This window comes from Comamonas sp. MYb69 (genome assembly GCF_037479315.1).
In the GTDB taxonomy this organism is placed as follows: Bacteria; Pseudomonadota; Gammaproteobacteria; order Burkholderiales; family Burkholderiaceae_C; genus Comamonas.
In genome coordinates, this window is record NZ_JBBGZG010000022.1 from 25,187 (window position 1) to 81,153 (window position 55,967).

46 protein-coding genes and 3 tRNA genes are annotated in these 55,967 nt (G+C 64.3%); 26 read left to right on the forward strand and 23 right to left on the reverse strand.

What is annotated here, in order from left to right:
• The first annotated feature begins 4 nt into the window (after positions 1 to 4).
• From WH303_RS22860 to WH303_RS22875, 4 genes are all read left to right on the forward strand, one after another.
• Positions 5 to 79, forward strand: a tRNA-Val gene (locus tag WH303_RS22860).
• A gap of 37 nt (positions 80 to 116) precedes the next feature.
• Positions 117 to 191 (forward strand) — tRNA-Val (locus WH303_RS22865).
• Positions 192 to 228: 37 nt separating this feature from the next.
• Positions 229 to 303: transfer RNA gene (locus tag WH303_RS22870), tRNA-Val, on the forward strand.
• 199 nt (positions 304 to 502) lie between these two features.
• The gene (locus WH303_RS22875; protein ID WP_339521220.1) at positions 503 to 1,654 is read left to right on the forward strand and encodes a hypothetical protein; all 1,152 of its coding nucleotides are present in this window, start codon (positions 503 to 505) and stop codon (positions 1,652 to 1,654) included.
• 39 nt (positions 1,655 to 1,693) lie between these two features.
• Here the strand turns inward: WH303_RS22875 and WH303_RS22880 are convergent, their stop codons facing one another.
• The 6 genes from WH303_RS22880 to WH303_RS22905 form a co-directional block, all read right to left on the reverse strand.
• Positions 1,694 to 3,112: a TolC family outer membrane protein gene (locus WH303_RS22880; RefSeq protein ID WP_339521221.1), complete on the reverse strand. Its 1,419-nt coding sequence runs from the start codon at positions 3,110 to 3,112 to the stop codon at positions 1,694 to 1,696.
• An 81-nt stretch (positions 3,113 to 3,193) separates the two neighbouring features.
• A complete protein-coding gene (locus WH303_RS22885) occupies positions 3,194 to 3,529 on the reverse strand; it encodes a rhodanese-like domain-containing protein (RefSeq protein ID WP_116923977.1) in 336 nt (111 codons plus the stop codon).
• A 53-nt stretch (positions 3,530 to 3,582) separates the two neighbouring features.
• A complete protein-coding gene (locus WH303_RS22890; protein ID WP_021025840.1) occupies positions 3,583 to 4,296 on the reverse strand; it encodes a protein-L-isoaspartate O-methyltransferase family protein in 714 nt (237 codons plus the stop codon).
• Positions 4,297 to 4,356: 60 nt separating this feature from the next.
• Positions 4,357 to 7,521, reverse strand: coding sequence for an efflux RND transporter permease subunit (locus WH303_RS22895; RefSeq protein WP_339521222.1), 3,165 nt, complete (start codon positions 7,519 to 7,521; stop codon positions 4,357 to 4,359).
• Between the two features lie 3 nt (positions 7,522 to 7,524).
• The gene (locus tag WH303_RS22900) at positions 7,525 to 8,760 is read right to left on the reverse strand and encodes an efflux RND transporter periplasmic adaptor subunit (RefSeq protein ID WP_339521223.1); all 1,236 of its coding nucleotides are present in this window, start codon (positions 8,758 to 8,760) and stop codon (positions 7,525 to 7,527) included.
• Entirely contained in the window at positions 8,757 to 9,431 is a 675-nt protein-coding gene (locus tag WH303_RS22905) for a TetR/AcrR family transcriptional regulator (RefSeq protein ID WP_339521224.1), read from the reverse strand. Before WH303_RS22905 ends, WH303_RS22900 begins: the two co-directional genes overlap by 4 nt.
• 498 nt (positions 9,432 to 9,929) lie before the next feature.
• Here WH303_RS22905 and WH303_RS22910 point away from each other — a divergent pair, with 498 nt between their 5' ends.
• The 3 genes from WH303_RS22910 (at position 9,930) to WH303_RS22920 (ending at position 11,791) form a co-directional block, all read left to right on the forward strand.
• Complete coding sequence (locus WH303_RS22910; protein ID WP_339521225.1) at positions 9,930 to 10,400, forward strand: hypothetical protein; 471 nt, start codon at positions 9,930 to 9,932, stop codon at positions 10,398 to 10,400.
• 265 nt (positions 10,401 to 10,665) lie between these two features.
• Positions 10,666 to 11,217, forward strand: coding sequence for a peptide-methionine (S)-S-oxide reductase MsrA (msrA, locus tag WH303_RS22915; protein WP_339521226.1), 552 nt, complete (start codon positions 10,666 to 10,668; stop codon positions 11,215 to 11,217).
• A gap of 76 nt (positions 11,218 to 11,293) precedes the next feature.
• Positions 11,294 to 11,791: a Fur family transcriptional regulator gene (locus WH303_RS22920; RefSeq protein WP_339521227.1), complete on the forward strand. Its 498-nt coding sequence runs from the start codon at positions 11,294 to 11,296 to the stop codon at positions 11,789 to 11,791.
• Between the two features lie 2 nt (positions 11,792 to 11,793).
• Here the strand turns inward: WH303_RS22920 and WH303_RS22925 are convergent, their stop codons facing one another.
• Positions 11,794 to 12,744 carry a DMT family transporter gene (locus WH303_RS22925; RefSeq protein ID WP_339521228.1) on the reverse strand — a complete coding sequence of 317 codons (951 nt, stop codon included), beginning with the start codon at positions 12,742 to 12,744 and terminating at the stop codon, positions 11,794 to 11,796.
• Positions 12,745 to 13,042: 298 nt separating this feature from the next.
• Between WH303_RS22925 and WH303_RS22930 the strand changes: the two genes are divergently transcribed.
• Both WH303_RS22930 and WH303_RS22935 read left to right on the forward strand, forming a co-directional pair.
• Positions 13,043 to 14,431 (forward strand): phosphomannomutase/phosphoglucomutase, encoded by a 1,389-nt coding sequence (locus tag WH303_RS22930; RefSeq protein WP_339521229.1) that lies wholly within the window; start codon positions 13,043 to 13,045, stop codon positions 14,429 to 14,431.
• 15 nt (positions 14,432 to 14,446) lie between these two features.
• On the forward strand, positions 14,447 to 15,796 hold the full coding sequence (locus WH303_RS22935; protein WP_339521230.1) for a 3-deoxy-D-manno-octulosonic acid transferase: 1,350 nt from the start codon (positions 14,447 to 14,449) through the stop codon (positions 15,794 to 15,796).
• Positions 15,797 to 15,815: 19 nt separating this feature from the next.
• Here WH303_RS22935 and WH303_RS22940 read toward each other — a convergent pair whose 3' ends face one another.
• Complete coding sequence (locus tag WH303_RS22940; RefSeq protein ID WP_021025831.1) at positions 15,816 to 17,084, reverse strand: purine-cytosine permease family protein; 1,269 nt, start codon at positions 17,082 to 17,084, stop codon at positions 15,816 to 15,818.
• A 102-nt stretch (positions 17,085 to 17,186) separates the two neighbouring features.
• Between WH303_RS22940 and WH303_RS22945 the strand changes: the two genes are divergently transcribed.
• The gene (locus WH303_RS22945) at positions 17,187 to 18,119 is read left to right on the forward strand and encodes a pseudouridine synthase (protein ID WP_339521231.1); all 933 of its coding nucleotides are present in this window, start codon (positions 17,187 to 17,189) and stop codon (positions 18,117 to 18,119) included.
• A gap of 52 nt (positions 18,120 to 18,171) precedes the next feature.
• Here WH303_RS22945 and asd read toward each other — a convergent pair whose 3' ends face one another.
• Positions 18,172 to 19,020: an archaetidylserine decarboxylase gene (asd, locus tag WH303_RS22950; protein WP_027010641.1), complete on the reverse strand. Its 849-nt coding sequence runs from the start codon at positions 19,018 to 19,020 to the stop codon at positions 18,172 to 18,174.
• 308 nt (positions 19,021 to 19,328) lie between these two features.
• Here asd and WH303_RS22955 point away from each other — a divergent pair, with 308 nt between their 5' ends.
• A complete protein-coding gene (locus WH303_RS22955) occupies positions 19,329 to 20,447 on the forward strand; it encodes an HPP family protein (RefSeq protein WP_021025828.1) in 1,119 nt (372 codons plus the stop codon).
• 111 nt (positions 20,448 to 20,558) lie between these two features.
• Here WH303_RS22955 and lptG read toward each other — a convergent pair whose 3' ends face one another.
• Together lptG and lptF are read right to left on the reverse strand one after the other, a co-directional pair.
• Positions 20,559 to 21,653, reverse strand: a complete 1,095-nt coding sequence (gene lptG / locus WH303_RS22960) for an LPS export ABC transporter permease LptG (protein ID WP_021025827.1) — start codon at positions 21,651 to 21,653, stop codon at positions 20,559 to 20,561.
• Positions 21,650 to 22,750, reverse strand: a complete 1,101-nt coding sequence (gene lptF, locus WH303_RS22965) for an LPS export ABC transporter permease LptF (protein WP_021025826.1) — start codon at positions 22,748 to 22,750, stop codon at positions 21,650 to 21,652. The genes lptG and lptF overlap by 4 nt, the downstream gene beginning before the upstream one ends.
• A 23-nt stretch (positions 22,751 to 22,773) precedes the next feature.
• On the opposite strand from lptF, the gene WH303_RS22970 reads away from it, so the two are divergent.
• From WH303_RS22970 to WH303_RS23000, 7 genes are all read left to right on the forward strand, one after another.
• The gene (locus WH303_RS22970) at positions 22,774 to 24,348 is read left to right on the forward strand and encodes a leucyl aminopeptidase (RefSeq protein WP_339521232.1); all 1,575 of its coding nucleotides are present in this window, start codon (positions 22,774 to 22,776) and stop codon (positions 24,346 to 24,348) included.
• 14 nt (positions 24,349 to 24,362) lie between these two features.
• Entirely contained in the window at positions 24,363 to 24,815 is a 453-nt protein-coding gene (locus WH303_RS22975; RefSeq protein WP_339521233.1) for a DNA polymerase III subunit chi, read from the forward strand.
• Positions 24,816 to 24,818: 3 nt separating this feature from the next.
• Complete coding sequence (locus WH303_RS22980) at positions 24,819 to 25,538, forward strand: hypothetical protein (protein WP_339521234.1); 720 nt, start codon at positions 24,819 to 24,821, stop codon at positions 25,536 to 25,538.
• A gap of 180 nt (positions 25,539 to 25,718) precedes the next feature.
• A complete protein-coding gene (locus WH303_RS22985; RefSeq protein WP_339521235.1) occupies positions 25,719 to 26,771 on the forward strand; it encodes a methionine ABC transporter ATP-binding protein in 1,053 nt (350 codons plus the stop codon).
• 20 nt (positions 26,772 to 26,791) lie between these two features.
• Positions 26,792 to 27,457 carry a methionine ABC transporter permease gene (locus WH303_RS22990; RefSeq protein ID WP_021025822.1) on the forward strand — a complete coding sequence of 222 codons (666 nt, stop codon included), beginning with the start codon at positions 26,792 to 26,794 and terminating at the stop codon, positions 27,455 to 27,457.
• A 142-nt stretch (positions 27,458 to 27,599) separates the two neighbouring features.
• On the forward strand, positions 27,600 to 28,718 hold the full coding sequence (locus WH303_RS22995; protein ID WP_339521236.1) for a DUF6817 domain-containing protein: 1,119 nt from the start codon (positions 27,600 to 27,602) through the stop codon (positions 28,716 to 28,718).
• A 110-nt stretch (positions 28,719 to 28,828) separates the two neighbouring features.
• Entirely contained in the window at positions 28,829 to 29,626 is a 798-nt protein-coding gene (locus WH303_RS23000) for a MetQ/NlpA family ABC transporter substrate-binding protein (RefSeq protein WP_027010639.1), read from the forward strand.
• Positions 29,627 to 29,704: 78 nt separating this feature from the next.
• Here the strand turns inward: WH303_RS23000 and WH303_RS23005 are convergent, their stop codons facing one another.
• The gene (locus WH303_RS23005; RefSeq protein WP_339521237.1) at positions 29,705 to 30,526 is read right to left on the reverse strand and encodes a PP2C family protein-serine/threonine phosphatase; all 822 of its coding nucleotides are present in this window, start codon (positions 30,524 to 30,526) and stop codon (positions 29,705 to 29,707) included.
• Positions 30,527 to 30,722: 196 nt separating this feature from the next.
• Here WH303_RS23005 and WH303_RS23010 point away from each other — a divergent pair, with 196 nt between their 5' ends.
• A complete protein-coding gene (locus WH303_RS23010) occupies positions 30,723 to 32,774 on the forward strand; it encodes an ATP-dependent DNA helicase (protein ID WP_339521238.1) in 2,052 nt (683 codons plus the stop codon).
• A 73-nt stretch (positions 32,775 to 32,847) separates the two neighbouring features.
• On the opposite strand, the gene WH303_RS23015 is transcribed toward WH303_RS23010, so the two are convergent.
• Positions 32,848 to 33,657: an outer membrane protein assembly factor BamD gene (locus WH303_RS23015; RefSeq protein WP_339521252.1), complete on the reverse strand. Its 810-nt coding sequence runs from the start codon at positions 33,655 to 33,657 to the stop codon at positions 32,848 to 32,850.
• A 228-nt stretch (positions 33,658 to 33,885) separates the two neighbouring features.
• Between WH303_RS23015 and dnaE the strand changes: the two genes are divergently transcribed.
• The 5 genes from dnaE (at position 33,886) to sbcB (ending at position 43,403) form a co-directional block, all read left to right on the forward strand.
• Positions 33,886 to 37,431, forward strand: a complete 3,546-nt coding sequence (dnaE, locus tag WH303_RS23020; protein WP_339521239.1) for a DNA polymerase III subunit alpha — start codon at positions 33,886 to 33,888, stop codon at positions 37,429 to 37,431.
• A 113-nt stretch (positions 37,432 to 37,544) separates the two neighbouring features.
• Positions 37,545 to 37,919: an ATP-dependent Clp protease adapter ClpS gene (clpS, locus tag WH303_RS23025; RefSeq protein WP_021025816.1), complete on the forward strand. Its 375-nt coding sequence runs from the start codon at positions 37,545 to 37,547 to the stop codon at positions 37,917 to 37,919.
• Between the two features lie 63 nt (positions 37,920 to 37,982).
• Positions 37,983 to 40,325: an ATP-dependent Clp protease ATP-binding subunit ClpA gene (gene clpA / locus WH303_RS23030; RefSeq protein WP_021025815.1), complete on the forward strand. Its 2,343-nt coding sequence runs from the start codon at positions 37,983 to 37,985 to the stop codon at positions 40,323 to 40,325.
• Positions 40,326 to 40,437: 112 nt separating this feature from the next.
• On the forward strand, positions 40,438 to 41,892 hold the full coding sequence (gene cls / locus WH303_RS23035; RefSeq protein ID WP_339521240.1) for a cardiolipin synthase: 1,455 nt from the start codon (positions 40,438 to 40,440) through the stop codon (positions 41,890 to 41,892).
• A gap of 53 nt (positions 41,893 to 41,945) precedes the next feature.
• Positions 41,946 to 43,403: an exodeoxyribonuclease I gene (sbcB, locus tag WH303_RS23040; RefSeq protein ID WP_339521241.1), complete on the forward strand. Its 1,458-nt coding sequence runs from the start codon at positions 41,946 to 41,948 to the stop codon at positions 43,401 to 43,403.
• A gap of 11 nt (positions 43,404 to 43,414) precedes the next feature.
• On the opposite strand, the gene WH303_RS23045 is transcribed toward sbcB, so the two are convergent.
• A complete protein-coding gene (locus WH303_RS23045; RefSeq protein ID WP_339521242.1) occupies positions 43,415 to 44,059 on the reverse strand; it encodes an HD domain-containing protein in 645 nt (214 codons plus the stop codon).
• A gap of 29 nt (positions 44,060 to 44,088) precedes the next feature.
• Entirely contained in the window at positions 44,089 to 45,318 is a 1,230-nt protein-coding gene (locus WH303_RS23050) for a nucleoside recognition domain-containing protein (protein ID WP_339521243.1), read from the reverse strand.
• 253 nt (positions 45,319 to 45,571) lie between these two features.
• On the opposite strand from WH303_RS23050, the gene WH303_RS23055 reads away from it, so the two are divergent.
• Together WH303_RS23055 and WH303_RS23060 are read left to right on the forward strand one after the other, a co-directional pair.
• Complete coding sequence (locus WH303_RS23055) at positions 45,572 to 47,476, forward strand: propionate--CoA ligase (protein ID WP_339521244.1); 1,905 nt, start codon at positions 45,572 to 45,574, stop codon at positions 47,474 to 47,476.
• A 235-nt stretch (positions 47,477 to 47,711) separates the two neighbouring features.
• Positions 47,712 to 48,212, forward strand: a complete 501-nt coding sequence (locus tag WH303_RS23060; RefSeq protein ID WP_021025809.1) for a pyridoxamine 5'-phosphate oxidase family protein — start codon at positions 47,712 to 47,714, stop codon at positions 48,210 to 48,212.
• 66 nt (positions 48,213 to 48,278) lie between these two features.
• Here the strand turns inward: WH303_RS23060 and WH303_RS23065 are convergent, their stop codons facing one another.
• From WH303_RS23065 to mnmC, 8 genes are all read right to left on the reverse strand, one after another.
• Complete coding sequence (locus tag WH303_RS23065; protein WP_339521245.1) at positions 48,279 to 48,629, reverse strand: antibiotic biosynthesis monooxygenase family protein; 351 nt, start codon at positions 48,627 to 48,629, stop codon at positions 48,279 to 48,281.
• 106 nt (positions 48,630 to 48,735) lie between these two features.
• Positions 48,736 to 49,065, reverse strand: a complete 330-nt coding sequence (fdxA, locus tag WH303_RS23070) for a ferredoxin FdxA (protein ID WP_021025807.1) — start codon at positions 49,063 to 49,065, stop codon at positions 48,736 to 48,738.
• Between the two features lie 117 nt (positions 49,066 to 49,182).
• Positions 49,183 to 50,544 carry a sulfate adenylyltransferase subunit 1 gene (locus tag WH303_RS23075; RefSeq protein WP_339521246.1) on the reverse strand — a complete coding sequence of 454 codons (1,362 nt, stop codon included), beginning with the start codon at positions 50,542 to 50,544 and terminating at the stop codon, positions 49,183 to 49,185.
• On the reverse strand, positions 50,544 to 51,476 hold the full coding sequence (gene cysD, locus WH303_RS23080; RefSeq protein ID WP_116923949.1) for a sulfate adenylyltransferase subunit CysD: 933 nt from the start codon (positions 51,474 to 51,476) through the stop codon (positions 50,544 to 50,546). Before cysD ends, WH303_RS23075 begins: the two co-directional genes overlap by 1 nt.
• 50 nt (positions 51,477 to 51,526) lie before the next feature.
• Positions 51,527 to 52,165, reverse strand: coding sequence for a phosphoadenosine phosphosulfate reductase domain-containing protein (locus WH303_RS23085; protein ID WP_339521247.1), 639 nt, complete (start codon positions 52,163 to 52,165; stop codon positions 51,527 to 51,529).
• Entirely contained in the window at positions 52,162 to 52,563 is a 402-nt protein-coding gene (locus tag WH303_RS23090) for a DUF934 domain-containing protein (RefSeq protein WP_339521248.1), read from the reverse strand. Before WH303_RS23090 ends, WH303_RS23085 begins: the two co-directional genes overlap by 4 nt.
• A gap of 18 nt (positions 52,564 to 52,581) precedes the next feature.
• Positions 52,582 to 54,381, reverse strand: a complete 1,800-nt coding sequence (locus WH303_RS23095) for a nitrite/sulfite reductase (protein ID WP_339521249.1) — start codon at positions 54,379 to 54,381, stop codon at positions 52,582 to 52,584.
• A 338-nt stretch (positions 54,382 to 54,719) separates the two neighbouring features.
• Positions 54,720 to 55,967: FAD-dependent 5-carboxymethylaminomethyl-2-thiouridine(34) oxidoreductase MnmC (gene mnmC, locus WH303_RS23100; RefSeq protein WP_339521250.1), on the reverse strand; the 1,248-nt coding region annotated here is incomplete at its 5' end.

Below are 55,967 nucleotides of genomic sequence, written 5' to 3' on the forward strand. Positions count from 1 at the left end.
GTTGGGGTGATTAGCTCAGCGGTAGAGCACTGCCTTCACACGGCAGGGGTCACATGTTCGATCCATGTATCACCCACCACCATTTAGTTTTGGCAGGCCTCTTTGGGGCGTGCCTGGGGTGATTAGCTCAGCGGTAGAGCACTGCCTTCACACGGCAGGGGTCACATGTTCGATCCATGTATCACCCACCACCATTTAGTTTTGGCAGGCCTCTTTGGGGCGTGCCTGGGGTGATTAGCTCAGCGGTAGAGCACTGCCTTCACACGGCAGGGGTCACATGTTCGATCCATGTATCACCCACCAAACAACAAGCCTCTTGAATGTGATGTTCAAGAGGTTTTTTGTTTTTGCGCGCTTGTGCATGCGCTGCGCAGGCTGCAGCGCAGTCCACCACGCCGTTCATGTATCGGGCCTGTCTCTGCCAGGTAAATCCCGCCCAGTGCTACACCGCTGGGCCACAAAGGCCTAGGATGGCAGGTCTTGGGACTACCACGGTACCGCTATGACCGCTCGCACACTCGCTTTTGGTGTTGGCCTGGCCGCTTTGCTGGCTGGCAGTGGCTGGGCAGCTTCAAGCCCGCCATCCACCCCAGCATCGGCGCCACAGACCTGTACCGAACAGGCTTCAGACGCCTGTTACCAAGGCTTTGCGCTGCCACGCCAGGCCGGGCGCATGCATTTCTATGCCTCGCAAGCGCCGCAAGCGCCGCAAGCCGAAAATGCTGATGGATCTGGCGGACCGCAAACGGCGCTTTTGATCCTGCATGGGCACCCGCGCGATGCCAACCGCAGCTTCAATGCCGCGCTGGATGCCGCACGCAAGGCGGGGCGCTTGGAAGAGACCCTGGTCATTGCGCCGCTCTACCAGGTGGCCAGCGACAAGGCCGAGCGCTGCCGCACCAAGGGCACGCCTGCGCCGGAGCCGGGTGATGTGCTGTGGACCTGCGGCAGCTGGCTGGCCGGGCAAAACTCCCAGGCCGGTGCTGGCAGGACCCCGATCAGCGCGATTGCCGCGCTCGATGCCTTGGTTGCCCATATCCACCAGCGCTGGCCCAGCGTGCGCCAGATCACCTTGGCGGGCTTTTCTGCCGGTGGGCAGATGCTCCAGCGCAGCATCGGCTTTGCCCAGCAGCCGCCTGCCGGTGTATCGCTGCGCTATGTCGTCGCCGACCCCGGCACCTGGCTGTATTTCGATCCACCGCGCCCGCAGCCCCAGCGCGCGGCCCGCGATGTGGACTGGGCTGCCTGCAGCGATGGTGGTTGCGACTACCGCATGCAACTGCCTCAAGAGGCATCCTGCCCGGGCTACCACGACTGGAAATACGGCACGCAGGCGCTGCCGTCCAGCCTGGGGCCCACCGCTGCGCAGGCGCGCGAGCGCTACCGCCAGGCCGATATCCACTATCTGGAAGGTGCGCTCGACAACCATGCCGGCAAGGGCACGAGCTATGGCGCGCTCGATAAATCCTGCGCCGCCATGCTGCAAGGGCCGTTTCGCCGCCAGCGGGGGGAGGGCTATGCCGCCTATGTGGCCCAGGTGCTGCAGCCAGCGCGCCCGCAGCCGCTGTCCATCGTGCCGGGCTGCGCCCATGATGTCGCCTGCGTGCTGCCCTCTTATGCAGCGCGGCCGGCCTTGTTTGGCAACCTGCCTTGATGGCGCGCTGTGCGGCCTTGCCCAGGCGCGCGGAGCGCTTTAGCGTGCGGGTGAGGGGGCGAGCTGGGTCGCAGGCAACGCGCTGGGAGCTGCGGCTGCGGGCGCCGTGCTGGTCAGCATGCTGCGGTCCAGCACTTCGATATCGTTCAGCGCCAAGGTGCCGGCCGCCTGCTTGAGCTTGAGCTGGCCGAGCAAGGTGTTGTAGCGGGCAAGGGCCAGGTCGCGCTTGGTCTGGTAGAGCTGGCTTTGGGCGTTGAGCACATCGATATTGATGCGCACGCCCACCTGGTAGCCGGTCAGGTTGGCATCGAGCGCGAGCTGGCTCGATGCCTCGGCGGCTTCCAGTGCCTTGACCTGGCTGGCGTTGGACTGCAGGCCAAAGAAGGCGCTGCGCACGTTCTGCGCTACGGTGCGGCGGGCATTGTCCAGGTCGGCCTCGGCCTTGCTCTCCAGTGCCAGCGTTTCCTTGACCCGGTTCTGCACGGAAAATCCGGCAAACAGCGGCACATTGAGCACCACACCCACGGTCGCCTGGTTGGCGTTGTAGCCATGGGTGGGCATGGTGATGCTGCCCTTGGGGTAGAGCTGGCGGCCCACGGTGGCCTGCAGGTCCACGGTGGGCAGGTGGCCGGTTTCGGCCTTCTTGGTGTCCAGCCGGGCATTGTTGGTAGCCAGCTGGGCAATGCGGATCTGGGGTTGCTCGCTCTGGGCCTGGTCCACCCACATCAGCACATTGTCGGGCGTGGTCGCTGGCAGCAGCACAGGTTGCTTGAGCGGCCAGGGCTGGTTGCCGGGTGTGCCCACGGCGTTGTCCAGCGCAAGGCGTTTGACGGTCAGGTCATTCTCGGCGGCGATCTCCTGCGCGCGCACCAGGTCAAAACGGGCCTCGGCTTCGCGCGAATCGGTGATGGTGGCCGTGCCCACATCAAAGTTGCGCTTGGCAGCGGCCAGCTGCTCTTTGACGGCAGCCTTTTGGGCCTGCACAAACACCATGCTGTCCTGCGCGGCCAGCACATCGAAGTAGGCCTGGGCCACCCGCACCAGCAAATCCTGGCTCGCGGCATCGAGCTGCAGCCGGGCGATATCGCCGCCCAATTTGCCTTGTTCCAGCGCAATGCGGTTGGCCGGGCGGTAGAGCGGCTGGCTGGCCGTGATGCCGATCTGGTGGTCGGGGCCGTTCAGGCGCAGCTCGGGGTTGTTGATGGCCGTGTGGCTGTACTGCGACTGCGCCTGCAGGCCCACCTGCGGCAGCAAGCCTGCACGGGCCTGCTCGCCCCGGGAGATGGCCGCATCCAGGTTGGCACGGGCCGATTGCCACTGCGCGTCATAGCCGCTGGCCTGCTCCACCATCTGCATCAGGCTCTGGGCCTGGGCCGGCCACTGGGCCAGGCCCAGCAGCAGCGCAGCAGCTGCGGCGCAGGTTGTTCTCAGACGAGGCAGGGCAGGGGCTTGGCGCATGGTGCAGAAGGGGGTGGTACAAGGGGAGGCGCGGCCAGGCCAGAGGCCCGATGCCGCGCCGCAAACGGCGCGGGCCGCAGGTCAGTAGCGCGGCACCGAGGGGTCGCGCTCAGCCGTCCAGAGGTCGATGCCGCCGGTCAGGTTGCTGACCTGGCTGTAGCCCTGGCGCTCCAGGAACACGGCAACCTGCATGCTGCGCATGCCGTGGTGGCAGAGGCAGGCGATGGGGCGGTCTTCATCGAGCAGGTTGAGCGAGGCTGGAATCTGCTGCATCGGGATATTCAGCAGCTCAAAACCTTCGGGCTTGACCGAGGCAGTCTGCAGCTCCCAGGGCTCGCGCACATCCAGCACCAGGGGGTTCTGGTCAGCATGCTGGGCCAGCCATTCATTGAGTTGCGCGGGGCGGATTTGCTCCATACATCACTTTCTGCAGCGCAGCCGGCCCCCAGGCCGCCGCGCTGCGGGGGTCATCAGAACTTGAAGCGGGGTGCCTCGGCAAAGCCCTTGAGGCGGGCCACCACGGTGTCCCAAGGCTGGCTGATCGTCAGCTTGCCTTGCGTGCGGGTGTAGACGGTGGTGCGCATCATCGGCTCGGTGCCCACAAAAGCGATCAGACGGCCGCCTTCCTTGAGCTTGTCGAGCAGCGCCGCTGGCACTTCGTAGACCGAGCCGCTCAGCACGATCACGTCATAGCTGCCGCCGATGGCCTGGGCGTTGGAGCCGTCTTCCAGCACCACATCGACATTCTTGATCTGGGCGCGGTGCAGGTTGGCGCGGGCCAGCTCGACCAGCGCAGGCTCGATCTCCAGCGAGGTGACCTGCTTGGCCAGGCGCGACATGAGCGCGGCCATGTAGCCCGAGCCGGTGCCGATTTCCAGCACGTTTTCATGGGCTTGCAGCTTCAGATCCTGCAGCACGCGTGCTTCGACGCGGGGAGGCAGCATGCAGTGGCCATTGGCAACGGCTTCTTCGCCGTCATCGCCCAGCAGTGGCAGCTGGATGTCCATGAACGCCATGTCCTGCAGGCCATCGGGAACAAATTCTTCACGGCGCAGCGTGCCGATCAGCGCCAGCACCTGTTCGTCGCCCAGGCTCCAGGGGCGAACCTGCTGCTCGACCATGTTGTAGCGTGCTGCGCGGTATTTATCATCCGTGCTGGGGGACATGTTCAGTGGCAAACTCATTGCAGACTCCGGTTGGCTTGTTGGGGGTGGGGCAAGAAAAAACCCCTTATTTTAGGCCGCTTAGGGTTCCATAGCGGGACGCCGCCACTTTTGGGCGGCCCATTTCGCAAAATCATCGAGGTAGCAGTACACCACGGGCACCACCACCAGGGTCAACAGCGACGAGGTGATCACCCCGCCAATCACCGCCTGGCCCAGTGGCGCGCGCTGCTCGGCCCCTTCGCTCATCGCAAAAGCCAGCGGCACCATGCCAAACACCATGGCCAGGGTGGTCATTAAGATCGGGCGCAGCCGCACCTGGGCGGCCAGCAGCAGTGCCTGCTCACGGGGCAGGCCGGGCACCATCTGGCCGTCTTCGCCAGGCTGGGGCTGGCGGGCGCGTATCGCAAAGTCCACCAGCAAGATCGCATTCTTGGTGACCAGGCCCATCAGCAAGATGACGCCGATGATGGAGAACATCGACAAGGTGGTGCCAAACATCATCAAGGTGAGCACCACGCCAATCAAGGTCAGTGGCAGCGAGGTCATCAGCGCCAGCGGCTGCAAGAAGCTGCGGAACTGGCTGGCCAGAATCATGTAGATAAAGATCACCGCCAAGGCCAGTGCCGACAGCGCGTAGCCAAAGGACTCCTGCATGTTCTTGGTGCTGCCGGCAAATTCATAGCGGTAGCCGGGCGGGAAGGTGGTCTGCGCCAGCACCGCGCGGATATCGGCGGCCACCTCGCCGGCGCTGCGCTGGTTGGCGTTGGCATTGAAGGCGACTTCGCGGTTCATCGCCCGGCGGTTGATGCGGTTGGGGCCGGTGGTTTCGGTCAAGGTGGCCAGCTGGCTCAGGCGCACGGTATGGGGCTGGCCATTGGCGCCCATGGCTGTCAGCGGCAGCTGGGCCAGCATCTGCGGGTTCTCGCGCGCCTCGGGCGCCAGGCGCACCCGCACGTCATAGGTCTGGTTGTCGCCGGCGCGCCAGTTGCCCACGGTGTCGCCTTCCACCAAGGTGCGCAGCGCTGTCGCCACCTGGCCCATCGGCAGGCCCAGGTCGGATGCGGCATCGCGGTTGAACTGCAGCTGCACGATGGGCTCGCGCTCCAGCACGCTGCTGTCGAGGTCCACCAGGCCGGGGATATGCTGCAGGCGCTCGCTCACCTGGCGCGCCAGGCGTTCGAGCTCCTGCAGATCCGGGCCCTGCAGCGAGAACTCCACCTGCTTTTGGCCGCCTACGGCTTCGAGCAGGCCTACGTGCGTCACCTGGATGCCGGCGATCTGGTTGAGCTCAGCGCGCAGGCTGGCCGATATCTGCTGCACATCCTGGCTGCGTTTGCTGCGGTCCACCAGGCGCACATACATGCTGGCGTAGTTCTTGCCGTTGGCGTTACCGGTATTGATCGTGGTCAGGGTGTAGCGCACGGCCGGGTTGCGGCGCACCACGTCCTCGACCTGGCGCGCGCGCGCCTCGGTTGCCTCCACCGATGCGCCCACCGGCACATTGAAGCGGATCTGGGTCTCGGAAAAATCGGCGCGCGGCACAAACTCGGTGCCCAGCAGTGGCAGCAGCAGCAGGCTCAGGATAAAGATCGCCAGCGCTACCAGCAGGCTGGTCAAGCGGTGGCGCAGCGCCCAGGCCAGCAGGCGCTGGTAGCCGGCGCTCAGCTGCTCGGTGGCGGCCTCAAAGCCAGCCAGCGCCCGGTCGAGCGCCCGTGCAAGCCCGTTGCGTGCGGGCTTGCCGCCCTTGTGCACGCTGGGGTCATGCCAGACGCTGGAGAGCATCGGGTCCAAGGTAAAGCTGACAAACATCGACAGCAGCACGGCGACCACAATGGTCAGGCCAAACTCATGGAAGAACTTGCCGATGATGCCGCCCATGAAGCCAATGGGCAGAAACACCGCGACGATCGACAAGGTGGTGGCCAGCACGGCCAGGCCAATCTCCTGCGTGCCTTCCAGCGCCGCGCGGTAGGCCGATTTGCCCATCTGCAGGTGGCGCACGATGTTCTCCCGCACGACGATGGCGTCATCGATCAGCAGGCCCACGCACAGCGACAAGGCCATCAGGGTCACCATATTGATCGTGAAGCCAAAGGCATACATGAAAAAGAAGGTGCCGATGATGGAGATCGGCAGGGTCAGGCCGGTGATGACCGTTGAGCGCCAGGAATGCAGGAACAGAAACACGATCAGCACGGTGAGCACCGCCCCCTCGACCAGGGTCTGGCGCACGTTGTCGACGGCCACGCGGATCGGGCGCGAGGCATCGGCAATCGGCTCCAGCCGCAGGCCCGGCGGCAGCTCGGGCGTGATCTCGGCCACTGCGCGGCGCAGGCCGTCCACCACCTCGATGGTGTTTTCCTCCTGCGATTTCTGGATCGACAGCAGCAGGGTGCGCGTGCCGTTGTACAAGGCCAGGTTCTTTAGCTCCTGCGCGCCATCCTGCACGCGCGCTACCTGGTGCAGGTAGATGGGCGCGCCATTGCGGCGGGCGACGATGATCTGGTTGAAGTCCTCGGGCCGCTTCATGCGCGAGTCGATCTGCACCAGCCGGTCCTGCTCGCGCGAGCGCACCGAGCCCAGCGGCAGATCCTGGTTCTCGCGGCGCACGGCATCGGCCACTTCGCTCGCCGAGATGGACAGCGCCTCCATCTGCTGCGGGTTGAGGTAGACATTGATCTCGCGCGGCGTGCCGCCCACCAGGCTCACGGCCCCCACGCCGCGTACATTCTCGAGGCGCTTCTTGAGCACCTGGTCGGCCCAGGAGGTCATCGCAATCGCGCTGGGCGGCGTGCCCCGGCTCGGGTCAGGCAGCAGGGCCAGCGACCAGACGGCGGCGTCTGCCGGGTCAAAGCGGATCACGCGCGGGTCTTTGACCTCGTCGCGCAGCAAGGGGCGCACGGCAGCGATCTTCTCGCGCACATCCTCAGCCGCGCGGCGCCCGTCCACATAGATCTGGAACTCCATGATGATGACGGCCGTGCCCTCGTAGCTGCGCGAGGTGAGGGCGCTGATGCCGGCCACGGCGTTGACCGCTTCCTCGATCTTCTTGGTGACTTCGCTCTCAACAATCTCCGGCGCGGCGCCGGGGTAGTCCACCGTGATGACGACCACCGGGAAATCGATATTCGGGAACTGGTCCACCTTGAGGCGCTGCAGTGAGAACAGGCCCAGCACCACCAGCGCGGCCATCATCATCGTGGCCAGCACCGGGTTGTTCAGGCTGAGGCGGGTGAACCACATGGATCAGGACGCGGGCGATGCGGGCGGGGTAGCTGTTGGAAGGGGTGCAGGCCCGGGCGCCAGCCGCACCGGCGTGGCCGCGCGCAGTTGGCCGACCTGGCCACCCAGAATGCGCTGGCCGGCCTGCAGGCCCTGGGTCACCGCGACCCAGGTCTTGCCATCGCGCTGGCTGCGCGCGCCCAGCACCACGGGCTGGTGCTGAACCAGCAGCGTATCGCTGCGTTCGCCTGGTTCGCCCGATCCGGCGTTTGGGCTCAGCAACTGCACATAGGGCTCGGGCTTGTCGGTGCGCACGGCAGCCAGCGGCACGGCAAGCGTCTGCAGCTCGCCGGTGGCCAGTTGCCCCTGCAGGTACAGCCCCTGGCGCAGCGCCGGTGCGGCAGCGCCTGCGGATGGCGCGGGCTGTGCAATGCGCAAATACACCGTCACACTGCGGCTGTTGGCATCGGCCTGCGGGTTGATGCGCACCACCTGCGCGCTGACGGTCTGGCCGCTGCCATCGACCTGCAACTGCGCCGTCTGGCCCAGACGCAGCTGCAGCGAATCGGCTGCCGGCATCTGGGCTTGCAGCTCCAGCTCACGCAGGTCGACAATCTCCAGCACGTTGGCGTCCGGCCCGACCTTTTCGCCATTGCTCACCCATTTGCGGGCCACCTGGCCCTGGATGGGGCTGCGCAGCACGGTATCGCTCAGGTTTTTGCGCAGCACATCGGCGGCCGAGCGTGCCGCCTGGTAATTGGCCTGCGCGGCCTGCCATTGCGACTGCGACGACTCCAAGGCCGTGGCCGAGATAAAGCCCTGGTTGGCCAAGGCGCGGTTGTTGTCGTACTGGCGCTGCTGAATATCTTGCTGCGCGCGCGCCGCATCGGCCTGCTGCTGGGCCTGGGCCAGGCGGGCCTGGCTCTCGGTGCTGTCCACCCGCGCGACGACCTGGCCGGCCTGCACCGCGTCGCCCTCGCGCAGTTGCAGCTGCTGCAGCTCGCCGGCAATGCGGGCCTTGATGATGGCGGTGTGCACCGCCTGCACCGTGCCGCTGATGGGCAGGCTCAGCACCAGGGTCTGCGGCGCCACGGTGATCGCGTCGCTGGCAGCCAGCTGGTAGACCGCCTGTGCCTTGGCCTGCTCGGCCTGGGCGAGCGCTTGCTGGCGCTGCTGCTGGGTTTTGAGGCCACGCCACAGCCCGCTGGCGAGCAGGGCGATGACGACGGCAGCGGCCAGCCAGGGCAGTACGCGCTTCATGTTGCGCCACCCCGGGGTTGGCAGCCCAGGCCATGCATCAGTGCATCGGCCTGCATCTGCAAAAAGCGTGGCACATCAAAATCCGGGTTGGGCAGGCAAAAACCGCCGGTGCTTTTGACGCTGGCGCAAAAGATCAGCGGGGCCAGCACCAGGGTCACGCCATAGTCCAGGTCCAGCGGGGCGAGCTCACCGCGCTCCATGCCCCGGCGCAGCACGCGCTCGATCAGCCGGTTGCCGGGCAGCACCACTTCCTGGCGGTAGAAGGCCGCGATCTCGGGAAAGTTATGCGCCTCGGCCATCACCAGGTGCGGCAGGCCGCAGGCCTTGGTCGAGCCGATGCGCTGCCACCAGACCTCGTAGCAGTAGTGGATCAGGGTGGCAGTGTCATGCTGGTAGCTGTCGAGCTCCAGATCCCACTCGGCAAAGCGGCTGCTGAGCACATGGCGCACCACGGCCTGGAACAGCTCTTGTTTGCTCGGAAAATACAAAAACAGCGTGCCCTTGGAGACGCCGGCCTGCCGGGCCACTTCTTCGACCTTGGTGGCCGAATAGCCTTTGCTGACAAACAGGTCCAGCGCCGCATCCAGCAGCTCGCCGGGCCGGGCCTCTTTGCGGCGGCTGCGGCGGGGCGCAGGCGCGGCCAAAGCAGGGGGGGAAGGCGGGGTGGACACGGTGGGCAGCGCAATCTAACAGTTAATGACCAGTGGGTTAGTAATGTAGGTGCCTGCCCGCGACAAGTCAAGTGAGGACAGTCACGACTATCTCGATAAAGCAAGCGTATACGGGATCGCCAAGAGGATTTGGGAATAGATAGACCCGTGCACTTTGCAGCATCAGATGTGTGCGATACCACGGGAATGCTTTGTGAAACTTCTTAAACAGAGCGATACAGCTTTGACTATCGGTGCTCTACATGCTTAGATAGATGTGACAATTCTGTTTGGTGAAATGGGCGCTGTGCGGCGCCATTGGATGCAGCTTCAGGTTTCGTTCAAAGTGTGTCTTGCTGCTCGCAAGTGCCGGTCCTGGGATTTGAGGGGGTAGTTGGCTGGCAGCATCTGTTGAAATTGAGGATACTCCAACCGTGTGAGTTATAGTGATCGTCTAATTTATGAATGAAGGGGTTATTTGTGAAGAGGATATTTTTGATATCATTATTGAGTTTGGTTATGATTGGGTGTCGATCCATTCCCACGACGCCGGACACTCGTACACAAGCCGAAAAAGAGGCAGATAGGGATTTTGCCGTAGCCGAGTTGAACGGTGACTATGATGTTGTAGATAGTCGGGTGGATTTTTATTCGAATCGAAAAAAGGGTTCAACAAAGACCATTGCTATTCATGCATCCAAAGATGTGTTGATGCTGAAAATTAATGAGGGGCGCGAGGATGAATGGAATATTATGGCTAGTCGTTGTACTGGTCATAATCATAAACTTGCTACCGGTTTGTTTTGCAAAGATATATCTTCGGGAATGAATTTTATTAGTGTTGGCAAGCAGAAGCATAGCTATCAAATTACGTCTGGTGCCGTTATCACGGCATTCTCGCCAATGGATGTGAAATCAGACGACTATGTATTGCAGATTGGTGAGTCAGGCAATGGGAGGATTCATTACTATATTTTGAAGAAAAGGTAGCCCTTCGAAGATGGGCGGCGTGGCTGCATCGACTTTATTTTCGTTCCCTCACTTGTTTAAGGGTCAATCAATGCCATCTAACGCATGGAACCCAGCAGCATCGGATGCTTCCCCAGTCCCAGAGTCTTGCATCCACTGGATGTTCGAGCATGACTGGCGGTGATCCTGCTGTTGGTCGTTTCGACGGTAGACCTTTTTTATTGTGAAAACGTCACAAACCACTCTTAGAATTTGAGGAGGTTTGTGGAAATTGCTCGGAGGCAGCATGAACGAAATCAATAACTTGAGTCACGAAGTTATCGTGTTGGCCGGTGGTTGTTTTTGGTGCACCGAGGCCGTGTTCGGGCGGGTGCGTGGCGTTGTCAAGGTCGTCAGCGGCTATGCCAATGGCCAGATCGCCAATCCCAGCTACGAACAGGTCTGCACGGGAACGACGGGCCATGCCGAATGTGTGGAGCTGACTTTCGAGCCGCAGGTGCTGCCGCTGGACAAGGTGCTGCACATCTTTTTTGCGACGCATGACCCGACCACCTTGAACCGCCAGGGCAACGATGTGGGGCCGCAGTACCGCAGCGGCATCTACACCACGACGCCCGAGCAGCTGGCCCAGGCCCAGGCCTTTGTCGACAAGCTCAATGCCTCCGGCCAGATGGGCGCGCCGGTGGTGACCGAGGTGGAGCCACTGCAGCATTTCTGGAACGCCGAGGCCTACCACCAGGACTATTTCGACAACAACCCGCGCCAACCCTATTGCACCTATGTGGTGGCGCCCAAGGTCGACAAGCTGGAAACCCGCTTTGCAGACTGGTTGAAGTAGGGCCACCTGGCTGCCGGGCGCGGGCGATGGGCATAATGCAACACAATTGCATCAAAGCCATTGCTCCCAGCCACCGATGTCCGCCCGCACTCCATCCCCCGCCACTGCCGCTTTGAGCGTGCAGTCCCTGCCGCCCGGCATGCGTGCCACGCGCGCCACCAAGGCCTTGCTGGCCCTGGTCGGCAGCCAGCCGGGCATGCAGTGGTCCGTGGCCGAGGTGCAGGCCCGGCTGCAGAAGATGGGCGTCGACGTCAACCGGGTCACCAGCTACCGCCTGCTCGACCGCTTGGCCGCTGCCGGCAAGCTGGTCAAAAGTGTGGATGCCGAGCGCCTGACGCGCTATGCGCTGCGCGCCGACGCGCAGGAGCCGCTGCAGGTGCGCTATGAATGCACTGACTGCCATTCGGTGCAAAGCCTGGAGGAGCGTGCCGGCGACGCTGCCACGGCCCAGGTCAACCAGGCGATGGCGCAGTACCTGCAGGTGCTGCAGGAGCAGGGCCTGGCGCCGGAGCAGACCGAGCTGCGCCTGCAGGGCCTGTGCGCCGACTGCAAGCACGACACCAAAAAATCCTGATCTCAACTCCGCTTGCGGCCAATCAGCCCCGTTGACAGCATGGTGCCGCCAATCACGACGGCGCCGCAGCCCAACATCCAGGCGGTGATGGGTTCTGCCAAAAACCAGTTGCCATAGACCAGCGCAAACACCGGCGCCAAAAAGGTGACCGCAATCGCGCGGCTGGGGCCGGCTGTCTGGATGATGTGGAAATACAGGATATAGGCCACGCTGGTGCACAGCAGCGCCAGGGCCGCGACGGCCAACCACGAGCCCCAGGACGGCGTCTGGCTGGGCCACATCGCAATCGTCGGGATCAGCAGGCAGAGGCTGGCACCGACCATGCTGCCGGTGGCGGTGGCCAGGGGCGGCACGCCCACCAGGTAGCGCTTGGCAAAACTGGCAGCCACGCCATAGCTCAGCGATGCACAGAGGCAGGCGGCGATCGCAGCATAGGCGCTCCAGCTGGCCGCGCCTGCGGTGGCGGGCTTGTCATGCAGCGCGAGCAGGGCCACGCCCGTAAAGCCAATCAACAGGCCGGTGACGCGCAGGCCGGTGATGCGGTCGCCCAGCCAGAGCCAGGCCACCAAGGCACCAAACAAGGGGGCGCAGGCATTGAGCACCGAGGCCATGCCCGTGGGCATATAGACCACGGCATAGGCGAACAGCGAGAAAGGAATGGCCGAATTGATGATGCCCGAGAACAGCACCGGCTTCCAGTGCTGGCGCAGCGCGGGCCATTCGCCGCGCAGCAGCATCAGCGGCAGCAAAAACAGCGCAGCCAGGATGACGCGCAAGCCGGCGGTGGGCACGGCACCAAACTGCGAGGCGCCCAGGCGCATGAACAGAAAGGACGCGCCCCAGAGCACCGCCAGCAGCACAAAGGGGGGTAGCCAGCGGCTGGCGCTCGGCGCAGCCGAGGCAAGGGCGGGGCTAGGGAAAGACGCAGCAGCAGAGGATGGGGTGGGGCGCATAGGATCTCGCAAGGGCAGACAGCATGCTAGCGGGCACCGTGCTTGCCATTGGTGACATTCTTGCGGTGTATTGATGCGCGCCGTGCAAGGAGCCGTGAAAGCGCAGCGTCGGCGCGGCAAACCCGCGTCTGGCTGGGTCCCATTGTGCGTCTGGCAGCGCGGCGCCCTGGTCGCCATATGGACAACTGGCCGGCCATCGCCTCGAGCGTGCCTACAATAGCTGTCTCGCAGCAAAGGCGCGGCTTCTCATGGAGGCCGTTTTTCATGCCTGTTTTGCGCCAACAACAAGGTGAGTTCTGTGCCGATTTCTTCTGCAATCTTCAAAGCCTATGACATCCGCGGCGTTGTGCCGAGCACGCTCAACGAGAGCGTGGCACTGAAGCTGGGCCGGGCCTTTGGCCAGCAGGCGATTGCCGCTGGCGAGCTGGTGGTCGCCGTGGGGCGTGATGGACGCCTGTCAGGCGATGCGCTCAGCCGCGCGCTGATGCAAGGCCTGGTGGAAGCCGGTATCGAGGTCATCGATGTGGGGCGCGTGACCACGCCGATGCTGTACTTTGCCGCCAGCACCTTGTGCCACAGCGGCATCCAGGTGACCGGCAGCCACAACCCCAAGGACTACAACGGCTTCAAAATGGTGCTGGCCGGCCGCGCCATCTATGGCGAAGAGATCCAGAAACTGCGCCAAATCATGGAGAAGGAATGCTGGCGCTTCCAGGGTGGCGGCAAGCTGCGCCAGGCCGATGTGACGGCCGCCTATGTCGAGCGCATCGTCTCGGACATCAAGCTGGCGCGCCCGATGAAGATCGTCGTGGACAGTGGCAACGGCATTGCCGGTGCCACCGCGCCGGGCATCTTCCGCGCGCTGGGCTGCGAGGTGACCGAGCTGTTCTCCGAGGTCGATGGCAACTTCCCCAACCACCATCCCGACCCCAGCAAGCCCGAGAACCTGCGTGACCTGATCGAGTCACTGCAGACCGGTGATGCGGAACTGGGCCTGGCGTTTGATGGCGATGGCGACCGCCTGGGCATCGTGACCAAGGATGGGCAGAATATTTTCCCCGATCGCCAGATGATGCTGTTTGCCCAGGACGTGCTATCGCGCGTGCCCGGTGGTGAGATTGTCTATGACGTCAAGTGCTCGCAGCGCCTGGCGCCGGCCATTGAGGCGGCCGGCGGCAAACCGGTGATGTACAAGACCGGGCATTCGCTCATCAAGGCGCGCATGCGCGAGACCAATGCGCCCTTGGGCGGCGAGATGAGCGGCCATATCTTCTTCAAGGAGCGCTGGTACGGCTTTGATGACGGTACCTACGCCGGCTGCCGCCTGCTGGAGATTCTGAGCAAGGCCCAGAACCCTTGCGCGCTGCTGCATGCGCTGCCCAGCAGCTACAGCACGCCTGAGCTCAATGTGGAATGCCAGGAGGGCGAGCCGCACAAGCTGAGCGCCCAGCTCCAGGAGATGGCGGCCGATGTGTTCAGTGCGCCGGCCCAGATCAACACCATTGATGGCCTGCGCGTGGACTGGCCCGATGGTTTTGGCCTGATCCGTGCCAGCAACACCACGCCCGTGCTGGTGCTGCGCTTTGAAGGCCATACCCAGGCAGCGCTGCACCGCATCCAGAACGAGATGAAGGCGCTGCTGCTCAAGGTCAAGCCCGATGCCGTCATTGGCAGCGCGTCGCACTAAGGCGCGGCCGCATCCATGGGTCTGAGCCTGACGCTCTACGGCTGGGTCGCAAGGCTTGCCCGTCCGCTGGTGAGGCGCAAGCTGGCGCGCCGCGCGGTGCAGGAGCCCGGCTACGCCCAGATGGTGGAGCAGCGCTTTGGCGATTATGGCGACCTGCCGCGCTACCAGGCCGTGCCCGAGATGCCGCTGGTCTGGATCCATGCGGTATCGCTGGGCGAGACGCGGGCTGCTGCCATCTTGCTGCGCGAGCTGCGGCTGCAGATACCGGCCTTGCGCCTGCTTTTGACCAATGGCACGGCCACTGGCCGTGAAGAGGGGCAAAAGCTGCTGCTGCCCGGCGATATCCAGGTCTGGCAGCCCTGGGATGACCGCGCCAGTGTCAGCGCCTTTTTGCGCCATTTCCGCCCCACCATCGGCATCTTGATGGAGACGGAAATGTGGCCGGGGCTGGCCGCTGGCTGCCAGCGCGAACATGTACCGCTGGTGCTGGCCAATGCCCGGCTCAATGAGAAATCGCTGCGCGGCGCCCAGCGCCTGGCTTGGCTCGCGCGCCCGGCTTACCGCAGCCTGCGCTCGGTGATCGCGCAGACCGAGGCCGATGCCGGTCGGCTGCGCGCCGCTGGCGCCGAGGTGACTGCGGTGCTGGGCAATCTTAAATTCGATGTCGAGCCCGATGCGGCGCAACTGGCCCAGGGCCAGGCCTGGCACCAGGCGGCGGGCAAACCGGTGGTGATGCTGGCCAGCAGCCGTGAGGGCGAAGAGGCCTTGTGGTTAGAGGCGCTGGCGCAGCTGCGCGGCAGCGACCCGCAAGCCGCCGCAAGCGTGCAATGGCTGCTGGTGCCGCGCCACCCGCAGCGTTTTGACGAGATTGTGCAGCTGCTGCAGGGTGCCGGTTTGCAGGTATCGCGGCGCAGCCAGTGGCAGAGCGGGCCCGAGCCCGCCGATGTCTGGCTGGGCGACAGCATGGGCGAGATGCAGCTGTACTACGGCCTGGCCGATGTGGCCTTGCTGGGTGGCAGCTTTGCGCCGCTGGGCGGCCAGAACCTGATTGAGGCGGCCGCTTGCGGCTGCCCGGTCGTCATGGGGCCGCATACCTTCAATTTTGCGCAGGCGGCGGACAGCAGCGTGCAGGCCGGTGCCGGGTTGCGCGTGCCAGGCATGGACGATGGCCTGCAGCAGGCCGTGGCCATTGCCAGTGATACGAGCCGCCACAGCCGCATGCGCCGCGCGGCACTGCAGTTTGCGCAGGCGCACCGGGGCGCAGCGAAGACCACCGCGCAGCTGGTGGCCGCGGTGCTGGAGTCAACAGACGGCTTTGTCAATTCCAGCTTTGAGGCCTCGCTGTTTGACGAGGATTCCGTCTAAACCTTTTTCGGGCTGGCGTTCATGCCTTGGGGCGGGTGGCAAAGGCCAGCACAAAGCTCAGCGCCAGGGTTGGCAAGGCCGATCCCGCTTGCGGCGCCCAGGCGGCCAGGCCGTGGTAGAGCGCGATGCCGCCCAGCCACAGGGCCAGCGGCAGCAGGTGCACGCCGGCCTGCGTGCGGGCGGGCTGGTAACCGCCCCAGGACAGCCGGCCCAAAATCACGCCAAACAGCGGCACAAAGACGGAACTCAGGATCAGCAAAAAGGGCTCGAGGCTGTGCATCGGCAGCACCATGGCGAGCGCCGTGCTGCACACCGCCATCGCAATGCCCCAGCCGCGCACACCCCAGCGCGGCAGCAGGCTGTGGGCCGATACCGCGCCCGAGTAGGCATCGCCATAGGCATTGTCCACTTCGTCCAGCAGCACCAGTGATAGTGCGATCAAACCGCCCTGGGCCAGCAGCAAGGCGGCGACCAGGTCGGTGCTGGGCAGCACCAGAGCCACCAGCACGCCCAGTGCATAGCACCAGATATTGGCAATGCCAAAACCAATCCAGGTGCCGGCCATGGCGCTGCGGCCATTGCGCCCGTAGCGGGCATAGTCGGCCACCAGCGGCAGCCAGGAGATGGGCATGGCCACCACCAGGTCGAGCGCGGGCATCACGCCCATGCCGCCAGCTCCTGGCCGGCTCCACAACGCAGGCAGGCCTTGCTGCAAGGCCATGCCGACAAACTGCCAGCTCAGCCACAGCAGCGACAGCACCACCAGCGGCAGCGCGACGCGTGAGATCAGCTGGCGCACCAGCCGCACCATGGAGCCCGTCATCAGTGCCACCAGCAGGCCACCCCAGAGCAAGGTGGCCAGCCAGGGCCAGTACGCGGCCTGCATGCCACCGGCCTGGCGGCCAATGGCCACGGTCGATTCGCGCATCACCACCAGCTCAAAGGCGCCCCAGCCCAGCAGCTGCACGATATTGAGCAGCACCGGCAGCTTGGCAAAGTGGCGGCCATAGACATGGTGGATCAGCCCGGCGCTGGACAGCCCCGTGTCGCAGCCGATCTTGCCCACCCAGGCGAGCAGTCCCGCCCCCACGACCGAGCCGCCCACAATGGCCATCAGGGCCTCGGGCGTGGACAGCGCTGGCATCAAATAGGCACCCACCTGCATCACCAGCAGGCCCACGCCTAAGCTGAACCACAGCGAGGCCAGATGCCAGCCGTTGAAAACACGCTCCTCTTGAGCGACGGGATGGAGGGCGAAGTTGGAGGCGGAAGAAGCGTTGGCGGTCATGGCCTGTTATTGTTTGAAGTGCTGGTAGTTAGGTTGCAGTGCAAGGCAGTCCGGGCGCCTGCAAGTGCGGCTATTGTGCCCAGCCTTCATGCCCCTAAAGAGATGACTACAATCGCCTGCGAGATGACGATACAGACGGACCCTTCTACCTGGATGCGCGACGGCGTGAGCCCCAGCTGCGTGGTGCTGCCCTCGCGCGGAGAGGGCCTGCTGCTGGACTTTCTGGCCCAGCGCCTGCCGCTGGTCAGCGCCGCGCAGTGGCTCGAACGCCTGCAGGCGGGCGATGTGGTCGATGGCGCGCGCCAGACCTTGGGCCCGGCACAGGTCTTTGTGCCCGGCATGCGGGTGTACTACTGGCGCAAGGTCGAGCAGGAGCTGCCCATTCCTTTCGATGCCGAGGTGCTGTACGAGGACGAGCGTCTGCTGCTGGTGGACAAGCCGCATTTTCTGCCGGTGCTGCCGACGGGCAAATATGTGCAGAACTCGTTGCTGGTGCGGCTGAAAAATGCGACCGGCAATGCCCATCTGTCACCGCTGCACCGCATCGACCGCGATACCGCCGGCCTGTTGCTGCTGTCCAAGGATGCGGCCACGCGTGGCCAGTACCAGGCCTTGTTCCGCGACCGGGCGATGGACAAGCGCTATGAGGCGGTGGCGCCCTGGCGGGCGGACCTGGTGTTTCCGCGTGAGCACCGCAGCCGCATGGAAGAGAGCCAGCGTTTTTTTCTGATGCATGAGGTGCCAGGCGAGCCCAACAGCCACAGCCATATGGCGCTGCTGGAGCAGCAGGGCGCCTGGGCGCGTTATGCCTTGAAGCCCGTCAGCGGCAAACGCCACCAGCTGCGTGTGCACATGGCGGCGCTGGGGCTGCCGATCCGCAACGATGCCTTCTACCCGGAGGTCAATGACCCGCCCGAGGGCGACTTCTCGCGGCCCTTGCAGCTGCTCGCGCGTGAGCTGCGCTTTAGCGATCCGGTCACGGGGCAGGCGCATGTGTTTCGCAGCCGGCGCCAGTTGCTGCCCCTGGCTGACTAGCAGCAACCAAGCCGCCCAGCGGCGGCTTGTGGTGAGGGTAGGGTAGTTGGCCTTAGCGGCTGAACGACCCCATGGCCTCGCCCAATTGCACCGGCTTGGCCGCGGCCCAGTCGGCATTAAAGGCGCTTTTGCCTTCGGGCAGCAGCAGCACGATGGTCGAGCCCAGCAAAAAGCGGCCCATCTCATCGCCTTGCTCCAGCACAATGGGCTGGGTCTGGTAGTCCCAGCTGCGAATCTTGCGCGAGCGGGGCGGGTTCACCTGGCCGTGCCAGGTGGTGGACATGCTGCCGACAATGGTCGCGCCCACCAGCACCATCACGACAGGGCCAATGCGCGACTCAAACACGCAGACCACGCGCTCGTTGCGGGCAAACAGGCCGGGCACGCCCCGCGCGGTCAGCGGGTTGACGGAGAACAGGTCGCCAGGCACATAGACCATCTTTTGCAGCTTGGCGCGCAGCGGCATGTGGATGCGGTGGTAGTCGCGCGGGCTGAGGTAGATGGTGGCGAACTGGCCGTTGTTGAACTGCGCGGCCAGCTGCGCATCGCCGCCGAGCAAGGCGGTGGTGCTGTAGCTATGGCCCTTGGCCTGGAAGATCTGGTCCTGCGCAATCGCACCGCACTGGCTGATGGCGCCATCGACGGGGCAGACCAGGTCGGCCTGGGCCATGGGGCGCACGCCGGCGCGCAACTCGCGGGTGAAGAAGTCGTTGAAGCTCTTGTACTGCGCAATATCGGGCTGCGCCGCTTCATCCATGTTGACCTGGTACTTGCCAACAAACCAGCGGATAAAGCGGGTGGTTGCGCCGCCCAGCTCTGCCGATGCCAATGTGCCGGCCAGCGCGGTCATCCATTTCTTGGGCAGCAGGTATTGGGGCAAAACAGCAATTCGATCGCGCATGGTCAGGGCCGTCACAGTAAACCGCCGATTCTATCGACACTGTGTCGTACCCATGACAAATTGCGTTGTGAAATGCAGCTTTTGTCGGCCATATGCTGACAATTTGTCGCCAAATGCCTGGGCTTGGATGCCGATGCTGCCAGCAGGGGCGACAGCGGCGGCTGTGCTTGTAGTCCGGCGCCTGATTATGATGGCGGACCTCCAGCTTTCATATCGCCTTCTGTCTCGCCATGTCTCCAGCACGTCCTCCGTCCCAACCAGCATCTGCGCCAGGCACAGTCAGCCGCCGCGCCCGGCTGCAGCTGTGGTTGCGCAACTTTCTGCCGTCGGCCGCGCATGTCAACGGGCTGGAGCTGGCGCGCATGGTCGTGGGCGCGATGGTGGTGCTGTGGCTCACGGGCATGGCCAGCCAGACCTGGGGCCAGCATGACCACAGCCCCTGGCTGTTTGCCGCGATGGGCGCCAGTGCCTTGCTGCTGATCGGCACGCCGTCGAGCCCCATGGCCCAGCCCTGGCCGGTGATCGGCGGCTCGATGCTGTCGGCGCTGGCGGGCTGGGTGGCCGTGCTGGTGTTTCCCGATCCGCTGCTGGCAGCGGCCGTCGCGGTGGGCCTGGCCATCATGGTGATGGTGGTGCTGCGCTGCCTGCACCCACCGGGCGCTGCGCTGGCCATGTGGATGGCGATTCAGGGCTGGCACGATGTGTCGGTGCTGCTCAACCCCGTGGCGCTGAACCTGGTCGTTCTGGTGCTGTTGGCCACGGCCTACAACCGCATGACCGGCAAGCGCTACCCCGCACCCCAGCACAGCCAGAAGGCACAGGCCGCGCAAGCCTCGCGCGAATCGAGCGCACGCATCGAGGGCAGCGATCTCGATGAGGCGCTGGAGCGCTTCAACGGCGTGCTCGATGTCAGCCGCGCCGATCTGGAAGCGCTGCTGCAAGGCGCAAGCCAGGCCGCCTTCAAGCGTACCTTGGGCAATGTGCGCTGCGAGGATGTGATGTCCCATCCGGTGCATGCGACGCGGCCACAGAGCAGCGTCAAGGATGCCTGGGCCCTGATGCAGCAGCATGGGGTCAAGGCCTTGCCGGTGGTCGATGAGGCGCAGCGGGTGGTGGGCATCATCACCGCCACCGATCTGCTCAACCATGCGCTGACCGCCACCCCGGCTGCCCTCAGCAGCAAGCTCAAGCACTGGGTGCTGCGCAAGAAGGACGCCGGCCAGCGGGTGGGCGAGCTGATGACGGCCGAGGTCTCCAAGGTGGGCAGCTATGACCGCCTGGTCGACCTGATCGCGATCTTCTCGCGCGCCAAGCTGCACCATGTACCCGTTGTCAACCGGCAAGGCAAGCTGGTGGGCATCATCTCCCAGACTGACCTGGTGCGCGAGATGGCAGCGGCGCTGTCGCTGCCGCACGCAGACACCTGAGGCGAACGTTGGGTGATGGGCATGGCCCAAAACAAAGCCCTGCGACAGCAGGGCTTTGTGCTTCAGGATGCGTAGAGCCGTCCTGGGTGTGGAGCGGGGCGCGTGGCCCCGCTACCTTCGCAGCACCAGCCAGCTGAAGGCGCCCAGCGACAGCAGCGAGTAGATCAGCCCCGGCGCCGCAGCGGTCAGCATCGGGTGCCAGTTCTGCAGGTTGCCGGCAAAGCCAAACACGTTGTTGAGCAGGAAGAAGCTGATACCGGCCATCACGCCGCCAAACACATAGCCGGTGATGCCGCCCGAGCGGAAATGCAGGTAGGCAAAGGGCAGAGCGAGCACGACCATCACCAGGCAGCTGATGGGGTAGAACACCTTGCGCCACAGCTCGATCTCGTAGCGCTGTGCGCTTTGGCCATTGGCCTGCAAATGGCTCACGTAGAGGAATAGGTCGTAGGTGCTCATCTGGTCGGGCTTGAGCACGGCGGCAGCGACCATGCTGCTGGTCACCGCAGTCGGCCAGTCCAGGGTCTCCAGGTTCTTGACCTCGACACGCGCCTGGCGCTGGTCGCCCAGGTAGTAGCGCTGCTCCTGGATATGGTGCAGGTGCCAGACGCCATTGCCAAATTTGCCGCCAGCGGCGGTGAGCTGCATCTGGATGCGGCCCTGGTCGTCGAAGTTGTAGACCCGCACGCGCTGCAGATCGCCTTCGGGCGAGATGGCGCGCACATTGATCGCGGCCATGCCGTCCTCGCGCTTCTCGCGCAGCCAGGCGCCGGTGCGGCCGGTGCTCAGCTGGCCAAAGCGCTGCGCGCGCACCAGCTGGCTGGCCTGCTCACCGGCAGGCGCCACATAGTCGCCAATCGCAAAAGTCAGCACCACAAAGGCCAGGCCAATGCTCAGCAGGCTGCCCAGCGCCTGCCAGGGGCCCAGGCCACTGGTGCGCAAAATAGTGAACTCGGAAGTCTGCGCCATGCGCGCCATCACAAAGATCGTGCCGATCAGCACGGTGATGGGCAGCAGCTCATAGATATGGTTGGGGATGTTGAGCGCCACGCTCAACAGCGCATCCTTGAGCTCATAGGTGCCGGTGCCGATCCAGCGGAACTCGTCGACCAGGTCAAAGAAAAAGAACAGCGCCAGAAAGGCAAGGGTGACAAAGCCGACGGTCACGGCAATGTCCCGGTAGATCATTTTGCGAAAGGTCTTCATGCGCGGCTCCCCTGGCGGCGTACCCATTGCAGCAGCGAGAACTGCTGGTTGCGGCTGAGCAGCAGGGTCCAGGCAAGCAGCGCCGTCAAGCCGTGGATGAGAACAAAGGAGAGCGGCAGCGAGGCTTTGCCCGAAGACACCCAGTTCTGGGCAAAGGTCATGAGGTTGTAATAGACGATAAAGGCAAACAGGGCGAACACCAGGCTGCTGCTGCGGCCTGCGCGCGGGTTGACGCTGGCCATGGCCAGGCCCAGCACGACAAAATTGATCGCGGCAATCGCCAGGCCCAGGCGGTAACCCAGCTCGCCCAGCAGGCGGGGCTCTGCACTGGCCATCAGCTGGCGCGTGGGGATGTTCTTCACCGCGCCCATGTCGTTGGGGTCAATCGTGGCGGCGCTGCCGATGCGGGTGCCGTATTCCTTGAAGTCGCTGACCTTCAGGCCGGGGTTGTCCTTGGTTTTTTCGATGCGCTGGCCGTCATTGAGCACGGCAACGCGGGCGTTTTCCTGCACTTCGAGGTGGGCGCTCTTGGCGCTGGTCACGGTGTCTTTCTTCTCTTCGTTGGTCACGATAAAGACATTGCTCGCCTCCAGGTCCGAGTTGCGGTCGCGGTCGATGAAGAACACGCGCGAGCCGTCGGACGACTCCTGGAATTCCCCCGGTGCGATGCGGTCGACGTCACCGCGCTGTTCATATTGCGCGCGAAGCTGCACAATCTGCTGGTTGGCCCAGGGCCATACCAGCAAGGCCAGCACGGCAATGACGACCATGATGGGCCAGGAAAAGCGCATCAGCGGGCGCAGAAAGCTCAGCAGACTTTGACCACTGCTGAACCACACGGCCATTTCACTGTCGCGGTACATGCGCGACAAAGTCGCCACTACCGCAATGAAAAGGCAGAGGCTCAGGATGGTGGGCAGCTGGCCCAGCACGGTGTAGCCCATCACCAGCAACACATCGGAAGGGTTGACGCTGCCACGCGAGGCCTGGCCCAGCACTTTGATGAGCATCATCGTCATCACCACAGTCACCAGCACCACCAAGGTGGCACCAAAGCTGCGGGATAGCTCTTTACGGATCGAGGAATCGAATAACATTGGCGAGAAGGAAAGCACCGATTATGAACTTTGAACTCAAAACTCTGGATTTGGCTTCGGCCGCATTGCAGTCTGGCGACCTGCTGGTCGTCTTGGTGGCTGACAAGCAGCCCAAAACCAGTGATGCATTGTCCACCCTGATTGCGCACGCGCAGAAAAATGGTGATTTTGAGGCAAAAACCGGCAAGTTGCTGGCCATGTATGCGGTGCCCGCCATCGAAGCCCGGCATTTGTTGCTGCTGGGCATTGGCGATGGCTCGCCCCAGGCGGTGCGCCAGGCGCTGGCGGCCGTCTCGGGCCCGCTGACGCGCGAGGGCATCGAGCGCGCAGCCGTTGTGAGCGCCCAGCCGCTGGCGGGCGCCTCCCTGCATGCGCTGCTGCAATGCCTGGCCGACAGCGCCTACCTCTACCGCACCACCAAGCCATCGGCCAAGGCCGTGGCGCTCAAGTCCGTGGTGCTGGGCGCGCCCAATGCACCAGAGCTGGAGCGCGCTTTTGAGGTGGCCAAGGCCACCGCCCAGGGCGTGGACTTTGCCCGTGAATGGGCCAACCGCCCTGCGAACTACGCCACGCCCAAGCTGCTGGCCGATGCGGCCGAATCGCTGGCCGAAGAACACAAGCGCATCAAGTGCAAGATCCACAAGCCCGAAGACGTGGCCAAGCTGGGCATGGGCGCCTTCATCGCCGTGGCCCAGGGCTCCAAGGAGCCGCTGCGCTTTATCGAGCTGCACTACCACGGCGCCGACAAGGACAGCCAGCCGGTGGTGCTGGTGGGCAAGGGCATCACCTTTGATACCGGTGGCATCTCCATCAAGCCTGCGGGCGACATGGACGAGATGAAGTACGACATGGGGGGCGCTGCCAGTGTGCTGGGCACCTTCCGTGCGCTGGCTGAGCTCAAGCCCGAGATCAATGTGGTCGGCCTGATCCCCGCCTGCGAAAACATGCCCGATGGCGGCGCGGTCAAGCCCGGTGATGTGGTCACCAGCATGAGCGGCCAGACCATCGAGATCCTGAACACCGACGCTGAAGGCCGCCTCGTGCTCTGCGATGCGCTGACCTATGCCGAGCGCTTCACGCCCAGCGCCGTGGTCGATATCGCCACCTTGACCGGTGCTTGCGTGATTGCGCTGGGCGCGCAGCGCAGCGGCCTGTTCTCGAACAACGACGCGCTGGCCCAGGCCTTGCAAGCCGCTGGCGAGCAGGCGCAAGACACTTGCTGGCGCATGCCGCTCGATGACGAATACGCCGAAGGCCTGAAGACCAACTTTGCCGATGTGGCCAATGTCGGCGGCCGGCCGGCCGGCGCCATCACGGCCGCCAAGTTCCTGCAGCGCTTTGTCGGCAGCATGGCCTGGGCGCACCTGGATATCGCCGGCACCGCCTGGCGCAGCGGCGCCAAGAAGGGCGCCACCGGCCGCCCCGTGGGCTTGCTGCTGCAGTACCTGCTTGGCAGCGCCCAAGGCGCAGCACCTGCCGAGCAGGCCAAGACGGTCAAGCCGGCCAAGGCCAGCAAGGCCGACAAGCCTGCCGCAGCGGCCAAGCCCGGCAAGGCGGCAGTCAATGTGGACGGCGCTGACAAGGCGGACGCCCAGTAAGCACAGCCTGCCTTATGACGACCTCCACGACGGTAGCATTTCACTTCAACGCGCCCAGCAAGCTGGCCTATGCCTGCAAGCTGGCGCGCAAGCTCCAGCGCATGGATATTCCGCTGGTGGTGCTCGGCGAGCCGGCCATGGTGGCCCAACTCGACGAGGCGCTGTGGTCCTTTGGCGGTGCCAGTCAGTTTCTGGCCCACTGCCGGGGGGACGCAGCGCCAGAGGTACTGCAGCGCTCGCCCACGGTGCTGCTGAGCGAGCTGGCCGGCAGCCTGCCGCATACCCGTGTGCTGCTGAACCTGGGCGCGGAGATGCCCGCCGATGTCACTCGCTTTGAGCGGGTGATCGAGGTGGTCAGTGCCGATGATGAGCAGGACCGGCAGCAGGCCAGGGCGCGCTGGCGCGCCTACGCCGCCATGGGCTATGCCATCGAGCGCCGCGATCTGGTGATGAAGTCGGAGGACTGAGCCATGACCGAGTCCAGAATCCCCCCCAAGTTTGTGCCCACCTTGACCGAGGAAGCCGCACAGGACGCCGCTGACGCGCTGCCCCAGGTGGTGCCTGGCGGGGTTGCTGCTGCAGCGCCTGACAGCACACCGCCTGGCCTGGATGTGCTGCGCCGGCGCCGCGATGTGGATGTGCCGGCCTCGGGCGCCTGGGCGCAGCCCGCTGCCGATATTGCCGACCTGCCTACCTACAGCGGCTGGGCGCAGCAGGCCGATGCAGCACTGCCCCTGGGCAGCGGCGCGCAAGCTGTTGCAGCCCCCAATCCGCCTGCAGCGGACAGCAACAGCCTTCCGGGCTTGGTGCAGGGCGCGGGCCCAGCGGCCGCCTTGCCGCCCGCAGGCGCTGGGGCGGTGGTGGATGACAGCGATGGCCAGGGCAACCCCGGCCTGGTGCAAAACGCGCTGGGCGGAGAGGGCATGGCCGTGTCGGATGCGACCAGCCACCTGGTCGAGTCCGCGGCCGAGACGGCGCAGGCGCTGGAAGACGCGATCACCCGCCGCGTCACCCGGCGTGTGCAAGAGACCTTGGACACGCGCCTGTCGGCAGCCGTGTTGAAGGTGGTGGAGCAGCAGACGGCCTTGCTGCAATCGTCGCTGCAGCTGGAGATTGACAGCACCATCCGCGAGGCAGTGGCCGATGCGGTGGCCCGCATTCTGCGCGAGAGCCAGAACCCGCCACGCTAGAGTCCATTTGCTTATCGGCTCATCTGCTTTTTGATGACAAAAAAGACCTGGTGAAATAACCGGCGGTTGTAAAGAACTAAAATTTCGTTCTTTGCGGCTGTCTGTCGCATCGCTTACAGTACGGCTATTCACGGTTTTTCGAGCGCCCGCCTCAAGCTGCAGGGCGCTTTCTTTATTCCAATGATTGAACTACGGGGTATCACCCAAACCTACCCGGGCAAAAGCGGCCCGGTCCATGCGCTGCGCGGTGTTGATCTGAGCATTGCCGCTGGTGAAGTGTTTGGCATCATCGGACGCAGCGGTGCGGGCAAGAGCTCGCTGGTGCGCAATATCAACCTGCTCAACCGCCCGACCACCGGCCAGGTGGTGGTCAATGGCAAGGAGCTGACGGCGATGGACGATGCGCAGCTGCGTGCGGCGCGCCGTGAGATCGGCATGGTGTTCCAGCACTTCAACCTGCTGTCCTCGCGCACGGTGTTTGACAATGCCGCGCTGCCGCTGGAGCTGGCCGGCATGAGCAAGGCCGCCATCAAAAAGCGCGTGGACCCGCTCTTGGACCTGGTGGGCCTGGCTGCGCTGAGCGACCGCTACCCCGCGCAATTGTCGGGCGGCCAAAAGCAGCGCGTGGGCATTGCCCGTGCATTGACCAGCGAGCCCAAGGTGCTGCTGAGCGACGAGGCGACCTCGGCGCTGGACCCCGAAACCACCCGCTCCGTGCTGGCGCTGCTCAAGCAGATCAACAAGGACATGGGCCTGACCGTGGTGCTGATCACCCACCAGATGCAAGTCGTCAAGCAGATTGCCGACCGCGTGGCGGTGATGGAGGCCGGCAAGGTCGTCGAGATGGGTTCGGTCATCGACGTTTTCACCCGCCCCAAGCAACCCATCACCAAGAGCCTGATCGACGAGATCGTGCCCCAGGAGCTGCCAGCCAGCGTCATCGAGCGGGTGCGCAGCCTCAATGGTGCGCTCTCCAGTGGCCAGGGCAAGCTGCTGCGCCTGTCCTATGCCGGCAACCTGGCCTACCAGCCCATTCTCTCGCGCCTGATCCGTGACTTTGGCCTGGATGTCAGCATCCTCAACGGCCAGGTCGATGAGATCCAGGACCAGACCTTCGGCTTCCTGGCGGTTTATGCCAGCGGCGATCTGGCCCAGCTCCATGCGGCTGTGGAAGCGCTGCGCGCCTCGGGCGTGATGGTGCAGGAAGTCAATACCGAGGCCTCGGCCGCTTAACACCCGCAAAGAGGTTTTCGATGTTTGAGAATTTTTCTGAAATGATGCTGCAGCTGTTTGCCACGTCCTTGTGGGAAACGCTGATCATGGTGGGCATCTCCGGCGTCGCCGGCGCGCTGATCGGCATTCCGCTGGGCGTGTTCCTGCGCCTGACGGACCATGGCGGCATCCTGCAAAACGGCGCTGCCAACAAGATCGTCGGCTGGCTGGTGAATGCCGTGCGCTCCACGCCCTTCATCATCTTGCTGGTCGCCATCATTCCGTTTACCCGCTTTATCACTGGCTCGTCCATCGGCACGGCTGCGGCCATTGTGCCGCTGACCCTGGCCGCTGCGCCCTTCATTGCCCGCCTGGTCGAGACTTCGCTGCGCGAAGTGGACCATGGCCTCGTCGAAGCGGCGCAAGCCATGGGCGCAACCTCCTGGCAAATCGTCTGGAAGGTGCTGCTGCCCGAGGCGCTGCCTGGCATTGTTGCGGGCCTCACCATCAGCTTTGTCTCGCTGACTGGCTACTCGGCGATGGCCGGTGCCATTGGCGGCGGCGGTCTGGGCGATCTGGGTATCCGCTATGGCTACCAGCGCTTTTTGCCAGACATCATGCTGGCGGTGGTCGTCATCCTGATCATCTTTGTGCAGCTGGTGCAAAGCCTGGGTGACTGGGCCGTGCGCCGCCTGAGCCACAAATAATCCGCTGCCCCAAGCAGCCGCCAAAGCCCATGTGCCCTGCCCATGGGCTTTTTTCATGGGCTGGCGGCGGCTGTCGCCCAAGGGCGTTGCGGGCTGTGGGCTCTGCCTACAATGGCGCATTGCCCACGCCTTGGAGACTGCCATGAATGCCGCCTTGCCCACTGCCACCGCACATGCCTTGCCGCTGCAGGCGCTGGACCCGGCGCAATGGCTGCGGGCCAAGCCCTTGCTCGACGAGAACTGGATCCACGCCCACCCGGTGCTGGCGCGGGCCTTGCCGGTGGTGCTGGCCCGCGATGTGGGCCAGGACTGGCACAAGGCCGGCACCTTTCGCCACCATTTGCTGGGGGTGACGCGGACCTTGCAGCTGTGGCAGCAGCCGGAAGATGTCAAGCTGCTGGGCCTGCTGCACAGCGTCTACGGCAATGCCTTTGTGGACCTGGTCAAGTTCGATGCCAGCAGCGAGCGCAGCCAGCTGGCCGCCCTGGTGGGCGCGCCTGCCGAGCAGCTGGTCTACGAGTTCTGCATTCTCTCGCGCGCCCAGTTTGTGCAGAAGGTGCTGGCTGGCGCCATCGAGCCCGATGGCGCCGTGCTGCTGGACCACCAGGGCGCGCCGCGCAGGGTCGAGCCCTATACCGTGGCCGCCTTCATCATCGTCAGCATGGCCGACACCATCGAGCAGTGGTTCAGCTGGCAGGACGATATCTTCTCCAGCTTTCCGCAGGTGCCCCAGCGCCCGCAAAAGGCGCACTGGATGGCATCGCTCTGGCCCGGCCCGATGCGCCCCAGCGGCCGCATGCTGTCGCAGATTGCCAGCCTGGGCCTGGCCTTGCAGCACCCGGCCTTGCAGGGCCTGCTGCCCACGCCGCCGGTGTTTGCCAACTGCAGCCAGGGCCTGAGTCCATCGGCCGATGCAGCGGCCGCGTCGCTCTACTGGTCGGTGATCCAGCAGGACCAGCCGCTCACGGACCTGGATGTGGCCACCGGCGTGCTGGAGCAGGCCGTGCAGCTCAACCCCTGGGTGGGCGAGCCGCAGATGGTGCTGGCCCAGCTTTACCTCAGCGCCGGGCGCGAGGCCGATGCGCTGGCCGCTGCCGACAGCGCGCTGCAGTGCTTTAGCCAATGGGGCAATGCCTGGGACAAGCGCGTGCAATGGGATGCCTGGGTCGCCTGGACCCGCATCCTGCAGCAGCATGCCAGGAACGGCAACTGGCCCGAGCGCCTGGACAAGCTCAACAACGTCGCGCTGCGGCCGGAGTAAAACGTGCCCCGGCAGCGGCGGGCAGGTTGTAAGCAAATGGCAAAAAGTTCTTTGTTGCGTTGCAAAATCGGGCGTACAGTTCGGTATCGCATTTGAAAGGTATCGCTCCCGTGCAAAAACGTACATTGCTGCAATCCGTGCTGGCCCTGGCTTTGGCCGCCGGTGTTTCTGGCGCCGCAGTCGCACAAGACAAGGAAATCAAGATCGGTGTGACCGCTGGACCGCATGGCCAGATCATGGAGCAGGTCAAGAAGATCGCCGAAAAAGACGGGCTGAAGATCAAGGTCATCGAGTTCAGCGACTACATCCAGCCCAATGCCGCGCTGCAGTCCGGTGAGCTCGATGCCAACAGCTATCAGCACAAGCCCTATCTGGACGCCCAGATCAAGGACCGTGGCTACAAGTTCGTGGCCGCCGCCGACACCGTCAATTTCCCGATCGGCATCTACTCCAAGAAGATCAAGAAGATCGAAGAGTTGAAGGAAGGCGCGCGCTTTGGCCTGCCCAATGACCCGACCAATGGTGGTCGCGTATTGCTGCTGCTGCAGGCCAATGGCCTGATCAAGTTGAAAGACAGCGCTGGCCTCAAGGCCACGCCGCTGGATGTGGTCGAGAACCCCAAGAAGCTGCGCTTTGTCGAGCTGGATGCCGCCCAGCTGCCGCGTTCGCTCGATGACCTGGACGCCGCTGCGATCAACACCAACTTCGCGATCTCGGCGGGCCTGAACCCCAAGTCCGACGCGATCGTGGTCGAAAACGCCAAGAACCCCTATGTGAACATCCTGGTGATCCGCGAAGCGGACAAGAACCAGCCCTGGGTGGCCAAGCTGGTCAAGGCCTACCACAGCGAGGAGATTCGCAAGTTTGTCGACACCCAGTTCAAGGGTGCGGTGATGCCCGGCTTCTAAGCGACTCTAGGCACAACAAAAAGCCTCGCGGTTTAGGACTGCGAGGCTTTTGCTTTTGAAGGGATCGGCTTCACCGCTTTAACTGCGTACCGGTTTAGCCTTGGCGCGTTTGCTGCCGGGCACCACGGCCTGGATCGCTTCTGCCGGCAGCGGCTCGACCTTGACGATGGCCAGCGACATATTATCGCCCGAGCCCGAGGCGCGCATGCGGGCGCGCTCGATCAGGAACTGGCTGGCTTCGCGCGGCGAGAGCAGGCGGGTGATCGATGACAGCTCATCGGGCGAGAAGTAATGCCAGATGCCATCGCTGCAGGCCAGGAGCACATCGCCTTGCTTGAGCATGGGGATGCGGTGGTGGATCAAGGGCGGGTCATCGGCCGTGCCCAGGCAGTGCAGCAAGATATTCGATTGCGGGTGGTAGCGCGCTTCTTCCAGCGTGATCTGGCCCTGGTCGACCAGGGTCTGCACATAGGAGTGGTCACTGGTCTGGTAGAGCAACTGCCCATCGCGGAAATGGTAGATGCGCGAATCGCCCGAATGTACCCAGGCGCAGGCGCTGTTGGGCAAAATCAGAAAAGCCGCAATGGTGCTGTGGGGCTCTTGCTCGGCCGCAATGGCCACCAGGCGGATCAGCAAATGGGCTTCGCGCACCAGGTTGCCCAGCATTTCTTCGGCGTTGTCGGTCTCTGGCGAGTAGCGCTCAAACACCTGCTTGGCCGTCAGCATGACCTGGTCCGATGCCGCACGCCCGCCGCTGCGGCCGCCCATGCCATCGGCCACCACGGCCAGCACGCAGCCCTTGGCGCGCGGGTGGGCGAGCATGATGACCTGGTCCTGCTGGTAGGGCCGGTCGCCTTTGTGGAGGCCGGTAGCGGCAGAGAGGCGGTAGCTGGTGCTCATGCGCGGGGGGGGGCTGGGCAAGTGGGGTGGCGAAGGGGGAATCATAGAGCAGATTGCCCGGCAGGCCGCCAAAGCATGCCGGGTGATGCTGCCAACCGATGTTTGTATACCAACGCCAGGGGCGTTGCGGGGCAGTACGCGGGGGCGGGGCGCTGAACGCGCTAGACTGCCATGCCCCCGAAACCCGTCTTTTTTGATGCCTTTGTCCGTCGCCATTGCTAGCGATATTGCCCCTGATGCCCCGCTGCGCCTGCGTCCGCAGCAGGAGCAGATGATCGCGGCCATCGAGGCGGCCTGGGCCCAGGGCCAGCGGGTGGCGATCGAGGCGCCTACCGGCACGGGCAAGACCTATGCCTATCTGATAGCGGCCTTGGCGCGCCAGGAGCGCTTTGTGGTCAGTACCGCGACGCGCGCACTGCAGGACCAGCTGGTGGATCGCGACATTCCGGCGCTGCTGGCCCACCAGGGCCTGCAGCGCAAGGTGGCCGTGCTCAAGGGGCGGGAGAACTATGTCTGCCTGCAGGGCCTGGAGCAGGCGCGCAGCAAGCTGCAAGGCCGGCATGCCGGCGCGCTGGCCCAGGTGGAGCGCTGGGCGCAAAGCACCCAGGGCGGTGACCTGTCCGAGCTGGACGATATCAGCCATCTGCCCAGCCTCGTGCCGCACATCACCGCCAGCCATGACGAATGCCTGGGCCAGCGCTGCAGCCACTTTGAGCGCTGCTTCTCCAACCAGGCCCGGGCCCGCGCCGCGCAGGCCGATATTCTGGTGATCAACCACCATCTGTTTTTCAGCGAGCTGCGCCACCGCCAGATGCTGGGCGTGGGCCACGGCTTTGTGCCGCTAGCGCAAACCATGGTGATGGACGAGGCCCACCAGCTGCAGGCCATTGGCCTCAAAGTGCTGGCCAAGGGCCTGAATGTGGGTGATATGCGCGACTACCTGCAGACCGTGGAGCGCGAGACCGGCCTGCATGCGCGCGGCTTTGCACCCTGGCAAGCCCTGCTGCAGCAGGTGCAGCAGGCCCTGGTGCAGTGGATGGCGGCCGAGCAGCGCTTGCTGGGCCCCGCCGATGCACCCACCGATGCGGCAAGCCGCTCCACAAGCCGCCAGGCGCTGGTCAACCTGCACAACCTGCTATCGGCCCTGGTCGCTGCCTTGCAAGGGGTGGCCGGCAGCGCCGCCGTGGTGGCCCAGCTCGCAGGCCAGGGCGATGTGATGCTGCAGGCCTTGCGCCAGTGGGCGCAGGGCGCCGGCCAGGACCGGGTGCGCTGGTGGGATTCCCCCGGTTTTGTGCGCGCCGGCCAGGGGGGCGACCTGCAGGCCCATGGGCGCTATGCCTGGCGCCAGGGCTTTCGCGAATCTCCCCTGTGGCTGTGGCAGGCGTTGCAGGCGCTGGGCCCCCAGGTGCAGGCCAGCAGCTGGCTGGGGCAGGGCGTGCAGCGCTGGCTGTTTACCTCGGCCACCTTGGGCAATGACGAGGCTCTGACCTGGTTTGCGCAAGGGCTGGGCTTGCGCAGCGACAACAGCGAAACTGGCGATGCGCCCATGCTTGCCAGCCTGCGTTTGCGCAGCCATTTTGACTGGGCGCAGCAGGCCCGGCTGGTGGTGCCCCAGGGCCTGCCCGGCGCCGATGCAGCGGCTGCCGAGCGCGCGCAGGCACTGGCGCAATGGCTGCTGCCGCACTTGAGGACGCTGGGTGGGCGCTGCATGGTGCTGTGCACATCAACGGCCGCGATGGAGGCCTTGGCCCAGGCCTTGCGCCTGGGGTTGCAAGGCCTGGCCATCAGCGTGCTGCAGCAGGGCGAGCAGCCCAAGCGCCGCCTGCTGCAGGCCATGCGAACCGCGCCGGGCGGCAAGACCGGCCGGGTGCTGGTCGGTACCCTCGGCCTCTGGGAGGGGGTGGACCTGCCTGGCGAGGCGCTGCAGCTCTTGGTGATCGACAAGCTGCCGTTTCCGCCGCGCCATGATGTGCTGCATGCAGCGCGCGTGCAGGCGCTGCGGGCTGCGGGCCGCGATGCGTTTGAGCGCTATGTCCTGCCGCAAACGGCGATGCAGCTGCGCCAGGGTGTTGGGCGGCTGATTCGGTCTGCCAGCGACCAGGGTGTGGTGGTGATTGCCGATGAGCGGCTGCACAGCCGCAGCTATGGCGCTGCCTTGCTGGCAGCACTGCCGCCGCTGCCCAGCCTGGATGACGCGGCCTTGCCGGCATTCTTGCAGGCCTTGGCGGAAAAAGAGATCCGTCCATAAGAAAACGGCTGCTGCAAGTGGTGACCTGCAGCAGCCGCTTGGCTACCTAATAACGCGCCTCAGGCGCGTTGCATCACCACATCTTCCACCAGGGGCGCTCTTCCTTGCGGAAGCCATTGGCCAGCAGGCGGGTGTTGGGGTAGCTCGCTTCCAGCACCCGTTTGGTGTCAGCGGCCATGTCGGCCATGTTCAGGCGCTCGTAGGACAGCATCAGGATGTACAGCGCGTCCTCTTGCGCGGGCACTTCCTTGTAGTCGGCAATAGCGGCTTGCGCGCGGTTGATGGCGGCCACATAGGCGCCGCGCTCATAGTAGTAGCGGGCGACATGCACTTCGTACTGGGCCAGCGAGTTGACGATGTAGCGCATGCGCTTTTCGGCGTCGGGTGCGTACTTGGACTCGGGAAAGCGCGTGGTCAGCTCGCGAAAGGACTCGAAAGAGTCCTTGGCGGCCTTCTGGTCGCGCTCGGACAGGTCCTGCTTGGACACCCAGGAGAAAAGACCCAGGTTTTCGTTGAAGTTGACGAGGCCCTTGAGGTAGAGCGCATAGTCCACGCCTTCGCTCGCCGGGTGGAGCTTGACAAAGCGGTCCAAGGTGGCAATGGCCTGGGCCTTTTCACCGCTCTTGTACTGGGAATAGGCCTTTTCCAGCTGGGCTTGCTGCGCCATCGCGGTGCCGGCGGCACGGCCTTCGAGCTTTTCATACAGCGGAATGGCCTTGTCGAACGAGCCCGAGGAGGCCTCGTCACGCGCTTCCGAATAAATCTTGTTCGGGCTCCAGCCGGCGGTGGGATCCACATCGGTCGATGAACAGCCTGCCAGCAAAGCGGCAAGTGCTACGGAAGCGATAGCGGGAACCTTCGATTTGGGGTACGCAAACAGCATTTTTGGCTTGAAATCCATGGACGGAAAGCTGAAAAACTGCGTGGGGCGGCAAAGCCCGCCACGCAGCGGGGCAGCCCGTGCCGCGCCCTCTGATCTGGGCCATTGTAATCGGCGCGCAGCCCGCTGCCGCAGAGCCGGACTTGTCGCCTGTAGGGCTGTGTAACATTCCGCGCCAGATATGCCATGGTTTGCAGCGGCGGTGCTGCGGCTTTCCTACAATGCAGGGATATGTTCGTACACCTTCGCATCCATTCCGAGTTTTCCATCATCGACAGCACCAATCGCGTGGGCGATTTGATCAAGTTTGCTGCGGGTGATAGCCAGCCGGCGATGGCGCTCACCGACCTGAACAGCCTGTTTGGCGCCATCAAGTTTTACAAAGCCGGGCGCGGCGCAGGTGTCAAACCCCTTCTGGGCGCCGAGCTGGCGCTGGAGCCCGAGGTGGCCGGTGGCCCGCTCTCACGCATCATCGTGCTGATCCAGAGCCAGCAGGGTTATCTGAATCTGTCCGAGATCCTGGCGCGCATCTGGATGGCCGATACCGTCAAGGCCCAGCCCCAGTGCACCTGGGCCTGGCTCGAGGAGCTGTCCGAGGGCCTGATCGTGCTGTCGGGCGCGCAAGCCGGGCCCGTGGGCCAGGCGCTGATGCGCGGCGATGAAAAGGCCGCCCGGGGCGTAGCGCTGCGCCTGGCCAGCCTGTTTCCGCACCGTTTCTATATCGAGCTGCAGCGCGCTGGCCGCGCCGATGACGAAAGCCATGTGGCCGCTGCCGTGGCGCTGGCCGCTAACCTGAAGCTGCCGGTCGTGGCCACGCATCCGGTGCAGTTCACCAAACCGGCCGATTTCGAATCGCACGAAGCCCGCGTCTGTATTGCCGAGGGCGAGACCTTGGGCAATAAAAAGCGCGTCAAGCGCTTTACCCGCGACCAGTACCTCAAGACCGCTGCCGAGATGGAGGCCTTGTTTGCCGACCTGCCCAGCGCCATTGCCAATACCGCCGAGATTGCGCGCCGCTGCAGCGTGACCCTGCAGCTGGGCAAGTACTTTCTGCCCGATTTCCCCACGCCCAATGGCATGCCGATCGACGAGTATTTCCGCCAGGCCTCGTTCGACGGGCTCGAGGACCGTCTGCAGCTGCTGTTCCCGAACGAGGCCAAACGGGACGCCGAACGTCCTAAGTACATCGAGCGCCTGGATTTCGAGCTCGGCATCATCTTGAAGATGGGTTTTCCCGGCTACTTCCTGATCGTGGCGGACTTTATCAACTGGGCCAAGAACAATGGCTGCCCGGTGGGGCCGGGCCGGGGATCGGGGGCGGGCTCGTTGGTGGCCTATGTGCTCAAGATCACCGACTTGGACCCGATCCACTACAACCTGCTGTTCGAGCGCTTCCTGAACCCAGAGCGCGTCTCGATGCCCGACTTTGACGTGGACTTCTGCCAGGCCAACCGGGACCGGGTGATCGACTATGTGAAGGACCTCTACGGCCGCAATGCGGTGAGCCAGATTGCCACCTTCGGCACGATGGCTGCGCGCGCGGCCATCCGCGACGTGGGCCGTGCGCTGGACATGAGCTATGGCTTTTGCGATGGCATCTCCAAGCTGATCCCGAACAAGCCGGGCCTGCATGTGACCTTGAAGTACCCGCCCAATCCTCCGAAGGACGGCGACAAGTACACCTATGCGATCAAGGAAGAGCCGATCCTGGCCGAGCGCATCGAGAAGGAAGAGGACGTCAAGACCCTGATCGAGATGGCGCAAAAGCTCGAGGGCATGACCCGCAATATCGGCATGCACGCCGGGGGCGTGGTGATTGCGCCGGGCAAGCTGACCGATTTTTGCCCGCTCTACCAGCAGCCGGGCAGTACCTCGGCGGTGGCCATGTATGACAAGGACGACGTCGAGGCCGTGGGCCTGGTCAAGTTCGACTTCTTGGGTCTGGCGACCTTGACGATTCTGGAGATCGCGCGCGAATTCATCATCAAGCGCCACAAGGGGCAGGAGAACTTCAAGTTCGAGGAAATCCCGCTTGACGACGCCCGTACCTACCAGCTCTTTTCGGCCGGCAAGACCGAGGCCGTGTTCCAGTTTGAATCGCGCGGCATGCAGCAGATGCTCAAGGAAGCCAAGCCCAGCCGCCTGGAAGACCTGATTGCGCTGAATGCGCTCTACCGCCCGGGCCCGATGGACCTGATCCCCAGCTTTGTGGCGCGCAAGCACGGCAAGGAAGTGGTGGAGTACCCGCATCCGCTGGTCGAGAAGGTGCTGTCCGAGACCTACGGCATCATGGTCTACCAGGAGCAGGTGATGCAGACTGCCCAGGTGCTGGGCGGCTACAGCCTGGGCGGCGCCGACTTGCTGCGCCGCGCGATGGGCAAGAAAAAGGTCGAGGAGATGGTGCAGCACCGTGCCACCTTCCGCGAAGGGGCCTCCAAGATCGGCATCGACGAGGCCAAGGCCGACGAAGTGTTCGATTTGATGGAGAAGTTTGCCGGCTACGGCTTCAACAAGTCGCACGCCGCTGCCTACTCGCTGCTGGCCTACCACACCGGTTGGCTCAAGGTGCACTACACGGCGGAGTTCTACTGCGGCAATATGACCGTGGAAATGGACAACACCGACAAGCTCAAGGTGCTGTACGAAGACGCGCTGAAGATGGGCGTAACTTTTGAGATGCCCGATGTGAACCGGGGCCACCACCGCTTTGAGCCGGTGACCGACAAGGTGATCCGCTACGGCCTGGGCGCCATCAAGGGCACCGGCCAGGCCGCCATCGAGGCGATTGTGGCCGCGCGCGAAGGCAAGGGCACGGGGCCGCAGGGCGATACCAAGGGCCCGTTCAAGAGCCTGTTTGACTTTTGCCTGCGCGTGGACCGCAGCAAGCTCAACAAGCGCACGGTCGAGGCGCTGATCAAGGGCGGTGCCTTTGACAGCATCCAGCTCAACCGCCGCGCCTTGATCGAATCGGTCGATGTGGCCTTCGAATTTGCCGCCACCACCCATGCCAACGCCAACCAGGGCGGCCTGTTTGACATGATGGGCGATGACGCCGTGGGATCGAGCACCCAGGAGCCGCCGCTGGCCGATGTGCTGCCCTGGGGCATCAAGGAGCGCCTGGTGCAGGAGAAGACCGCCATCGGTTTCTACCTCTCGGGCCATTTGTTTGACGAGGTGGAGCTGGAAGTGCGTCAGTTTGTGCGCACCCCCATCTCCCAACTCAAGGACAGCCGCGAGCCCCAGACGGTGGCGGGCATCATCAGCGAGCTGCGGGTCATCAACGGCCAGCGGGGCAAGATGGTGCTGTTCAAGATCGACGACAAATCATCGGTCATTGAGGGCTCGATCGACGAAGCCACCTGGAGTCGCCACAAAGAGCAACTCAAGGACGACGAGTTCGTCATCCTGAGCGCCCGCGTGGGTTTGGATCGCTTCAGCGGCGGCCTGCGCGCCAAGGCACAGCATGTCTGGGGCCTGGCCGAGGCTCGGGCGCGCTTTGGCCGCTACCTGCTGGTCAACACCGACCGCCACCAGCCCGATGTTGCGCGGCTGATTCAGGAGTTTCCCGCAGTCGAGGAGCACACCGACGAAGGCCTGCTGCGCCACGGCCTCAAGATCCGCCTGGGCGTCGTCTGCGGCCAGGGCCAGACGCGGGCCGGGGTGGAACTCAACCTGGGCGATGCCGCGCGCTTCTTCCCCAGCGACCAGGCCATGGCGGCCTGGTCCCAGGAAGCGGGCCACGAAGCCATCAAAATCGTTTACGAAAGCATGGCCTAAGAAAGGTTTTGCCCGGGTTGAAAATACGCAGCACCAGCCGTTGCTGGCGCCGCTGTATTGAAGTTCATAAAAGCATCACCATCTTTGTCCATGTGGAAATTTAGCCTTATAGAATGATCTCAATGGCCACGAAACCTGTTGTTCCTCCCTCGCCGAATCTGCCTGCAACGCCCCAGCCTCCGGAGGACGGCGGGGGGGCGCTGGTGGTCGAGCGCATCGCCCAGCGGGTGGAGCCACCGAAGATGTACCAGGTGGTCATGCTCAACGATGATTTCACGCCGATGGAGTTTGTGATTGAGGTACTGCAGCATTTTTTTGGCAAGAGCCGCGAAGCGGCCACCCAGATCATGCTGAAGATCCATCTGGATGGGAAAGGTGTCTGCGGGGTGTACTCGCATGAAATCGCCGAAACCAAGGTGGCGCAGGTGATGGATGCCGCCAACGGAGCGGGTCACCCGCTTCAAGCCGTATCGGAGCCTGTTGAATAACGGAATCTGGTCCTCATCTAGAAGCAAGTTGAGTGTATTTGGCAAGCAATAAAGGAGTTTCAAATGATTGCTCAGGAACTGGAAGTCAGCTTGCACATGGCTTTTGTCGAAGCCAGGCAGCAGCGCCACGAATTCATCACCGTGGAGCATTTGCTGCTGGCCTTGCTGGACAACCCGAGTGCTTCCGAGGTGTTGCGCGCATGCTCTGCCAATATCGACGACCTGCGCGCGTCGCTGACCAATTTCATCAAGGACAATGCCCCGCAGGTGGCCGGTGAGGACGAGGTGGACACCCAGCCGACCCTGGGTTTCCAGCGCGTGATCCAGCGCGCCATCATGCACGTGCAAAGCACCGGCAATGGCAAGAAGGAAGTGACCGGCGCCAATGTGCTGGTGGCCATTTTTGGCGAAAAAGACTCGCATGCCGTGTACTACCTGCACCAGCAGGGCGTCACGCGCCTCGATGTGGTCAACTACATCGCCCATGGCATCAAGAAGAACGACACGCCCGAGCTGCCCAAGTCCGAGTCCAGCTCGGATGCGGAAGAGGTGGGTAGCAACAACGCCGAGCGCGCTGAAAAGGCCTCGCCGCTGGAGCAGTTCACCGTCAACCTGAACCAGCAGGCCAAGGATGGCAAGATCGATCCGCTGATCGGCCGCCAGTACGAGGTCGAGCGCACGATCCAGATCCTGTGCCGCCGCCGCAAGAACAACCCGCTCTTGGTGGGTGAGGCCGGCGTGGGCAAGACGGCGATTGCCGAGGGTCTGGCATGGCGCATCACGCAAGAAGATGTGCCCGAAGTGCTGGCCGAGGCTACCGTCTACTCGCTGGACATGGGCTCGCTGTTGGCGGGCACCAAGTACCGGGGCGATTTTGAGCAGCGCTTGAAAGGCGTGCTCAAGGCCTTGAAGGACAAGCCCCATGCGATCTTGTTCATCGACGAGATCCACACCCTGATCGGTGCCGGTGCGGCATCGGGCGGCACCTTGGATGCGTCCAACCTGCTCAAGCCTGCGCTGTCAAGCGGCCAGCTCAAGTGCATCGGTGCGACCACCTTCACCGAGTACCGTGGCATCTTCGAGAAGGATGCAGCACTGTCGCGCCGCTTCCAGAAGGTCGATGTGGTCGAGCCGACCGTGCCCGAAACCATCGATATTCTGAAGGGCCTCAAATCCCGCTTCGAAGAGCACCACAACGTCAAGTACGCGGTGGCCGCTTTGCAGGCAGCCGCTGAGCTGTCGGCCAAGTTCATCAATGACCGCCATCTGCCCGACAAGGCGATTGACGTGATCGATGAGGCCGGTGCCGCGCAGCGCATCCTGGCGCCCTCCAAGCGCAAGAAAACCATTGGCAAGACCGAGATCGAAGAGATCGTCGCCAAGATCGCCCGCATTCCGCCGGCCAATGTCAGCAATGACGACCGCGGCAAGCTGCAGACCCTGGAGCGCGACCTGCGAAGCGTGGTCTTTGGCCAGGACAAGGCCCTCGAAGTGCTGGCCTCGGCCGTCAAGATGGCGCGTTCCGGCCTGGGCAAGGTGGACAAGCCGATTGGTTCGTTCCTGTTCTCGGGCCCCACGGGTGTCGGCAAGACCGAAGCTGCCAAGCAGCTGGCCTATATCCTGGGCATCGACCTGATCCGCTTTGACATGTCCGAGTACATGGAGCGCCATGCGGTTTCGCGCCTGATCGGCGCGCCGCCCGGCTATGTCGGTTTCGACCAGGGTGGCCTGCTGACCGAGGCGGTGACCAAGAAGCCCCATGCGGTGCTGCTGCTCGACGAAATCGAGAAGGCGCATCCGGATATCTTCAATGTGCTGCTGCAGGTGATGGACCACGGCACCTTGACCGATAACAACGGACGCAAGGCCGACTTCCGCAATGTGATCATCATCATGACCACCAATGCGGGCGCCGAGACGATGAACAAGGCCGTCATTGGCTTTACCAACCCGCGCGCGGCGGGCGACGAGATGGGCGACATCAAGCGCCTGTTCACGCCCGAGTTCCGCAACCGGCTGGACGCCATCGTCAGCTTCAAGCCACTCGACGAGCAGGTCATTTTGCGCGTGGTCGACAAGTTCCTGCTCCAGCTCGAGCAGCAACTGGCCGAGAAGAAGGTCGAGGTCACGTTCAGCGACAAGCTGCGCAAGCACTTGGCCAAGACCGGCTTCGATCCGCTGATGGGTGCGCGGCCGATGCAGCGCCTGATCCAGGACACGATCCGCCGATCGCTGGCCGACGAGCTGCTGTTTGGTCGCCTGACCGATGGTGGGCGCCTGAGCGTCGACTGGGACGACAGCAACGCCGACAAGCCCGAGGTGATGCTCGACATCCAGCCGCTGCCCAAGAAGGAGCGCGCCAAGCAAGAGCCGGCCGAGCCTGAAGAGGAAGTCGCCGCCGATTGAGGCCCCCGCGCCTTGAGGACAAAAGCAGCCGCTCCATGCGGCTGTTTTTTTGCGTGGGACTGTCACGGTGGCAGGCTACACTGGGCAGTCCCCTCAACAGGAGCGCGCTGCTGTGGCGTCCCTCTCTCCGTATCTGACCAAGGAAAATATCGTCGCGCTGCTGTCCGTGATCTGGCCGATCTACCTCGGCGTGGTGGGTATCTGGATTTTGATGCAGCGCCGCGCGCCGGTGGCCACCTTGGGCTGGCTGCTGTCCATGGGCTCCTTGCCCGTGGTGGGGCTGATCGTGTATTACTTCATCGGCCCGCAGCGCATGAAGCGCCAGCGCATCAAACGCCTGCGCGCACGCAACAAAAACCATGTGCGCGAGACCACGCGCCGCATCCGCGACGGCCAGCCCGAGGCGCCTGCCCAGCTGCGCGAGATGGTCAAGCTGGTCGAGGCCACCTGCGGCTTCCCGATCACCTCGGCCGAAAGCGTGGAACTATTGAGCGGCGGCGCGGCCACCTTTGACCGGATTCTGGAAGACGTCGCCCAGGCCCGCCACCATGTGCACCTGGAATACTATATTTTCGAGCCCGACCAGACCGGCACGCGCCTGCGCGATGCGCTGGTCGAGCGCGCCAAGGCGGGGATCAAGGTGCGCATGCTGGTCGATGCGCTGGGCTCCAAGCGCGTCAACCGCAAGTTCATCGCGCCCTTGCTGGAGGCGGGCGGCGAGTTTGCGGTCTTCCACCCCACACGCATCGGCAGGCGCCTGCGCCCGGTGATCAACTTCCGCAGCCACCGCAAGATCCTGGTGGTGGACGGCCAGATCGGCTTTACCGGCGGCGTCAATATCACCGATGAAGAAGACCGCCGCGTCAACACCAATGCCTACCACGATGTGCACCTTCGCATGGCGGGGCCCATCGTCACCTGGCTGCAGACCACCTTCTTGGAAGACTGGGCCTATGCGCTGGAGAAGTCGGCCCAGGACATGCCTGCCAACCTGGACTTGCTGCTGCCCGATATGCCCGATGGCCCCCATGCGATGCAGCTGGTGAGCTCGGGCCCGGACAACCCCACCGAGCCCATCCACCGCGCCCATGTCGCCGCCATCCAGTCGGCCACCGTGCGGGTCTGGCTGACCACGCCCTACTTTGTGCCGACCGAGCCCGCCATGTATGCGCTGACCAGCGCTGCGCTGCGCGGCGTCGATGTGCGGCTGCTGGTGCCGGAGAAATCCGATTCGATCTTTGTGACGGCCGCTGCCCGCTCGTACTACGAGGAGCTGATCAGCGCCGGTGCCAAGGTCTACGAATACAGCGCGCGCATGCTGCACTCCAAGACCTTGGTGGTCGATGACAACCTGACCATCATCGGCACGGCCAACTTTGACAACCGCAGCTTTCGCCTGAACTACGAGGTCTGCGCGATTGGCTATGGGCCGGAGCTGAACGCCCGGCTGCAGGACCAGTTCAACACCGACCTGATGCGTTCCAAACAGGTGGCTTCGCGCCGCAAGCAGCGCTTTTTGCCCCGGCTGGGTGATTCGATCGCGCGCTTGTTCTCGCCGCTTCTGTAGTTGCGGGCCCACGTTGCTCTGCGGCAGTGACCGGAGCAGGCATACTAGCGGGCATGCAGAATTCCTCGTCCGCCTCCGCCAGCTTTTTCTGGCATGACTACGAAACCTTTGGCGCCGTGCCGCGCCGTGACCGCCCCGCGCAGTTTGCCGGCATCCGCACGGACATGGATCTCAACGAGATCGGCGAGCCGGTCATGCTTTACTGCCAGCCTGCGCTTGACTACCTGCCCAGCCCCCAGGCGAGCCTGATCACCGGCCTCACGCCCCAGCACTGCCTGGAGCAGGGCGTGCCCGAGCACCAGTTTGCTGCGGCCGTAGAGGCCGAGCTGGGCCGCCCGGGCACCATTGGCGTGGGCTACAACACCATCCGTTTTGACGACGAGGTGACGCGCTACATGCTGTGGCGCAACCTGCGTGACCCCTATGCCCGCGAATGGCAAAACGGCTGCGGCCGCTGGGATCTGCTTGATGTCGTGCGCATGGTCTATGCGCTGCGCCCCGAAGGCATCCAGTGGCCCCTAAAGGACGACGGCTCGGTCAGCTTCAAGCTCGAAGACCTGGCCCGCGCCAACGGCATCCTGCATGAGTCGGCGCACGATGCGCTGAGCGATGTGCGCGCCACCATTGGCCTGGCGCGCCTCATCAAAAGCCTGCAGCCGCGCCTGTTTGATTTTGCGCTGGGCCTGCACAAAAAGGACCGCGTGATGCAGGAGTTGGCCCTGCCGGCCACCCCCGCCAATGCCCGGCCTTTTTTGCATGTCTCGGGCATGTATGGGGTCGAGCGCGGCTGCATTGCCGTGGCCTGGCCGCTGGCCCAGCACCCGACGAACAAGAACGAGATCATCGCCTGGGACCTGGCGCAGGACCCGAGCCACCTCGCTGAGCTGTCGGTCGACGAGATGCGCCTGCGCATGTTCAGTGCGGCGGCGGATCTGCCCGAAGGCATGGCGCGTCTGCCGATCAAGACGGTGCACCTGAACAAATCGCCGATGGTGGTCAGCAGCCTGCGTACGCTCAGCGCCGAGCAGGCCGCCCGCTGGCAGATCGACATGGACCAGGCGCTGCGCCATGCCGCGATTGCCCGCGATCTGCCCGATATGAGCGCCACCTGGGCTGCCGTGTTTGACCGCCCGCCGCTCGAAGGTGTGGATGTGGACCAGGATCTGTACAGCGGCTTTATCGGCCAGGGCGACCGCCGCCGCCTGACCCAGCTGACCACCATGCACCCGCAGGAGCTGGCTGTGGCCAAGCCTGGTTTTGACGATGAGCGCCTGCATGAGCTGCTGTTCCGCTACCGGGCGCGCAATTTTCCTGATTCCTTGACGCCTGATGAGCAGCAGCGCTGGCTGGAGCTGCGCGTTGCCTTTTTGCAAGAGGGCTTGGGCGGCGCGCGCACAGCCGAGCAGATGTTTGCCGAGATCGACCAGCTGTCCGAAACCGCTGATGAGCGCGCCGAAGAGATTCTCGGCACCCTCTACGACTGGGCCGATGCGATCATGCCCGATGCCTGAGCGGTATTGAATCAGGCTACCGCCAGCGCCTGCTGCAGGTTATCGCGCGCCTGCGCCTCCAGCCGGGCCTGCATGGTCACCGTCTGGTAAATGGCCGGGCGCTGCAAAAAGCTGCGCAGCACCGCCTGTCGGCGCAGCGCATAGTCGGCAGCGGGCACCCAGGCATATTCGGCCTGGATCTGCGCCTGGTACTGCGCAAAACGCGCGGCGGGCGCGCCCAGGATGGACAAATCAATATCCAGCATCCAGGCGCTGTCTTCGGGCAGCTGCGCTTGCGCGGGCAGGAAATGGCAGGTGGACATGATCAGCGCATCAACGCGCAGCACCGCATCTGGCTCGGCACCTGCTGACTGCAGCACCGCTTGCGCCCACTGGGCACTGCGCAGCTCATTGTCCTTGGCCTGCGGGTCATAAATCGCGTCGTGAAAGCACAAAGCCAGCGCCAGCTCCGCCGGCTGCGCTACCTGTGGGCGCAATTGCTCCAGCCATTGCAGGCATTCGGCAATATGCTGCAGGCCGTGGTAATGGCGATCAGGCCCGGCATGCGCTGCCAACAGCTGCGGCAAGGCATCCGTGGCCGGGGTCAGGCCCAGGTCCTGCCAGGCACGATCCCAGGCGGCGCTGAAAATCTGGACATCTGCGCTGCTGCTGGTCATGGCAACTCCTGAAGACGTCTCGTCTGCAATCAACCAAAGAACTGGTAGCAAACCACAATGGCGGCCACCGCGCCCGAGAACTCAGCCAGCAGCGCGCAAGGTACCGCATGGCGCGCGCGCTGTATGCCCACGGCGCCAAAGTACACCGCCAGCACATAGAAGGTGGTCTCGGTGCTGCCCTGGATGATGGCGGCGGCCAGCGCCGGGAAGCTGTCCACGCCATGGCTTTGCATGGTCTCGATCAGCATGGCGCGCGCGGCGCTGCCCGAGAACGGCTTGACAAGCGCAGTGGGCAGCGCATCGACAAAGCGCGTGTCCATGCCGCTCAGGTCGACCAGCCAGCGGATGCCGTCGAGCGCATAGCCCAGCGCGCCGGAGGCGCGGAACAGGCCCACGGCGCAGAGCATGGCCACCAGGTAGGGCAGCAGGCCCTTGGCGACATCAAAGCCTTCCTTGGCGCCTTCGATAAAGCTCTCGTACACGGGCACCTTGCGCAGCGCGCCCACCACGACAAACAGCACCACCAGGCCAAACAAGGTCAGGTTGCCCAGGAGGGACGACACCTGCGCCATCGCCGTGGACGTCAAGGTCGCCAAAAAGGCCATGAATCCGGCCAGCACCAGGCCCACCGGCAGCAGATAGGCCAGTACCACCGGGTGCCACAGCGGCAGGCGCTGCACGATGGCCACCGACACCAAGCCCACCAGCGTCGAGACCGAGGTGGCCAGCAAGATCGGCAGAAAGACCAGGGTTGGGTCGGGCGCGCCTTGCTGCATGCGGTACATGAAGATGGTCACCGGCAGCAGGGTCAGCGACGAGGCATTGAGCACCAGAAACAGAATCTGCGCATTGCTGGCCGCGGTGGGCGAGGGGTTGATCTCTTGCAGCGCGCGCATGGCCTTGAGGCCGATGGGGGTGGCGGCGTTGTCCAGCCCCAGCGCGTTGGCGGCAAAGTTCAGGGTCATCAGGCCCAGGGCCGGGTGGCCGCGCGGCACATCGGGCATCAGCCGGGCAAACAAGGGCGCGAGCCAGCGGGCCAGCATATCGACCAAGCCAGCCTTTTCGGCAATCTTCAAAAAGCCCAGCCAGAGCGTGAGCGTGCCAAACAGCAGCACCATCACCTCGACCGAAAGCTTGGCCATGGCAAACAGCGCCTGCACCATGTCGCCAAAAATCTGCGCATTGCCGCCCAGCAGCCACTGCGCGAATGCGGCCAAGGCCGCCACCACAAAAAAACCCAGCCACAAGCCATTGAGCATGGGACATCCTTCGTCATCCGGCGCGCCGCAGCACCGGGGCGGTGCGCCATGCCGCTGATTGTGCGCGATGCCGCAGCCCGGCCGGGCCAGCCAGCGCGGAAACTGTGCAGGGCGCTGCAAAAGCCCCTCTGGGCTGCTCGCGTGTATGCGGGAAAACCACAGGCTGGCCGGCGCAGCCCTGCGCACATTTGTCAGCGGTATGCAAGACAAAGGGAAATAATGGCTGCACAACAAAAGATGGAGACAGACTTCGATGAGCCGTTTTGCCGACTTTTACGCCCGCTCGATCCACGACCGCGATGCCTTCTGGGCCGAGCAGGCCCAGCGCATCGACTGGCATGTGCCGCCCCAGCAGATCTGTGACTACAGCAACCCGCCATTTGCGCGCTGGTTTGTCGGCGGCCAGACCAACCTTTGCCACAACGCCATCGACCGCCATGTGGCCGAGCGCGGCGACCAGGCCGCGCTGATTGCGGTATCGACCGAGACCAATACCGAGCGCAGCTACAGCTATGCCGAGCTGCACCGCGAGGTGCAGCGCATGGCCGCAGCGCTGCTGGCGCTGGGCGTCAAAAAGGGCGACCGTGTGCAGATCTACATGCCGATGATTGCCGAGGCCGCCATCGCGATGCTGGCCAGCGTGCGCATCGGCGCCATCCATTCGGTGGTGTTTGGCGGCTTTGCCTCGGGCTCGCTCGCCACCCGCATTGACGATGCCCAGCCCACGGTCATCATCAGCGCCGATGCCGGCTCGCGCGCCGGCAAAGTTGTGCCCTACAAGCCCTTGCTGGACGAGGCCATTGCGCTGGCCAGTCACCAACCCCAGGCGGTGCTGATGGTGGACCGGGGCCTGGCCCCCATGCAGCTTGTGCCGGGCCGCGACCACCTCTGGGCCGATCTGCGTGCCCAGCATCTGGATGCGCAGGTGCCCTGCGAATGGGTAGAGGCCACCCACCCCAGCTACACGCTCTACACCAGCGGCACCACCGGCAAGCCCAAGGGCGTGCAGCGCGACACCGGCGGCTACACGGTAGCGCTGGCCGCCAGCCTGCCGGCGATCTTCGATGCGAAGCCCGGCCAGACCTTTTTTTGCACCAGCGATATCGGCTGGGTCGTGGGCCACAGCTACATCATCTATGCGCCGCTGATTGGCGGCATGGCCACCCTCATGTACGAGGGTGTGCCGCTGCGCCCGGACCCGGGCATCTGGTGGAGCCTGGTCGAGAAATACAAGGTCACGCACATGTTCTCGGCGCCCACCGCGATCCGTGTGCTCAAAAAGCAGGACCCTGAGTACCTCAGCAAGTACGACCTGAGCAGCCTGCAGGCGCTGTGGCTGGCCGGCGAGCCGCTCGATGAGCCCACAGCCAGCTGGATCAGCGGCGCCATCGGGCGCCCCATCATCGACAACTACTGGCAGACCGAGACCGGCTGGCCGATCCTGACGCTGTGCAACGGCATTGAACCCCAGCCATCGCGCTTTGGCAGCCCGGGCAAGGCCGTGTTTGGCTACCATATCAAGCTGATCGATGGCGATACCGGCGCCGAGCTGGTAGAGCCGATGCAAAAGGGCGTGATCGCCATCGAAGGCCCCTTGCCCCCTGGCTGCCTGATGACTGTCTGGCGCGATGACCAGCGCTTTGTCAACACCTACTGGAAGAGCATCCCCGGCCGCCTGGTCTACAGCACCTTCGACTGGGGTGTGCGCGACAAGGACGGTTACTACTTTATCCTGGGCCGCACCGATGATGTGATCAATGTCGCCGGCCACCGCCTGGGCACACGCGAGATCGAGGAAAGCATCTCCGGCCACCCCGATATTGCAGAAGTTGCCGTCGTCGGTGTGGCCGATGCCTTGAAAGGCCAGGTCGCGCTGGCCTTTGCCGTGCCGCGCAGCAATGCGGTGGCGGGTGACAGCGCCGCCTGCAGCGCGCTGGAAAAATCCGTCTGCAACCATGTCGATGCCCAGCTCGGTGCCGTGGCGCGGCCGGCGCGCGTCTACTTTGTCGCTACGCTGCCCAAGACGCGCAGCGGCAAACTGCTGCGCCGCGCGCTGCAGGCGGTGGCCGAGAAGCGCGACACGGGCGATCTGTCGACGATGGAAGACCCGGCAGCGCTGCAGCAGGTGGTGGTGGCGATGGCGGCGGCTGAACGCTAAGCCGAGTCTCCAGCAAGAGCGCATTGCGCGCTCCTTGGGGGCTGTCTGGGCACGCATCCCATGGGGTTGTGGCCGCGTTGAATCAACTTGTGCCTCCAGCCGGGACTACAGCTGGAGCGCCAAGCCAGCACAGCCAGACCCTGCAAGCGCCGATCTGAGGGAGGGCGTTTGCCTTACATGGGCTGCGCAGACCCGTCGATACAGTGAAATTTTCCAATTCGACAGGAGTTGCGCCATGGCCCAAGACAATCCGCGTGAAAAATTGTGGGAACTGATCAAGGACATTCGCTTTGCGATGATCACCCACCAGCATGAACATGGCAGCCTGCATGCCGCGCCGATGACCACGGCCAACAAAGAGGGTATGGATGAGGATAAAAATCTGTATTTCCTGCTGGGTAGGGACTCTGATTTGTCGCGGTGCCTCAGCACCTCCAGCGCCATTAATGTGTCTTACGCCGATCCCAATAAGGACAGCTATGTTTCGGTATCGGCAACGGGATCCCTCAGTGACGATCTGGCGCTGAAAGAGCAGTTGTTCAGCCCCATGGCTAAAGCTTGGTTTCCCGATGGCCCGGCCGATCCCAATTTGCAGATCCTGGTGGCGCGGGTTGATTTTGCCGAATACTGGGATGTGAAAGAAAACAAGCTGGTGCAGCTGTTCAAGATGGCCAAATCAGCGGTGACCGGTGAACGCCCCGATGGCATGGGCGAGCACCGCGAGATCAAGCTGTAAATCTCGGGCCATCGGCTCCAACTGCATGCCCTGCGCCATGGTCCATGGCGCAGGGCATGGCCTCGTTCAGGTTGCGCTGGCGTGCTGCATGCCGTAGGCCCGCTCCACCTTGGCCACCCGCACCTGGTAGTGTGCATACCAGCGCTCGGCGCCCATGCGCTGGGCGACCAGGTGGTCGCTCTGGGCCTTCCAGCGGCGGATGTCTTCCTCGGTCTGCCAGTACGACACGGTGATGCCCAGGCCGTCGCTGCCCCGGGTGCTTTCGGCGCCCAGAAAGCCAGGTTGCTGCTCGGCAAGCAGCACCATCGCATCGGCCATGTCGGCATAGGGCTGGTGCTCGGTGTCGGTGCGCTGCGAGGTGAAGATGACGGCGTAGTACGGGGGCTGGGGGGTGTTGGCAAAGGCGGCGCTGTGCATGGCGGTGGCTCTGGGTGGGCGCAAACAATAAAAAAGCCAGCACGGAGGCTGGCTTGGCGGGTTCAGGGGCTGGGCATCAAGCTGCGGTGTCCCTGCATAAGCTGGCTCAGCGGATCAGGTCCTTGAGCTTGTCGGGCTGGCCGTTGGCCTCGTCGGCACCTTCCATCGGCGCCTTGCGCTTGGTGATGCTCTTCCAGCCATCGGCCAATGCCAGCTCGGCATTGAGCTTGATAAAGGCCAGCTGGTCTGCGGGCACATCTTCCTCAGCGTAGATGGCGTTGGCAGGGCACTCGGGGATGCAGACGGCGCAGTCGATGCATTCGTCCGGATCGATGGTCAGGAAGTTCGGGCCTTCGCGGAAGCAGTCAACAGGGCAGACGTCCACACAATCGGTGTATTTGCACTTGATGCAGTTTTCGGTGACGACGTGGGTCATGGAATGGTTTTCGCCAGTGATTCAGACAAACAAACAGCGGAGGATTTTACGGTTTTTGTGCACAAGCACCTAGCCGACCTCCGAATAACGTGGTTTTTAACTGCGGGACTGCTGGCTTTACTCCACCAGTACCGCAGCGGCCGTGCTGTTGGAGGCCGTGTCCACGAGGATCAAGGAGCCCAGCTCGCGCGAGTGCACAAAGGCCGCTGCCGGAATCGCTTCTTGCAGGCTGATCTCCACCCGGCCGATGGCATTGGGTTCGAGCTGCTCGGCCGCCTGACGCTCCAAAGTGTTGATATCCAGGCGGTTGAGCACCTTGCGCACCTTGGCCTTGATCCAGCGGCGGCCATGCAGCGCCCAGTAGACGCGGCCGGCCAGCAGGGGCTCGTTGTCCATCCAGGCGATGGTGGCGGTGATCTCGCGCGTTGCGGGCCAGGCAGGCTGCTCGGCGGGGGTGTCAAAGTCATTGTCGGCGGCACTGGCCGCAGCCGCTGCCGGGGCGGCAATGATCCAGTCGCCGCGCGAGACATCGACCTCACGGTCCAGCACGATGCCGGCGCTCTGGCCTGCGCCGCGTGCGATGGGCTTGCGGGTGTGGTCCAGCACCTGGGCCACGCTGGCGCGCTGGCCACTGGGCAGAATCTGCACCGCAGTGCCGGGCTCCACATCGCCGGTGCCGACGCGGCCCCAGAAAATGCGCCGGCCCTGGTGGGTGTCGGCCGAGGCGGAGAACTTCTCCACCCACTGCACCGAAAACGCCAGCGGTTGGCCAGCGTCAGCGGGCGTGGTCGGCAGCGTCTCGAGCAGCTGCAGCAGGCTCGGGCCCTGGTAGCCGGCCCAGTCAGGGTGCGCAGTCACCACGTTCCAGCCCTTCAGGGCCGAGACGGGGATGGTAGCTGCCACGGTGATGCCGGCCGCCTGGGCGAAGGCGGCCAGCGCATTGCGGATATTGGCAAAGGCCAGCGCCGGGTCGGCCACCGCATCGAGCTTGTTGACCGCAAACACCAGCGAGTGCACACGCAGCAGATGGGCCAGCAGGCTGTGGCGGCGGGTTTGGGGCAGCAGCGCGAGCTGGGGGTTTTGCCAGTCCAGCTTGGTGGCATCGACCAGCACCACGGCGGCGTCGGCGCTCGATGCAGCGGTCACCATGTTGCGGGTGTACTGCTCATGGCCGGGCGCATCGCCAATGATGAACTTGCGCGTTTCGGTGGCGAAGTAGCGGTAGGCCACATCGATGGTGATGCCTTGCTCGCGCTCGGCGGACAGGCCATCGGTGAGCAGGGCCAGGTCGGTCTCGCCGCTGCGCTGCACGCCGGCGAGCTGGTCTTGCAGCACCGATTTGCTGTCTACCAGCAGGCGGCCGATCAAGGTGGATTTGCCATCATCGACCGAGCCGCAGGTGATAAAGCGCAGCGCCGATGCGGTGTGCAGGTGGTCTTGGGCAGGGGTGCGCACGGCAGTCAGGGTATCGGTAGTCATCAGAAGTATCCGTCTTTCTTGCGCTTTTCCATCGAGGCATCGCTGGTCTTGTCGTCCATGCGGGTAGCACCTCGCTCGCTCACATCGGCAGCCAGGGTCTCCAGCACGATATCGTCGGCCGAGGCGGCATCGCTGCTCACCGGGCAGGTGCAGGTGATGTCGCCGACGGTGCGGAAGCGCACGGTGCGGCTCTCGACGGTTTCGCCGTCGCGGGCGGGGGTGAGCGGCGTGATGGGCACGAGCAGGCCCTTGCGCTCGACCACGTCGCGCTGGTGGGCGTAGTAGAGGCTGGGCAGCGCGATGTTTTCGCGGGCAATGTACTGCCAGACATCGAGCTCGGTCCAGTTGCTGATCGGGAACACGCGGAAATGCTCGCCCGGAGCCAGGCGGGTGTTGAACAGGGTCCAGAGCTCGGGGCGCTGGGCCTTGGGCTGCCACTGGCCAAAGCTGTCGCGGTGGCTGAAGATGCGTTCCTTGGCGCGGGCCTTTTCCTCGTCGCGGCGGGCGCCGCCAATCAGCGCGTCAAAGCGGAACTCCTCGATCGCTTCGAGCAAGGTCACCGACTGGTGCACATTGCGCGATTCGCCTGGGTGGGCCAGGCGCACGGTGCCGCGCGCCATCGAGTCCTCGACGCTGCGCACGATCAGATCGGCACCCAGTTCCTTGGCGCGCAGATCGCGGAAATCGGTCACTTCGGGGAAGTTGTGGCCGGTGTCGATCATCAGCAAGGGGTAGGGGATGCGGCCGGCGCCAAAGGCTTTTTCGGCGCATTTGAGCATCACCAGCGAATCCTTGCCGCCGGAAAACAGCAGCGCTGGGCGCTCAAAGGCGGCTGCCACTTCGCGCAGGATAAAGATGGTTTCTTCTTCCAGCGCATCGAGGTGCTGGTTGCTCAGGTGGTTGAGCACATCGGTTTCAACACGGGCGTTCATATCGGATAGACTTTCTTGTCGGGCGGGCTGCATGCGGTCAGTGGGCGATATCAGTGCGCAATGTGCAGGCCGCATTCGCGGTTGTCTTCGCCCTTGGTGGGATCCACATAGTCGAAGTTGTTGGGCAGACCGTGTTGTTCGCAGTAGTCGTACAGATCCTTGGACGACCAGTGCAGCAGGGGTGCGACCTTGATGAGGCCATCGGGGTTCAGACTGACCGGATCCATCTGGGCACGCACGGCCGTGTCGGTGGCGCGCAGCGCGGTAAACCACACGCGCGGCTGGGTCTCGCGCAGCGCCCGGGCAAAGGGCTCGAGCTTGACCTCTTCGGTAAAGGCGGCGTGGCGCGGGTCATCCAGCGCAGGTGTCGCGCCTTCAATGGCTTCGCGGTGGGCGCGCGAGCGGCGTGGCAGGTAGATCTGCAGGTTCAGCCCCAGCTGGCGCGTCACCTCGTCGGCAAAGCGGTAGGTGGCCTCGGTGTTGTAGCCGTTGTCCATCCAGACCACGGGCACATCGGGCTGGACCTGGCTCACCAGGTGCAGGATCACCGCTTCAAAGGGGCGGAAATTGGTGGTCACGATGCTGGTCTGGCCCAGCGACAGCGCCCAGCGCACCAGGGCTGCGGCGTCCTTGCCCAGCTCGGCATTCACGCGGGCCAGTTCTTGGGGGGGGAGGGTGGTCGTGCTCATGCGGCGGCCTGGTCAAAATGGGGCTTGGCTTCCACGTCGCCTTGGTAGAACCCGGCAAAACGCTCGAACTGGCGCGCAGCATCGGCCACGTCCACGCCTTCCTTGAGCACCGCGCTGCTGAAGCCGGTGCGGTGCATCTGCACCAGCTGGTCGATCAGCACATCGCCCAGCGCACGGATATCGCCCTTGAAGCCACGGCGGCGGCGCAGCAGGTAGGCCTGGCTGAACGCGCGGCCATCGGTGAAAGACGGAAAGTCGAGGTCAATGCGCGCCACGCCATCGAGCGAGACTTGCAGCGCATCGGCATCGTTGGCCAGCAGCAGCACGCTGCGGTCGCCTTCGCCAGCGGGCTGGTGGTCACCGGCGGCCAGGATCTGGAAATCGTTCGGAATGCTCATCGTTGTTCTGCTCAATGCTCAGGCTTGGGTGGTTTCTGCGGCGGTGTCAGCGGCTTCGGGCAGGCGGGCGGACTTGCCCGCTTCCTTGAAGGGGTCCAGGCCCACGCGGCGCACGGTGTCGATAAACAGCTCGCCGTTGCCCCGCAGATCGCGGTAGGCTGTCAGCACGGCTTCGATCACGCCGGGCACTTCGGCAGCGCTGAACGAGGGGCCAATGGCCTTGCCAGCCTGGGGCGCGCCCGACAAGGTGGCGCCATCGGAGCCGCCCACGGTGATCTGGTACCACTCCTTGCCGTCCTTGTCGACGCCCAGGATGCCGATATGGCCGCTGTGGTGGTGGCCGCAGCTGTTGATGCAGCCGCTGATATGCAGGTCGATGTCGCCGATGTCGTCGAGCTCGTCCAGGTCCTGGTAGCGCTCGGTGATGGCCGCTGCAATCGGCAGGCTGCGGGCATTGGCCAAGGCGCAGAGGTCACCGCCGGGGCAGGCGATCATGTCGGTCAGTAGGTCCACATTGGTGCTGGCCAGGCCCAGGGCCTTGGCCTGCAGCCACAGCGCATGCAGCTGGCTCACATGCACCCAGGGCAGCACCACGTTCTGGTCGTGGGTCACACGGGCTTCGCCGGCGGAGAACTGGTCCACCAGCTGGGCCAGCGCATCGAGCTGCTCGCCCGAGGCATCGCCCGGCGCCTGGCCGACGCGCTTGAACGACAGCACCACCGCGCGCAGCTGCGGGTTTTGGTGGGCGCGCACATTGCGGCTCACCCAGCGGCCAAAGGCTGGCTCACGCACGCCTTGCTCGGTCAGCTGGTGCTTGGCCTCGGTGGCGTTGACCTGCGGGTAGCCCGACAGGTCGGGGGCCACAAAGCAGGCCGCCACGCGGTCAAACTCGGCCTGGGGGATGGTGTGCGGGCCGCCATCGACCTCGACGATCTGGCGGAACTCTTCTTCCACCGAGTCGATATAGACCTGGCCTTCGGCCTTGACCAAGATCTTGATGCGGGCCTTGTACTTGTTGTCACGGCGGCCGCGCTCGTTGTAGACGCGCACAATCGCTTCGATGTAGTTGAGCACCTGGTTCCAGGGCAGAAACTCGCGGATCGGAGTGCCGATCACCGGCGTGCGGCCCATGCCGCCGCCGACAAACACCTTGAAGCCGATCTCGCCGGCCTCGTTCTTGGTCAGGTGCAGGCCCACATCGTGCCAGCCGGTGGCGGCGCGGTCTTCTTGCGAGCCGCTGATCGCAATCTTGAACTTGCGCGGCAGGAAGGCGAACTCGGGGTGCAGGGTGGTCCACTGGCGCAGCACCTCGGCATAGGGCCGGGGGTCGACCAGCTCGTCCACCGCCACGCCGGCGAGCGCATCGGTCGTCGTGTTGCGGATGCAGTTGCCGCTGGTCTGGATGCCGTGCAGGTTGACGCTGGCCAAGAGGTCCATCACATCGGCGGACTTGGACAGCGGAATCCAGTTGAACTGCACATTGGTGCGGGTCGTGAAATGCGCGTAGTGCGTGGGCAGGTAGGTGGTGCCCATCGCGCCCTGCGTCTTGAGCGCATCCTGGTAGAGCTGGGCGTCGGGCGCGTCGTACTCGCGGGCAATGCGGGCCAGCACACGGATCTGGGCGGAGTTGATCTCGCCATAAGGCACTGCCACCCGCAGCATCGGTGCGTAGCGTTGCACATACCAGCCGTTTTGCAGACGCAGCGGGCGGAATTCTTCTTCACTCAGCCGGCCCGTTTCCCAGCGTTGGAGCTGGTCACGGAACTGGTCTGCTCGGGCCTGGACAAACTGGCGATCAAATGGGGTGTATTGGTACATCGTGGTGCGGAAGTTGCAGCTACCGAGCCCTGGTGTGCCCGCTGCCCCAATGGCGGCGGAGCTGGGCTGTTGCGATGTACTGTAAAAAAATTTCATATAAACTCAAACTACATTTTTCTCAGTCCTGTATGACATTGAGTTATATGAAAATGGCGAATGCTAGTGAGCAAATGGCATATGGGGCGCGCTGTAGGGCGCCCCAAAGACAGGGCGTAGCGGAGATGGCGTCTGCATCCGCCCCTCACTTTAAAAAGGCATAGGGGGCGCCGCAGGGCATCCCACGGATAGAGCGGGGCGAAGACGACATTCGCATCTGCCCCTCGCGCTAAAGCGCTGGCTTATTTGCAGTAGCGGTCGCTGGCCAGCGCCAGGGCCAGTGGATTGGGCAGTGGCAAGGGCTCGGCATGCAGGCGGGCGGCCAGCAGCTCGGCGCAGAGCAGCGCCCAGGTGAGCCCGCGCGACCCCATCGCCGTGGCGACCCAGGGGCTGGCCAGGCCTTCAGGCAGCGCCTGGGCGGGCAGCAGCGGGCCCACCAGCGGCAGCCGGTCGGTCGATGCGCAGCGCAGCTGGGCCCAGTGCTGGGCGCGCGCAAAGGCCTGCGCATCCGGCCGGTGGCCTTCCGGCAGCAGAGTTTGCAGCTTGGCCCCATTACAGGCATGCGCTGCGGCGGCATCCTCGGCCGACGGCGGTAGTGTGGATTGGCCGCGCTCAAAGCTCGATCCCATGACCCAGGCTGCTTCTCCCGTCTGCCCAATGCGGAAATAGGGCACCCAGCTGCCATGGCCGTTGACCGGCTGGTGGGCAGCGGGCGCCTGGCCTTCGGCATAGCGGCCCCAGCTGACCTGGCCGCGAATGGTTTGCAGCGCCTGGGCAGCGGCCAGGCTCTGGCCGTTGATGCGGATGCTGACCGATTGCGGCCCGGCGCAGAGGACGACCAGATCGGCCTGCGCCCATGGCTGGCCTTGGCCATCGCTCAGCGACCATTGCGGAGGGCTGTCTTCGCTTGCCAGCGCATCGAGCGCATGCACAGGTGCATCGCCGACAAAACGGATGCCCGGGTGGTCCAGCAGGGCCTGCACCAGCGCAGCCGGCCGCAGCCAGCCGCCGCGTGGGTGCCAAAGCGCGGGGGTGTCGGCCGGCAAGCCCAGCGCTTCGAGCGTGGCGGCGCTGGCCTCTTCACTCCAGTCGGCCGCAGGCGCGACCAAGGCGTCCTTCCAGGCAGGAGGCCGCTCATGGGCGCTGCGGCGCGTGGGCGCGGCCGCAGGGCTGTCGCTGAGGGCAGCGCTTTCATCGGGCGGCGTGGCGAGCTGGCGGCGCTCCAGCACCCCGGTCATCTCCCAGTCCAGCCCCGCTTGCAGCAGCTGCTGCGCCCATTGCAGACTGCAGCGCTGGCCGGCACGGGTGATGCGCGAGAGGGGGCTGTCGTCGCTGCTGGTGTGGGGCGCAAAAATGCCAGCGGGCAGCGCAGAGGCGCCGGCGGCCGGATGGCTGGCGGCATCGAGCACGGTGACCTGCCAGCCGCGCAGGGCCAGCTGGCGCGCGCAGGCAGCTCCGGCAATGCCCGCGCCGATGATGGCCGCCTGCCC

Excerpts from the sequence above, each read along its gene's own strand:
- WH303_RS22990 (WP_021025822.1), top strand. The coding sequence starts at position 26,792 with ATGTTTGAGAATTTTTCTGAAATGATGCTGCAGCTGTTTGCCACGTCC.
- WH303_RS23015 (WP_339521252.1), bottom strand. The coding sequence starts at position 33,657 with ATGCTGTTTGCGTACCCCAAATCGAAGGTTCCCGCTATCGCTTCCGTA.
- WH303_RS22945 (WP_339521231.1), top strand. The coding sequence starts at position 17,187 with ATGACTACAATCGCCTGCGAGATGACGATACAGACGGACCCTTCTACC.
- WH303_RS23050 (WP_339521243.1), bottom strand. The coding sequence starts at position 45,318 with ATGCTCAATGGCTTGTGGCTGGGTTTTTTTGTGGTGGCGGCCTTGGCC.
- WH303_RS23075 (WP_339521246.1), bottom strand. The coding sequence starts at position 50,544 with ATGACTACCGATACCCTGACTGCCGTGCGCACCCCTGCCCAAGACCAC.
- WH303_RS23005 (WP_339521237.1), bottom strand. The coding sequence starts at position 30,526 with ATGAGCACCAGCTACCGCCTCTCTGCCGCTACCGGCCTCCACAAAGGC.
- asd (WP_027010641.1), bottom strand. The coding sequence starts at position 19,020 with ATGCGCGATCGAATTGCTGTTTTGCCCCAATACCTGCTGCCCAAGAAA.
- WH303_RS23010 (WP_339521238.1), top strand. The coding sequence starts at position 30,723 with ATGCCTTTGTCCGTCGCCATTGCTAGCGATATTGCCCCTGATGCCCCG.
- WH303_RS22920 (WP_339521227.1), top strand. The coding sequence starts at position 11,294 with ATGTCCGCCCGCACTCCATCCCCCGCCACTGCCGCTTTGAGCGTGCAG.
- WH303_RS22880 (WP_339521221.1), bottom strand. The coding sequence starts at position 3,112 with ATGCGCCAAGCCCCTGCCCTGCCTCGTCTGAGAACAACCTGCGCCGCA.
- lptF (WP_021025826.1), bottom strand. The coding sequence starts at position 22,750 with ATGTTATTCGATTCCTCGATCCGTAAAGAGCTATCCCGCAGCTTTGGT.
- WH303_RS22940 (WP_021025831.1), bottom strand. The coding sequence starts at position 17,084 with ATGACCGCCAACGCTTCTTCCGCCTCCAACTTCGCCCTCCATCCCGTC.
- WH303_RS22885 (WP_116923977.1), bottom strand. The coding sequence starts at position 3,529 with ATGGAGCAAATCCGCCCCGCGCAACTCAATGAATGGCTGGCCCAGCAT.
- WH303_RS23085 (WP_339521247.1), bottom strand. The coding sequence starts at position 52,165 with ATGAGCACGACCACCCTCCCCCCCCAAGAACTGGCCCGCGTGAATGCC.
- WH303_RS23095 (WP_339521249.1), bottom strand. The coding sequence starts at position 54,381 with ATGTACCAATACACCCCATTTGATCGCCAGTTTGTCCAGGCCCGAGCA.
- msrA (WP_339521226.1), top strand. The coding sequence starts at position 10,666 with ATGAACGAAATCAATAACTTGAGTCACGAAGTTATCGTGTTGGCCGGT.
- WH303_RS23045 (WP_339521242.1), bottom strand. The coding sequence starts at position 44,059 with ATGACCAGCAGCAGCGCAGATGTCCAGATTTTCAGCGCCGCCTGGGAT.
- WH303_RS22935 (WP_339521230.1), top strand. The coding sequence starts at position 14,447 with ATGGGTCTGAGCCTGACGCTCTACGGCTGGGTCGCAAGGCTTGCCCGT.
- WH303_RS22890 (WP_021025840.1), bottom strand. The coding sequence starts at position 4,296 with ATGAGTTTGCCACTGAACATGTCCCCCAGCACGGATGATAAATACCGC.
- WH303_RS22910 (WP_339521225.1), top strand. The coding sequence starts at position 9,930 with ATGATTGGGTGTCGATCCATTCCCACGACGCCGGACACTCGTACACAA.
- WH303_RS22980 (WP_339521234.1), top strand. The coding sequence starts at position 24,819 with ATGACCGAGTCCAGAATCCCCCCCAAGTTTGTGCCCACCTTGACCGAG.
- WH303_RS22970 (WP_339521232.1), top strand. The coding sequence starts at position 22,774 with ATGAACTTTGAACTCAAAACTCTGGATTTGGCTTCGGCCGCATTGCAG.
- WH303_RS23055 (WP_339521244.1), top strand. The coding sequence starts at position 45,572 with ATGAGCCGTTTTGCCGACTTTTACGCCCGCTCGATCCACGACCGCGAT.
- fdxA (WP_021025807.1), bottom strand. The coding sequence starts at position 49,065 with ATGACCCACGTCGTCACCGAAAACTGCATCAAGTGCAAATACACCGAT.
- WH303_RS23090 (WP_339521248.1), bottom strand. The coding sequence starts at position 52,563 with ATGAGCATTCCGAACGATTTCCAGATCCTGGCCGCCGGTGACCACCAG.
- WH303_RS23060 (WP_021025809.1), top strand. The coding sequence starts at position 47,712 with ATGGCCCAAGACAATCCGCGTGAAAAATTGTGGGAACTGATCAAGGAC.
- clpA (WP_021025815.1), top strand. The coding sequence starts at position 37,983 with ATGATTGCTCAGGAACTGGAAGTCAGCTTGCACATGGCTTTTGTCGAA.
- WH303_RS22875 (WP_339521220.1), top strand. The coding sequence starts at position 503 with ATGACCGCTCGCACACTCGCTTTTGGTGTTGGCCTGGCCGCTTTGCTG.
- dnaE (WP_339521239.1), top strand. The coding sequence starts at position 33,886 with ATGTTCGTACACCTTCGCATCCATTCCGAGTTTTCCATCATCGACAGC.
- WH303_RS23065 (WP_339521245.1), bottom strand. The coding sequence starts at position 48,629 with ATGCACAGCGCCGCCTTTGCCAACACCCCCCAGCCCCCGTACTACGCC.
- WH303_RS22985 (WP_339521235.1), top strand. The coding sequence starts at position 25,719 with ATGATTGAACTACGGGGTATCACCCAAACCTACCCGGGCAAAAGCGGC.
- WH303_RS22895 (WP_339521222.1), bottom strand. The coding sequence starts at position 7,521 with ATGTGGTTCACCCGCCTCAGCCTGAACAACCCGGTGCTGGCCACGATG.
- cysD (WP_116923949.1), bottom strand. The coding sequence starts at position 51,476 with ATGAACGCCCGTGTTGAAACCGATGTGCTCAACCACCTGAGCAACCAG.
- WH303_RS22900 (WP_339521223.1), bottom strand. The coding sequence starts at position 8,760 with ATGAAGCGCGTACTGCCCTGGCTGGCCGCTGCCGTCGTCATCGCCCTG.
- WH303_RS22925 (WP_339521228.1), bottom strand. The coding sequence starts at position 12,744 with ATGCGCCCCACCCCATCCTCTGCTGCTGCGTCTTTCCCTAGCCCCGCC.
- sbcB (WP_339521241.1), top strand. The coding sequence starts at position 41,946 with ATGCAGAATTCCTCGTCCGCCTCCGCCAGCTTTTTCTGGCATGACTAC.
- clpS (WP_021025816.1), top strand. The coding sequence starts at position 37,545 with ATGATCTCAATGGCCACGAAACCTGTTGTTCCTCCCTCGCCGAATCTG.
- WH303_RS22995 (WP_339521236.1), top strand. The coding sequence starts at position 27,600 with ATGAATGCCGCCTTGCCCACTGCCACCGCACATGCCTTGCCGCTGCAG.
- lptG (WP_021025827.1), bottom strand. The coding sequence starts at position 21,653 with ATGAAGACCTTTCGCAAAATGATCTACCGGGACATTGCCGTGACCGTC.
- WH303_RS22975 (WP_339521233.1), top strand. The coding sequence starts at position 24,363 with ATGACGACCTCCACGACGGTAGCATTTCACTTCAACGCGCCCAGCAAG.